At 72.5% G+C, this 55600-nt stretch carries 49 protein-coding genes, 2 tRNA genes and 1 riboswitch (1 of these 52 only partly in view); of the genes, 20 read left to right on the plus strand and 31 right to left on the minus strand.

The window, feature by feature from the left end; all coding sequences use genetic code 11:
- Positions 1-12 precede the first annotated feature (12 nt).
- Entirely contained in the window at positions 13-273 is a 261-nt protein-coding gene (locus tag UWG_RS0117510) for a hypothetical protein (RefSeq protein WP_016908517.1), read from the minus strand.
- 221 nt (positions 274-494) lie between these two features.
- Between UWG_RS0117510 and UWG_RS0117515 the strand changes: the two genes are divergently transcribed.
- Both UWG_RS0117515 and UWG_RS0117520 read left to right on the plus strand, forming a co-directional pair.
- Positions 495-1274, plus strand: a complete 780-nt coding sequence (locus UWG_RS0117515) for an HAD-IIA family hydrolase (RefSeq protein ID WP_016908518.1) — start codon at positions 495-497, stop codon at positions 1272-1274.
- 206 nt (positions 1275-1480) lie between these two features.
- Complete coding sequence (locus UWG_RS0117520; protein WP_016908519.1) at positions 1481-2248, plus strand: class F sortase; 768 nt, start codon at positions 1481-1483, stop codon at positions 2246-2248.
- A 66-nt stretch (positions 2249-2314) separates the two neighbouring features.
- Here the strand turns inward: UWG_RS0117520 and UWG_RS0117525 are convergent, their stop codons facing one another.
- Positions 2315-3088, minus strand: coding sequence for a CbtA family protein (locus UWG_RS0117525; RefSeq protein ID WP_016908520.1), 774 nt, complete (start codon positions 3086-3088; stop codon positions 2315-2317).
- Between the two features lie 14 nt (positions 3089-3102).
- Positions 3103-3318: a CbtB domain-containing protein gene (locus tag UWG_RS0117530; protein ID WP_016908521.1), complete on the minus strand. Its 216-nt coding sequence runs from the start codon at positions 3316-3318 to the stop codon at positions 3103-3105.
- A 32-nt stretch (positions 3319-3350) separates the two neighbouring features.
- A riboswitch (cobalamin riboswitch) is annotated at positions 3351-3466 on the minus strand.
- 289 nt (positions 3467-3755) lie between these two features.
- Between UWG_RS0117530 and UWG_RS0117535 the strand changes: the two genes are divergently transcribed.
- On the plus strand, positions 3756-4802 hold the full coding sequence (locus UWG_RS0117535) for a glycoside hydrolase family 6 protein (protein ID WP_016908522.1): 1047 nt from the start codon (positions 3756-3758) through the stop codon (positions 4800-4802).
- A 1-nt stretch (position 4803) separates the two neighbouring features.
- Here the strand turns inward: UWG_RS0117535 and UWG_RS0117540 are convergent, their stop codons facing one another.
- Positions 4804-5271 carry a GNAT family N-acetyltransferase gene (locus tag UWG_RS0117540; protein ID WP_016908523.1) on the minus strand — a complete coding sequence of 156 codons (468 nt, stop codon included), beginning with the start codon at positions 5269-5271 and terminating at the stop codon, positions 4804-4806.
- 501 nt (positions 5272-5772) lie between these two features.
- Here UWG_RS0117540 and UWG_RS33065 point away from each other — a divergent pair.
- Together UWG_RS33065 and UWG_RS0117550 are read left to right on the plus strand one after the other, a co-directional pair.
- Positions 5773-6042, plus strand: a complete 270-nt coding sequence (locus tag UWG_RS33065; RefSeq protein ID WP_029391534.1) for a hypothetical protein — start codon at positions 5773-5775, stop codon at positions 6040-6042.
- Positions 6039-6347, plus strand: a complete 309-nt coding sequence (locus UWG_RS0117550) for a hypothetical protein (RefSeq protein WP_157838566.1) — start codon at positions 6039-6041, stop codon at positions 6345-6347. Before UWG_RS33065 ends, UWG_RS0117550 begins: the two co-directional genes overlap by 4 nt.
- Positions 6348-6517: 170 nt before the next feature.
- Here the strand turns inward: UWG_RS0117550 and glxA are convergent, their stop codons facing one another.
- From glxA to UWG_RS0117565, 3 genes are all read right to left on the minus strand, one after another.
- A complete protein-coding gene (gene glxA, locus UWG_RS0117555) occupies positions 6518-8512 on the minus strand; it encodes a radical copper oxidase GlxA (RefSeq protein ID WP_016908526.1) in 1995 nt (664 codons plus the stop codon).
- Positions 8509-10485, minus strand: coding sequence for a glycosyltransferase family 2 protein (locus tag UWG_RS0117560; protein WP_016908527.1), 1977 nt, complete (start codon positions 10483-10485; stop codon positions 8509-8511). The genes glxA and UWG_RS0117560 overlap by 4 nt, the downstream gene beginning before the upstream one ends.
- 686 nt (positions 10486-11171) lie before the next feature.
- Entirely contained in the window at positions 11172-11765 is a 594-nt protein-coding gene (locus UWG_RS0117565; protein ID WP_016908528.1) for a lytic polysaccharide monooxygenase auxiliary activity family 9 protein, read from the minus strand.
- 329 nt (positions 11766-12094) lie between these two features.
- On the opposite strand from UWG_RS0117565, the gene UWG_RS0117570 reads away from it, so the two are divergent.
- Both UWG_RS0117570 and UWG_RS0117575 read left to right on the plus strand, forming a co-directional pair.
- Positions 12095-13105: an ABC-2 transporter permease gene (locus tag UWG_RS0117570; RefSeq protein ID WP_016908529.1), complete on the plus strand. Its 1011-nt coding sequence runs from the start codon at positions 12095-12097 to the stop codon at positions 13103-13105.
- 73 nt (positions 13106-13178) lie between these two features.
- Positions 13179-15476 carry a tetratricopeptide repeat protein gene (locus UWG_RS0117575; protein ID WP_029391536.1) on the plus strand — a complete coding sequence of 766 codons (2298 nt, stop codon included), beginning with the start codon at positions 13179-13181 and terminating at the stop codon, positions 15474-15476.
- Here the strand turns inward: UWG_RS0117575 and UWG_RS0117580 are convergent.
- Both UWG_RS0117580 and UWG_RS0117585 read right to left on the minus strand, forming a co-directional pair.
- Positions 15465-17228: a hypothetical protein gene (locus UWG_RS0117580; protein WP_106429977.1), complete on the minus strand. Its 1764-nt coding sequence runs from the start codon at positions 17226-17228 to the stop codon at positions 15465-15467. The genes UWG_RS0117575 and UWG_RS0117580 overlap by 12 nt on opposite strands.
- A gap of 116 nt (positions 17229-17344) precedes the next feature.
- Positions 17345-17418, minus strand: a tRNA-Lys gene (locus UWG_RS0117585).
- A gap of 222 nt (positions 17419-17640) precedes the next feature.
- Between UWG_RS0117585 and UWG_RS0117590 the strand changes: the two genes are divergently transcribed.
- Positions 17641-18936: an ROK family transcriptional regulator gene (locus UWG_RS0117590; RefSeq protein WP_016908531.1), complete on the plus strand. Its 1296-nt coding sequence runs from the start codon at positions 17641-17643 to the stop codon at positions 18934-18936.
- Between the two features lie 10 nt (positions 18937-18946).
- On the opposite strand, the gene UWG_RS0117595 is transcribed toward UWG_RS0117590, so the two are convergent.
- The 5 genes from UWG_RS0117595 to ehuB form a co-directional block, all read right to left on the minus strand.
- Positions 18947-19705 (minus strand): IclR family transcriptional regulator, encoded by a 759-nt coding sequence (locus tag UWG_RS0117595; RefSeq protein WP_016908532.1) that lies wholly within the window; start codon positions 19703-19705, stop codon positions 18947-18949.
- Between the two features lie 290 nt (positions 19706-19995).
- Positions 19996-20811 (minus strand): ectoine/hydroxyectoine ABC transporter ATP-binding protein EhuA, encoded by an 816-nt coding sequence (ehuA, locus tag UWG_RS0117600; protein ID WP_016908533.1) that lies wholly within the window; start codon positions 20809-20811, stop codon positions 19996-19998.
- Positions 20801-21451, minus strand: coding sequence for an ectoine/hydroxyectoine ABC transporter permease subunit EhuD (ehuD, locus tag UWG_RS0117605; RefSeq protein ID WP_016908534.1), 651 nt, complete (start codon positions 21449-21451; stop codon positions 20801-20803). The genes ehuA and ehuD overlap by 11 nt, the downstream gene beginning before the upstream one ends.
- Positions 21451-22182, minus strand: a complete 732-nt coding sequence (gene ehuC, locus UWG_RS0117610) for an ectoine/hydroxyectoine ABC transporter permease subunit EhuC (RefSeq protein WP_016908535.1) — start codon at positions 22180-22182, stop codon at positions 21451-21453. Before ehuC ends, ehuD begins: the two co-directional genes overlap by 1 nt.
- Entirely contained in the window at positions 22179-23042 is an 864-nt protein-coding gene (gene ehuB / locus UWG_RS0117615) for an ectoine/hydroxyectoine ABC transporter substrate-binding protein EhuB (protein ID WP_016908536.1), read from the minus strand. Before ehuB ends, ehuC begins: the two co-directional genes overlap by 4 nt.
- A gap of 234 nt (positions 23043-23276) precedes the next feature.
- Here ehuB and UWG_RS0117620 point away from each other — a divergent pair, with 234 nt between their 5' ends.
- Positions 23277-23798, plus strand: a complete 522-nt coding sequence (locus UWG_RS0117620; RefSeq protein WP_029391538.1) for a DUF3830 family protein — start codon at positions 23277-23279, stop codon at positions 23796-23798.
- Positions 23799-23856: 58 nt separating this feature from the next.
- On the opposite strand, the gene UWG_RS0117625 is transcribed toward UWG_RS0117620, so the two are convergent.
- On the minus strand, positions 23857-25269 hold the full coding sequence (locus UWG_RS0117625) for an amidase (RefSeq protein ID WP_016908538.1): 1413 nt from the start codon (positions 25267-25269) through the stop codon (positions 23857-23859).
- A 121-nt stretch (positions 25270-25390) separates the two neighbouring features.
- Entirely contained in the window at positions 25391-26356 is a 966-nt protein-coding gene (locus tag UWG_RS0117630; RefSeq protein WP_016908539.1) for a D-2-hydroxyacid dehydrogenase, read from the minus strand.
- 260 nt (positions 26357-26616) lie between these two features.
- On the opposite strand from UWG_RS0117630, the gene UWG_RS0117635 reads away from it, so the two are divergent.
- The 3 genes from UWG_RS0117635 (at position 26617) to UWG_RS0117645 (ending at position 29578) form a co-directional block, all read left to right on the plus strand.
- Entirely contained in the window at positions 26617-27537 is a 921-nt protein-coding gene (locus tag UWG_RS0117635) for a maleate cis-trans isomerase family protein (protein WP_016908540.1), read from the plus strand.
- An 83-nt stretch (positions 27538-27620) separates the two neighbouring features.
- Positions 27621-28376, plus strand: a complete 756-nt coding sequence (locus UWG_RS0117640) for a maleate cis-trans isomerase family protein (RefSeq protein ID WP_016908541.1) — start codon at positions 27621-27623, stop codon at positions 28374-28376.
- 92 nt (positions 28377-28468) lie between these two features.
- Entirely contained in the window at positions 28469-29578 is a 1110-nt protein-coding gene (locus UWG_RS0117645) for an LLM class flavin-dependent oxidoreductase (protein WP_016908542.1), read from the plus strand.
- 6 nt (positions 29579-29584) lie between these two features.
- Here UWG_RS0117645 and UWG_RS0117650 read toward each other — a convergent pair whose 3' ends face one another.
- Entirely contained in the window at positions 29585-31318 is a 1734-nt protein-coding gene (locus UWG_RS0117650) for a putative bifunctional diguanylate cyclase/phosphodiesterase (RefSeq protein ID WP_016908543.1), read from the minus strand.
- 463 nt (positions 31319-31781) lie between these two features.
- Here UWG_RS0117650 and UWG_RS0117655 point away from each other — a divergent pair, with 463 nt between their 5' ends.
- Complete coding sequence (locus tag UWG_RS0117655) at positions 31782-33023, plus strand: M6 family metalloprotease domain-containing protein (RefSeq protein ID WP_016908544.1); 1242 nt, start codon at positions 31782-31784, stop codon at positions 33021-33023.
- A 55-nt stretch (positions 33024-33078) separates the two neighbouring features.
- On the opposite strand, the gene UWG_RS0117660 is transcribed toward UWG_RS0117655, so the two are convergent.
- The 6 genes from UWG_RS0117660 to UWG_RS0117685 form a co-directional block, all read right to left on the minus strand.
- Positions 33079-33152, minus strand: a tRNA-Lys gene (locus tag UWG_RS0117660).
- A gap of 95 nt (positions 33153-33247) precedes the next feature.
- Positions 33248-33634 (minus strand): hypothetical protein, encoded by a 387-nt coding sequence (locus tag UWG_RS0117665; protein WP_016908545.1) that lies wholly within the window; start codon positions 33632-33634, stop codon positions 33248-33250.
- A gap of 102 nt (positions 33635-33736) precedes the next feature.
- Entirely contained in the window at positions 33737-35062 is a 1326-nt protein-coding gene (locus UWG_RS0117670; RefSeq protein WP_016908546.1) for an AAA domain-containing protein, read from the minus strand.
- On the minus strand, positions 35059-36585 hold the full coding sequence (locus UWG_RS0117675; RefSeq protein WP_016908547.1) for a hypothetical protein: 1527 nt from the start codon (positions 36583-36585) through the stop codon (positions 35059-35061). Before UWG_RS0117675 ends, UWG_RS0117670 begins: the two co-directional genes overlap by 4 nt.
- Complete coding sequence (locus UWG_RS0117680) at positions 36576-37595, minus strand: hypothetical protein (protein WP_016908548.1); 1020 nt, start codon at positions 37593-37595, stop codon at positions 36576-36578. Before UWG_RS0117680 ends, UWG_RS0117675 begins: the two co-directional genes overlap by 10 nt.
- Positions 37596-37626: 31 nt before the next feature.
- The gene (locus tag UWG_RS0117685; protein ID WP_237720136.1) at positions 37627-38601 is read right to left on the minus strand and encodes a phosphatase PAP2 family protein; all 975 of its coding nucleotides are present in this window, start codon (positions 38599-38601) and stop codon (positions 37627-37629) included.
- Positions 38602-38860: 259 nt separating this feature from the next.
- On the opposite strand from UWG_RS0117685, the gene UWG_RS0117690 reads away from it, so the two are divergent.
- Positions 38861-39454: a histidine phosphatase family protein gene (locus tag UWG_RS0117690; RefSeq protein WP_016908550.1), complete on the plus strand. Its 594-nt coding sequence runs from the start codon at positions 38861-38863 to the stop codon at positions 39452-39454.
- Positions 39455-39508: 54 nt separating this feature from the next.
- Here UWG_RS0117690 and UWG_RS0117695 read toward each other — a convergent pair whose 3' ends face one another.
- On the minus strand, positions 39509-40963 hold the full coding sequence (locus UWG_RS0117695; protein ID WP_033196216.1) for an NsdA family TPR-like regulatory protein: 1455 nt from the start codon (positions 40961-40963) through the stop codon (positions 39509-39511).
- A 168-nt stretch (positions 40964-41131) separates the two neighbouring features.
- Here UWG_RS0117695 and UWG_RS0117700 point away from each other — a divergent pair, with 168 nt between their 5' ends.
- Positions 41132-41572, plus strand: coding sequence for a hypothetical protein (locus tag UWG_RS0117700; RefSeq protein ID WP_016908552.1), 441 nt, complete (start codon positions 41132-41134; stop codon positions 41570-41572).
- A 111-nt stretch (positions 41573-41683) separates the two neighbouring features.
- Complete coding sequence (locus tag UWG_RS0117705; protein WP_016908553.1) at positions 41684-42556, plus strand: spermidine synthase; 873 nt, start codon at positions 41684-41686, stop codon at positions 42554-42556.
- A 240-nt stretch (positions 42557-42796) separates the two neighbouring features.
- On the opposite strand, the gene UWG_RS0117710 is transcribed toward UWG_RS0117705, so the two are convergent.
- Positions 42797-43384 (minus strand): hypothetical protein, encoded by a 588-nt coding sequence (locus tag UWG_RS0117710; protein WP_016908554.1) that lies wholly within the window; start codon positions 43382-43384, stop codon positions 42797-42799.
- A 637-nt stretch (positions 43385-44021) separates the two neighbouring features.
- Here UWG_RS0117710 and UWG_RS0117715 point away from each other — a divergent pair.
- Complete coding sequence (locus UWG_RS0117715; protein WP_016908555.1) at positions 44022-44726, plus strand: response regulator transcription factor; 705 nt, start codon at positions 44022-44024, stop codon at positions 44724-44726.
- Positions 44723-46150, plus strand: coding sequence for a sensor histidine kinase (locus tag UWG_RS30345; protein WP_016908556.1), 1428 nt, complete (start codon positions 44723-44725; stop codon positions 46148-46150). Before UWG_RS0117715 ends, UWG_RS30345 begins: the two co-directional genes overlap by 4 nt.
- Positions 46151-46964: 814 nt before the next feature.
- Here UWG_RS30345 and UWG_RS0117725 read toward each other — a convergent pair.
- From UWG_RS0117725 to UWG_RS0117740, 4 genes are all read right to left on the minus strand, one after another.
- Complete coding sequence (locus UWG_RS0117725; protein WP_016908557.1) at positions 46965-48422, minus strand: glycoside hydrolase family 1 protein; 1458 nt, start codon at positions 48420-48422, stop codon at positions 46965-46967.
- Between the two features lie 157 nt (positions 48423-48579).
- Complete coding sequence (locus tag UWG_RS0117730) at positions 48580-49512, minus strand: carbohydrate ABC transporter permease (protein ID WP_016908558.1); 933 nt, start codon at positions 49510-49512, stop codon at positions 48580-48582.
- Positions 49513-49522: 10 nt separating this feature from the next.
- A complete protein-coding gene (locus UWG_RS0117735; RefSeq protein WP_016908559.1) occupies positions 49523-50542 on the minus strand; it encodes a carbohydrate ABC transporter permease in 1020 nt (339 codons plus the stop codon).
- A complete protein-coding gene (locus UWG_RS0117740) occupies positions 50542-51903 on the minus strand; it encodes an ABC transporter substrate-binding protein (protein WP_016908560.1) in 1362 nt (453 codons plus the stop codon). Before UWG_RS0117740 ends, UWG_RS0117735 begins: the two co-directional genes overlap by 1 nt.
- 266 nt (positions 51904-52169) lie before the next feature.
- Between UWG_RS0117740 and UWG_RS0117745 the strand changes: the two genes are divergently transcribed.
- Together UWG_RS0117745 and UWG_RS33070 are read left to right on the plus strand one after the other, a co-directional pair.
- Positions 52170-53252 carry a LacI family DNA-binding transcriptional regulator gene (locus UWG_RS0117745; RefSeq protein WP_016908561.1) on the plus strand — a complete coding sequence of 361 codons (1083 nt, stop codon included), beginning with the start codon at positions 52170-52172 and terminating at the stop codon, positions 53250-53252.
- Between the two features lie 110 nt (positions 53253-53362).
- On the plus strand, positions 53363-54001 hold the full coding sequence (locus UWG_RS33070) for a M23 family metallopeptidase (RefSeq protein ID WP_050988598.1): 639 nt from the start codon (positions 53363-53365) through the stop codon (positions 53999-54001).
- Positions 54002-54058: 57 nt separating this feature from the next.
- On the opposite strand, the gene UWG_RS0117755 is transcribed toward UWG_RS33070, so the two are convergent.
- Together UWG_RS0117755 and UWG_RS0117760 are read right to left on the minus strand one after the other, a co-directional pair.
- Entirely contained in the window at positions 54059-54523 is a 465-nt protein-coding gene (locus UWG_RS0117755; RefSeq protein ID WP_016908562.1) for a hypothetical protein, read from the minus strand.
- Positions 54524-54616: 93 nt separating this feature from the next.
- Positions 54617-55600, minus strand: partial view of a helix-turn-helix domain-containing protein gene (locus UWG_RS0117760; RefSeq protein WP_016908563.1) — the 3' portion only. 204 nt of this gene lie beyond the right edge of the window; 984 of the gene's 1188 nt are visible here — the last part of the coding sequence; its start codon lies off the right edge, out of view; its stop codon occupies positions 54617-54619.

The following is a 55600-nucleotide window of genomic DNA, read 5'->3' on the forward strand; positions in this document are numbered from 1 at the left end:
GGGACCGCAGGCTCAGCCCCCGACGGCGAGGAAGAGGAACGACCACAGCAGCGCGACGATCCCGGCCGCGAACCCGCTCTTCGCGAGCCACGAGGGCCGGACGTCGTGCGCGAGCGCGCCGAGGACCAGCGCCGACGTCCCGAGGATGATCCCGAAGGCGAAGAAGGCGAGCACGCCGCAGGCGACGCCCGCGACCGCCAGCCCGTCGCCCTCACGGAGAAACCTCTGCGGAGCCTCCGCTTCCGCGCCGGCGGACCCACTCACCTCGCCCATAGCGGGCACCTCCCGAAGAATCGGCCGAGTCGACCTCATGCCCCGTACGTACGCCACGCTAACGGGCGCGGTGCGTGAGAAGGACCGCTTGGCGCATCCTCGCCGCCCGCGAGGTCGGGGCCCCGCAGCGGGAGCCCGCCCGCACCCCTCCGGTTACGCTGAAGCCCCGGGTCCGGGCGGCTCGGGCGCACCTTCGACGTCGACCGGCAGGGAGCCCGCACGTGGCAGAGCGCAAACCCATCGAGTCCTGGCTCACCGACATGGACGGTGTGCTGATGCACGAGGGCATCCCGGTCCCCGGCGCGGACTCCTTCATCAAGCGCCTCAAGGAGTCCGGACGCTCCTTCCTCGTGCTCACCAACAACTCGATACACACCCCGCGCGACCTGACCGCCCGCCTCAGCCGCATCGGGCTCCACGTACCCACCGAGAACATCTGGACCTCGGCGCTCGCCACCGCCCAGTTCCTCGACGACCAGCGCCCCCACGGCACCGCGTACGTCATCGGGGAGGCAGGACTGACGACGGCGCTCCACGACATCGGCTACGTCCTCTCCGACCAGGAGCCCGACTACGTCGTCCTCGGCGAGACGCGCACGTACAGCTTCGAGGCGCTCACCCGCGCGATCCGCCTCATCAACGCCGGCGCCCGCTTCATCGCGACCAACCCCGACGAGACGGGCCCCTCCGCCGAGGGCGCCCTCCCCGCGACCGGCTCGGTCGCGGCGCTGATCACCAAGGCGACGGGCCAGGAGCCGTACTTCGTCGGCAAGCCCAATCCGCTGATGATGCGCGCGGGGCTCAACGCGATCGGCGCGCACTCCGAGACCACGGCGATGATCGGCGACCGGATGGACACCGACGTGCGGGCCGGCATGGAGGCGGGGCTGGAGACGTTCCTCGTCCTCACCGGGCTGACCAAGGCCGACTCCGTCGAGCGGTTCCCCTTCCGCCCGTCCAACGTCGTCGACTCGATCGCGGAGCTCGTCGACCTCGTCTGAGACGGGCGCTCCGTACGGAGTAGCCCGGGATGCGGGCGGGCTGCGGGGCTTGCAGCGTCGGGGGTACCGACTGCTCGGGAGGTTCCGTGTCGCTTGCGTCCGCTGCCCGCTGCCTTGCGCCCCTCGGTGGGTGCGGGGCGATCCCCTACGTGCCGCCCCGCGGTCGCGCCCGTGCGGCGCGGTGCGCGGGAGAGGGGTGAGCCGGCTTGTCCGAGCAACGGACCGCGGGCCGCGGCGGATCGGTGCGCCGGCGGGTGCTCTTCGCCGCCGGGTGGGTTCTCCTGCTCCTCGCCGTCTGGGTGTTCGCGCGCGGCGCCGTCTCGCTCCACGCGGGCGGGCCGCTCGCCGGACTGCCCGGCAGCCTCGCCGAAGCGGGGCGCCTCGCCGGGGGCGGGCCGGAACACCGTGTCCCGAGTGGGACGGCCGAGGGGCGTCCGTACGCCGAGGGGCCGCAGAGCGGTCCTGAGCGTCCGCGGCCGGGGGCGCACGAGCCGCTCGCCGGCGGTGCTGTGCCGCGGACGCTGGTCATCGAGGGCCTGGGCGTGCGCGCCCCCGTGGTGCCCGGTGACGAGGGAGCGCGGCTGGTGCCGAGCGGCCGTCCGGACGCCGTCGGCTGGTACAGCGGCGGGCCCCTGCCGGGTGCCGACGGTACGGCGCTGCTGGTGGGCCGGTCGGACGCCGGTGCCCTCGCCGGGCTGGCGGAAGTCCGGCCGGGGGAGCGGGTCGGCGTGGTGCGTGGCGGGTCCCGCGTCGAATTCACCGTCGCCAAGCGCCAGTCGGTGGAGTGCGGGAGCCTCACCGAGAGCCCGCACCCCTCGCAGCCGGCCGGAGGCCCGCAGGACCCGCTCGGCGGGCCCGCGCCGCACGGCGGGGCGCACCGCGCCGAACTCCGCCTGCTCGCCTGCACGCAGGAGGGCGGGCCGGGCGCCGACGTGATGGTCTCGGCGTACCTGACGGGGGTGCGGAAGAGCTGAGTGCCGGAGTCGATACGCCGCCGTACCGAGGTAGGCCCTCCGGGGTACGGCGGCGTACGCCCGGGGTCAGCCCCTTCCGGACGTCCGTCCGAGGCCGAGCGCGCCGAAGACGCCGCCGAGGCACGCCCACAGCACGGCGTGCCCGGCGAGCGAGAGCACCCGGAAGTCCCAGAGCAGCGTCGGTGCCACCGGGACAGGGTCCGGGTTGGACGGCAGCAGGAAGAGCGCGACGACGGTGAGGACGACCGCGCCGGCGGCCGCCGTGTGCCGGACGGGCGCACCGAACCGCGCGCGCGCCAGGCGCAGTTGCACCTGCCAGGCGAGCACCGTTCCGAGGACGCCGACGGCGAGCGCGGCGACCCACAGCGCCTGCCGCTCGCTCACCGTCCCGCCGTCGCCCACGCCCGGCGGGTTGGCCGGGTACCGCAGCCCCGGCAGCAGCGAGAGCGCGAGGAATCCGGCGCCGGCGAGGAGCAGCGCCCGCCGCCACGGCCCTTCGCCGTCCACCGGCCTCCCGCGGTGGACGGCCGCGTGGACGAGCGCGAAGAAGACGCCGACGGCGAGCCCGACGACGACGGCGGTGACGACGAGCCCGAAGTGCTGCGTACCGCGGGTGAAGAGCTCCTCCTCGGCGGCGTGCACATGCCCGGCCGCCGCCTCCTCGGCAGCCGCCCGCTTCTCCTCGGCGACGATCGCCTTGTCCATCAGCGGCTCGGCGAGCAGCAGCGCGAAGAGCCCCGTGCCGAGCCCCGCGGCGCCGCCCGCCAGGACGCCGCGGCCGAGAACGGGCAGCAGCGGCAGGGGAGTCGGCGCGTCGACCCCGGTGGAGTTGTCGCTCATGGTCCGCCTCCCCGTCAGTGGCACGGGGCGCCGAAGAGGTGGCGGCCGTCGTGGGAGAACTCGTGGAGGTACTCGCCGGTGGCGGAGACGAGGTGGCCGTTGTCGACGAAGACGGCGTAGAGCGCGAGCAGCGCGACGAGCGCGGCGGCGACGGCGATCAGCAGATCCCGGGCGCGTACGGCGGCCGGGCCCGCGTCCGGTGCGGCCGTGCCGGCGGTGTGCGAGGACATCGCAGAACCTCCTCCTGGGGTTACCACGCCCCATCGGTGGAGAAGCGACGGGTCAGTTCCTGACTCCCGCTGCGGTGCAGCGGTCACAGTGGCGGGACCGTCCCGGATTCGCACCGGGTTCCTGCGCACCGTCGCCCCGTATGAACATGTGTGGCTCGGACGGTGGCATCACCGGGTGGGCATGTCAACGGCGCCTCGGTGTGAGCGGTTCCTGGTGCCCTGCTCAGCAGGGGTGCATGGCGGACGCAGCCGACCGTAACGGGATCTCCACAACCTCTCGCTGCCCGCCTCCGGCGCCGTCCCGTGTGACACGATGGCCGGAAGCCACAGGTGCTCAGGGGGGCCGGAGCAGCCGTCGGCGGCGCAACTCGCGCCGGCCGCGGGGCAGTTCCGTCCGGAAGTCGGTCGAGGCGCATTCACCACCCGAGGGGGAGTCGATGTACGGCAGTCACGGCGGCCGCGGACACCGCGGTGCCCGGGCTCGGCTGGTCGCGGGCAGCGCGGTGGCGGGGGCGGCCCTGCTGCTCGCCGGCTGCTCCTCGTCCGGGGACTCGGACGACGACGGCGCCGGGAAGCCGCAGGAGAAGCAGCGGCCGAAGTCGGAGGCTCCCTACTGGGTCAACCCGGAGGGCAAGGCGGCCCGACAGGCCGCCGAGTACCGGGAGGACGACGACGACCGCAACGCGAAGCTCATCGAGCGCATCGCGAGCCAGCCGATGGCCGACTGGGTGCGCCCCGAGGACGCGAAGGCGCAGACCGAGCAGCTCACCAAGGCGGCCGAGAAGGCCGACCGCAGCGCCCTGCTCGTCGTCTACAACATCCCGCACCGCGACTGCGGCCAGTACTCGCAGGGCGGCGCCGGCGACGCCGACGAGTACCGCGAGTTCGTCGACGCCGTCGCCGAGGGGATCGGCGACCGGGAGGCGACCGTCGTCGTCGAGCCGGACGCGCTGCCGCACCTGCTCGCCGAGGGGTGCACACCGGAGGAGTTCCACGACGAGCGGTACGCGCTCCTCAAGGAAGCCGTCACCACGCTGAAGGCGAAGCCGAAGACGAAGGTCTACCTCGACGCCGGCAATCCGCTGTGGGTGCGCGACCCGGGCGGCCTCGTCGAGCCGCTCCAGCGCGCCGGCATCGGGGAGGCCGACGGCTTCGCGCTCAACGTCTCCAACTACCAGACGACGGCGTCCAACAAGGCGTACGGCAAGAAGCTCTCGGCGATGATCGGCAACAAGCCGTTCGTCATCGACACCAGCCGCAACGGCAACGGCCCCGTGAAGGGCGCCGAGGACGAGGAGTCCTGGTGCAACCCGGACGGCAGGGCGCTTGGCGAGGAGCCGACGACGCGCACGGGCGAAGAACTCGTCGACGCCTACCTGTGGATCAAGCGTCCCGGCGAGTCGGACGGGGAGTGCAAGGGCGGGCCCAAGGCCGGCGCCTGGTGGCCGAAGTACGCGCTCGAACTGGCGCGGAACGCCGGGTAGTTCACGGGCGGCGGACGTCGCACCGGTAGAGCTGGCGAGGGCCGCCCTCGGGCCCCGGCGGTGCGGGCTCGGCCGGGGAGAACCCGAGCCGTTCGTAGAAGGCCCGGGCGCCGCTCGCCTCGGCACCGGGATGGGCCGCCCCGAAGGTCACGACCTCGATTCGCCCCGGCGGCCGGACGAAGCGCCGCACGCACTCCGCAAGGAGCGCGCGCCCCACGCCGCGCCTGCGCGCCTGCTCGGTGACGACGAGCCAGTCGAGGTGCGCCGGTCGGCCGGGACCGAAGAGCACCCCGCCGAGGAGCTGTTGCGCCCCCGGCCGGACGAGTGCGGTGCCGCGGACGAGATGCCTGCCCAGCGCCCGCCGGAAGCCGGGCACTTCGACCATGGGACCGAACCACTGCTCGACCTCGGCCGCGAGGCGCAGCAGCCCGTCGGTGTCCTCTTCCGTCGCCGTGCGCACGCCCGCCATCCATGCGATTCTGCCAGCATCCCGTGCTCGCAACCCGGCGCCTCGCGCCCGCAACAGGGCGCGCTTCCGGTGGAGTTGTGAGACGGCACGGCTTACGGGGTGCGCCGGCGGTAAGTTGGGATTGCGGATGTATACGGGGTGCTGGGCGGGTTCGGGGGTGCGGCTGAGTGGGACTCGGTGGTCTGTCGGGAGCAGGTGCGAGGTGAAGCAAATTTCGGGTACTCGCTCGTAGGAGTGCAGGTCGGGAAGTGTGGTCCCCGCGCGTGCGGGGGTGGTCCGCCAGTCACGGTGCCGATGCCTGCGTCGGTCGAGTGGTCCCCGCGCGTGCGGGGGTGGTCCGGCCGACCTCACGGTGGAGACGACCGAGCAGGAGTGGTCCCCGCGCGTGCGGGGGTGGTCCGGACTCGCTCAAGGCCGTCGGTGCCCTGATCCTGTGACCCCCGCGCATGCGGGGTGGTCCAGTACCGTGTAGGTCAAGACCATGTGCACCTCGGAGGGGACATGAGCGCTCAGCCCGAACATTCCGTAGATCCGCGGGTTCGCCCCATCCCCCGCACCATCGATTCCGTTGCCGATGCGTTGAGCGGCGCCAAGCGGATGGCGTTCTACGCCGAGGTCGGCCGTGCTCAAGAGGGCCCCGAGCTGAACGAGACGCTGCACAAGTGGTGGATCGAGGCCCTGTGCGACGCGGTGCCGGGGCGCGGGCGCCGGCTCGCCAACGCGGACGCCGGCCGCGGTCTACGGCCGCTCCCGGACATGGTCGGCGAGTGAGCGAGCCCCGCCGTGGCTGGACGGTGTACTGCGTCGAGGACGCAGCGAACACGCTGGAGGCCATGCGGCTGAGCGGCAAGGTCGAACTGCACGACCGGGTCGTGCAGTTCCTTCAGGCACTCGCCGTCGAGGCCGGCGCCGCCGTCGACGCGGAGAAGGAACTGCCCGGTCTCCCCATGGGCGACGAGCGCTACAACGTCGACATGCCGGGGGTGCCGGTGCTCATCAGCTACAGCCGCTATCCCGGGCTCCGCGAGTTCCGCGTGACGGATGTGATCTGGCTTGACATCGGCGATGATCAGTGACCCGGCCCGCCGCTGAACGAAGGACGTGCGGGAGCCGGGCGCGGGGGCATGCGCATGGAAGGCTCTTTCCCTAGTTCGACGGAACTCGCACCCGTCGACCGGCCCCAGCAACTATGGCCCCCCGCAGGCGGGGGGCCACTCCACTGCAAGCCCCCCGCCGCAAGCCCGCCCTACGGGTCCTGCTGCGTCGTCGTCACCGTGCCGGCCTGCGCGTCGACGTTCACCTTGACCCAGCGTGCCTTCGACGGGATGCCGTCGCCGTCGACCGCGTACACCATCCACCAGCCCGGGGTGACCAGCGACGGGTCGTCGGGGATGCGGGTCGAGAGCTTGCCGTCGGCGCCCTTGGTCAACTTCAGTGCCACCGAGGACTGTTCGGTGTTGGTGACGTGGGTGAACGAGCCGGGCCGCACGAGGCGGAGCTTCTCGATGCGCTCGGCGTCGTCGCTGCGGAAGGAGAGCGGGTCGCCGATGTCGACCGTCTTGCGGGGGGCGCCGAGGTCCGCGAGGTGCGGCTGGTCCTTGCCCTCCTTGTTGAGGTACGGCGGGGTGTAGATCTCGATCCGCTGGTCGAACTCGCCCGGCTTGGTGTTCGCCTTGTCGGAGAAGAGGGAGTCGGAGCCGAACGTCATCACCCGGCCGTCGGGGAGGAGCAGCCCGCCCGAGTGGTAGTTGCGGCCGACGAGCGGCTCCGCCGCCTCGTCGTAGGCGTTCTTCGCGGGGTCGTAGAGCGCCGCCTTGAGGACGTTGGAGTCGCTCTTGCCGCGGTACTGCTTGGAGCCGTTGGTGGTGAGCACGGTGTCGTCGGGCAGGACCACGCTCGACGGGTAGCGGACGGCGTCGTAGAGGTCGGGCCCGTCGGTGAACCGCGGTTGGTCCTCCTTGAGGTCGACGATCCGCGTCTTGTTGGTGGACTTCGGGGACTCGCCGACGCCGCCCCCGCCCTGCACCATGAACTTCCGCGACTGGGTCGGCGGCAGCGGCACGGACATCGAGGTCTCCAGCACGTCCGGGTCGCTCATGCCGGGGATCTTCTGGAAGCGGTTGGTCTCCAGGTTCCACAGCCCGGGGACGCGGCCGCGGTTGGCCGGGCCGTAGCCGGCGTTGGTGCCGGAGAAGAAGACCTTGTTCTCGCCGACGAGGTGGAGCCCCGGGTAGGTGGGGAAGAAGCGCTTCCGCGGAAGGAAGGACCACTTCTTCGTGTCGGGGTCGTAGATCTCGTTCTTGCCCGGCACGACCTGGCCGATGTCGTCGAGTCCGGAGACGGAGAGGACCTTGCCGTCCTGGAGGGTGAGCTGCGTCGGGTACCAGCGTGCCTCGTGCATCGGGTCGACCTTGATGTAGCGCTCGGCCACGGGGTCGAACTCGTAGGCGTCGCGGATGCCTTGGAAGTCCTTCTTGTCGAAGGAAAGCTTCTGCGCGATGCCGTAGATGTCCTGCTTCTCCTGGCCGCGGAGGCCGCCGACGCGGTACTGGTCCTGGGCGCCGGTCTGGTACTTGCGGCCCTTCTTGACGGCCTCGACGTAGACGCGTGAGAGGTTCGACGTCACCTTCGCCTCACCGGTGGCGGGGTCGACCTTCTTCTTCGCCCGGGGCACCACGATCGGGTCCTTGGAGACGAAGGTCATGCCGTTCTTCCGGCCGGTGAACTCGGTGCCTGCGGGGAGGGTCTTCGCCTTGTCCGGGTTCTCGTTGTAGACGATCATGAGGCCGCCCGCGCGCTGCACGTCGCCCTCGAGCGTCTCGTACCGCTGGGTGCCGCCCGCGACGAGGAGCTTGCCGTCGGGGAGCTGGTTGTGGCCGGAGCAGAAGAGGTCGTTGGGCGTCGGTATGTTCTTGAAGCTGTTCTTGACCGGGTCCCAGAGGACCGAACGGAAGCTCTTCGCGGCGAAGTTCTTCGCGTCGTTGCCCGAGCCGGCGACGAGGAGGACCTTGCCCGTGTTGAGCAGCGCGGCGTGGATCGTGTTGATCCGGAACTTCTCCGGTATGTCGACGATCTCCCAATGGCCCTTCTCGGCCTTGTACTCGGGCTGGTTGATCTTGTAGTCGTGGTATTTCTCCGACGCGACGCTGTACAGCGCGGGCCCGTTGAATCCCACGATCGCGAGTACCACCACCGTGCCGATCGTGAGGCGACGGGTACGGCGGCTTACGCGGAACTTCATTTGTTGCGTCCCCCAAGGGCGATCTGCATGGTGTCGTCAGGCGAGCCCGCCGGCCCCGGCGCGCCCTGGGGCGAGGGGCCCCGGCCGCCGGCGTCCACGCCGGCAGGGGGCGCCGCCGGCGGCCCCTGCCGGTGCTTCCTCGCGTTCTTCCGCTTCTTCTTCTCGGCGCGGACCGTGACCCGCCAGCCGATGATCGGCGCTGCCGTGATGAGCAGGGCGAGCGCGGCCCAGGTCAGCATCGCGGGGTGGTCGTGGCCGAGGAAGAAGGACCCGGCGAAGGAACCACCGAAGATCACGATGAAGAAGAGGTGGACCCGGAAGGTGCCGAAGAGCGTGTCGGGGCTCGCCGAATTCCCCTTCGGCGTGACGACGAACTTGCTCTTCCTCCGCAGCACGGTGTCGAAGAGCGAGCGCGCGTAGATCGGCGCGGAGAGCGCGGACATCAGCATGCCGGCGAGGCCGCCCGAGCCCTCCGGTTCGTGCGGGGAGACGTTGTGCCGGCGGTTCCAGATGTAGAGACCTATCTGGAGCGCGGAGGCGTTGCCGTAGAGGGCCATCCAGATCGTCGGGTCGATCTGCACGCCGGAGGCGCCGACGCCGAGGAAGAGCGCACAACTCAGCGCAGCGAGAATCCAGTTCATCGCCGAGATCGGGTAGAAGATCATCAACATCGTGTAGTTGAAGAGCTTCCCGATCGGCAGGGTGAACAGGCCGCGCCAGTACTGCTTGAGGATCGTCTCGTAGGTGCCGCGGGACCAGCGGAGCTGCTGCGTGAAGAAGTCGGTCCAGGCGTTCGGGCCCTCGCCGACGGCGAGCACGTCGGGTGTGTAGACCGAGCGCCACTTCCGACCCGTCTCCGGGTTCCGGTGGCGGTGCATCTCGAAGCCGGTGGCCATGTCCTCCGTGATGGAGTCGTAGAGCCCGCCGATCGCCTTGACCGCCTTGACGCGCACGGCGTTGCTGGTGCCGACGAACATCGGCGACTCGTAGCGGTTCCCGGCCCGCTGGATGAGGGCGTGGAAGAGGAACTGCTGGGACTCGGCCGCCTTGGTGATGAAGTTGTCGTAGTTGCCGTAGACCTGCGGGCCGATGACGAAGCCCACGTCCGGGTCGCGGAAGTAACCGAGCATCCGCTCCAGGTAGTTGGGGAGCGGGACGTGGTCGGTGTCGACTCCGGCGAAGAAGTCGTAGTCGTCGCCGTGCGCGTCGAGCCAGGCGTTGTAGTTGCCGTGCTTGGTCTTGGCGCGGAAGGCGCCCTTCGGCTGGTTCCACTTCTCGACGCCCTTGCGGGAGAAGTGGTGCACGCCGAGGCGGCGGCAGACCTCCTTGACCTGCGGGTCGTCGCCCTCGTCGAGGAGCCAGACGTGCATCGTTCCGCGGTGGCGGATGCGGACGGCGGCTTCCAGCGTCTTCGTCACCATCTCGATCGGCTCCTTGCCGGGCACGAACGAGGTGAGGAAGGCGACGCGGGTGCCGGACTCGGGCACCACGGGTATCGGGTCGCGCGCGACCAGGGTGGCGTGCGCGTTGGAGACGACGTTCATCGTGCGGAAGAGCTCGATCAGGCCGATGGCGACGAGCATCACGATGTCGAGCTTGAGCACCAGGTCCGAGACGGCGCCGTCGTCCCGCTTCGTCCAGTGCTCGGGCTGCATGAGCCAGACGAGCAGCCCCGCGGAGAGCAGCGGGGCGAGGCAGAGGAGGAAGCCGGCGCGGAACCTGTGCGGCTCGTCGGCAAGCAGACTGCGGTAGGCGACGCGGTACGGGCGCCCGGGCGGCGGCTGGTTGAGCGGGCCTGCGAGGCGGCTGTAGTGCTCGTAGTCGTAGCGGGGCAGCGCCCTGCGCGTCCAACGCCCGGTCCTGCCGCTGCCGTTGCGGGCGCGGCCCGGCCGCGGTATGCGCAACTGGGTGGTCCGCGTCGCGTCCTGACCGGTGTGCGCCCCTGTGTCGTCCGGCGGCGTCGACGGCGTCATGCGTCCATCCCCCCGCACGCAGCTGGCTGCGTGTACTCGTGCTTGCTCGGGTCCTGGCCCCCCTGGCCCGAGCGCGGCGTACTTCGACCGCCGAGTGCCAGGACTCCGTACGGCCTCGTGCGGTTCCAAGGTCGATCCAACGATTCCGTTTCCGCCGGTGGCCGGACGCGCCTTCTGCGGTGCTGTGTTGTACGCGTTGACGCGGTCTCTCGCGCGGTGTTTGTCCGGTGTTCGTCCGGTGTTCGTGCGGTTTCAGCAGTCTCGTTGACTCGACGTTAGGTTCCCGGACTCCCCACATGATCGCAAGGGCGAAACAAGCTGTTCACACCGGAACGGAAGGGATTGCCGAGTTCGGTGTGACCAACACGTCATCCCCTTGCGACCTGCGCTGTTCCTGCACGGTGCGGCCCCGGCGAGCGGGCCCCGGCGGGGATGCTCCGTGCGCCCGACGCCGGGCGGCGCGGGGTGCGTTCACACTTTCCGGGGGACTGGAATCGTACGGAGGTGAGCCGCCGCGCACGGGTGTACGGCGGCGCTCTCACGGTTCCGGTTCCGCCGGCGACGCGCACCGGCGACCGAGGGGCGTGCGCACGAGAGGGCCGGGCCGCCCGGTTGCGGCCCGGCCCTCTCGCATGGGGGCTGGACGTGCGGCGTTCACCGGCGGACGGGCCCGCCGCGGGGGTGCGTCAGAACTCGACGTCGGCGCAGGAGTAGAAGGCGTTGGCCGTGTCGTCGATGTTCCAGACGCCGAGTATCAGGTGCTTGCCCGACTTGCCCTCGGGAAGCTGGCCGTCGGCCGTCCACTCGGCCGGGGGCTGCTCGCCGTTCATCGGCACCGTGAGGAAGGGCTCGGACTCCAGGTCGGCGCGGGTCAGCGGCTTGCTCGCGTCCCAGCCGTCCTTGGTGATGTAGTACCGGAAGTCGGTGGTGGAGTGCATCGCCGTCAGGTTCCACTTGAAGGTGAAGTCGCCGCCGGCGTCGAGCTTCGTGGTCGGCCAGTCGCCGCCGCGCGGGTCGTCGAGCTGGGCGAAGCCCTCGTTTCCGCCCGAGCAGATGCTGCCGTCCTCAGGGCCCGCCTCGGGGAAGCCCTTGGGGCCCTCGACGCTCTGCGGCTCGTGCTCGATGGAGCCGCAGTCGCTCACCGTGCCCTCGGCGCAGTACGCCTGACGGCTCATGGGGTCCTGGCTGTAGCCGTGCCCCTGCGCGGAGCCGCCGGTGAACAGGATGGCGGCGCCGCCGAGTCCGAGGCCGACGGCGGCTGCTGCGATCTTCTTGCGCATGTTCGCTCCTTTTGTGCTGTGGGGGGCGTGAGGAGTGTGGGGGCCTCACGGGAGACGACGCGGTCTAGACCAACCTGCAAACTACTGGGCTGTTCCTCGGCATGTCCAGACCAATGCAAGAGGAATCCGGGGTTCCTTGAGGGTGCCGTTCGACCCTGCCGCACCGCCGCGACGGTCGTGGCGCACCCGGAACGGCCGGGTGGATGCGGTAGGCATGACGACGGACAAACCGTGCGCACCCGCACGCACCCGTCGAAACCCGCACGCCAACTCCCGCCCCGCCTCCGCGTCCCGGCGCCTTCCGCGCGGAGCCCTCGCAAGGACCGCCCATGCGCACCTCCCGCTTCGCCGACCTCCGCGACGCCATCACCCCCAGAGCCTTCTGGCTCACCGTCGCCGTCCTCTTCATCCAACTCGGCTTCCTCCTCTCCTACGTCGGCGCCTTCCACCACCCCGAGCCGCAGCGCGTCCCGCTCGCCGTCGCCGCACCCGAGCAGGTGGCCCGCCAACTCGACGGGCTGCCCGGGCGCCCCGTCGAGACCAGCCGCGTCGACGACGCGCAAGCGGCACGCGACCGCGTCCTGCACCGTGACGCCGAGGCCGGCTACGTGGTCGACCCGGACGGCGACCGCGACACGCTCCTCCTCGCCTCCGCCGCCGGGCAGTCGGTCACCGGCGCCGTACGCGAACTGGCCCAGGAGTACGCGCACTCGGAGGGACGCAGGCTGCACACCGAGGACATCGCCCCGGCGAGCAGCGGGGACCACGGCAGCCTCACCGCCTTCTACCTCGTCGTCGGCTGGCTCGTCGGCGGCTACCTCGCCGCCTCGATGCTCGGCATCACCGTCGGCGCACGCCCCGCCGACCGGCGCAGGGCGACGCTGCGCATCGCGGCCATGGCGCTGTACGCGGGGCTCTCCGGGATCGGCAGCGCGCTCGTCGTCGGGCCCGTACTCGACGCGCTGCCCGGGCACTTCTGGCCGATCGTCGGCATCGGCGCGCTCACCGTCTTCCTGACAGGCGCCGTCACCATCGCGCTCCAGGTGCTCTTCGGCGTCGTGGGGATCGGGGTCGCGATCGTCCTCTTCGTCGTGCTCGGCAACCCCAGCGCGGGGGGCGCGTACCAGCGGAACATGATCCCGCCGTTCTGGCGCGCCATCGGCGACTGGCTCCCCGCGGGCGCCGGCACCAACGCCGTGCGCAACGCCGTCTATTTCTCGGGCAACGCCCTCGCCTTCCCGCTCACCGTCCTCGCCGTGTGGGCGGCGGTCGGTGTCCTGCTGACCGTGGTGTGCGCCCGGCGCGGCAGGGACGGCGACCTGCTGCGTCTGCCGATGTGAGAGCCCCAAGCGCCTGCCGCGGCACGTGCGTTGGCACTACCCTGGACGCTCGCGACGATCACCGGGGGGCGCGGTGGAACTGTTCATCGGAGGGCTCGGACTCGTCGGCGGCGCGGTCCTCCAGTCCGTCACCGACCAGTCGGTGGCGGAGCTGAAAGACCTCCTCCGCCGGGCACGCCGGCGCGGCAACGCGCCCGACGACCGCGACGGACTGCGGCCCGACGACGCGGACGGCCTCCGGCGGGCGCTCCAGGAGGTCGCCTCCACCGTCGACGACCGCCCCGTCCAGCTCCTCCTCCGCAGCTTCCTCCGCGACCACGGCGCACTCCCGCCCGAACGCCTCGCGGCCCCGCACCCCTTCCTCGACCAGGACGAACTCCGCCACCGCGCCCGCGAGTTCGTCGCCTCGGCACTCGCGGCCCAGCCCGACGCCGCACTCACCGTGCTGCTCCACGGCCCGCCCGGCAGCGGCACCACGAGCTGCGCACGGCAGCTCGCCACGGAGCTCGCCGGGTACTTCCCCGGCAGCCACCACGCCGTCGACCTGGGCGGCGGCGACCCGTCCGGCGCCCAGACGGGCGGCAGCGCCCTCACCGAACTCCTCCTCGACGCCGGCCTCCCCGAGGAGTCCCTGCCGCGCACCGCGGCGGCCAAGCGCCGGCGCCTGCGCCGGCTCCTGGCGGGCACCCGCCCGCTGCTCCTCCTCGACAACGCGCACAGCGCGGCCCAGCTCGGCGCCGTGAAAACCGAGATCCCCGGCTCCCTCACCCTCGTCACAGCCGCCTCCGTGCCCCTCGGCCTCGCGGGGGAAGCCGGCGCCGTCCTCCCGGTGGAACCGCTCCCCGAGGAGGACTCCTGGGAGCTGCTGCGGCAGCTCGGCGCCGAACCCGACAGGGACGACCGGGAGTTGCGCGCCGTCGTCCGCGCCGGCCACCCGGGGAACCTCAGCGAGGTCGCCGCCGTCCGCCGAAGGGTCGGCGGCCGCATGCTGCCCGGTGCGCCGCGGGAAGGCTTCCCGCGGATGCCCGCGGCAGGGGCGGGCACGGCGCCACCGGCGGGAGAGCCGATGCCCGAAGACGGCGACGAAGCGGCGAGCCGAGCCACCCTCCGCATCCTCGACGGCGGCTACCGCACGCTCACCCCGCTCGCCCAGCGGCTTCACGCCCGGCTCGGCCGCCTCCCGCACGCGGGCCCCGGATGCGGCGTCACGGCGGCCCCCGTCGCGCGGCTCCTCGACGTGGACGAGGCCGAAGCAGCCGATGCCTGCGCCGAGTTGACCTCGGTCGGCCTCCTCAGCACGCCGGGCAACGGCCGGTACCGCCAACCCGCCGCGGCACGCCGCCACGCACGCGGACTCCCGGCGGAAGTCCCGGGCGTCGCCGTGCTGCGGCTCCTGGAGCACTACCGCGAGGTCGCCGTCGACGCCGATCGCCGTGTGATGCGGGGCCGTTGGGTGCTCGGCCCGTTCTACACGGGGCGGCGCGCGCAGGCACAGGTGTACGGCACCGACGGGGAAGCGCTCGACACGCTCCGCACCGAGCGCTCCGCGCTCGTCGAGTCCGTGGTGCTCGCGGCCGACTCCGGGTTCGCCGAGCTCGCGGCCGAGCTCTGCGAGGCGATGTGGGGGCTCCATCTGCGTCTCGGGTTCCACGAGGACTGCCTGCGCACCCACGGCGCCGCGCTCGCCGCCGCCGTCGACGGCGCCCGCGGGCCTCGCCTCGCCGACCCGCGGCTCGTCGCCCGTCTCCATGTCCAACGCGGCTTCTCCTACCGCGCGTTGGGCGAGCCCGGCCGCGCGGCGGACGACTTCGCGCGGGCGAAGGAGCTGGAGCCCGACGACCACGCGCGGGGACGCGCCACCGCCGTCGAGTCGCTCGGCTACCTCCGGCTCGACGAGGAAGAGTACACCGCGGCCCGCGCGTGCTTCAGCGAGGCCGCCGCGTACGCGACCGACCCGCGCGCCCGTGCGCTGCTGCTCCACAACGACGCGCGGGCGCTCACCGGACTGGGCCGCGCGCGGGAGGCGCTCCCCGTACTCGACGCCGCCCTCCTCGCGTTGCGCGACCTCCCCGGCCTCGCACCGCCGGGCGACCTCTACAACCGCGCGAAGGTCCTCGTCACCGTCGCCCGTACGCATGCCGCCGCCGGTCGACCGGACGCGGGCGTCGAGGCGTTGCGCGAGGCGCTCGACCTCTTCGACGACAAGAGAGCACTGCCCCAGGAGGCAGAGGCCGCCGAACTCCTCGCCGACCGCGTCCCCGACGCGTCGGAGCGCCGCAGCCTCCGCCGGCGCGCGCTACGCCTCCGCAAGGCGCTCGGCGACCTCGAAGCGGCGGACCGGCTCCGCGGTCTGCTGGAATCAGAGGTCTGACGGCGCCGACGCCGAGCAGTCGACTTCGTGGCGTTCGCGCCCCGTCTCCACGGTGAGGCGGCGCCGCTCCGCGGGGCGGCCCTCGGCGAGCCAGGCGAAAAGCGCGGAGGCGTAGAGCGCGGGGTCGGCCAAGTCGGTGTGGCCGTCGGGGAGCCGGCGGGCCGCGAGTGTGCGGTGGGTGCCGTCGCGGGTGCGGACCGTGCAGCGGTCGGGGCCCGTGACACGGCACCACAGGGACGCGTGCGGGTGGCGTTCGGCCGCCTCGCGCAGCCACGTGTCCGCGGGGCCGTACCGTACGTCGTCCGCGTCCGCGCGGAGGACGACGATGTCGGCGAGGGCGAGCCTGCCGAGGTCGGCCGTCTCCTCGTCGACGACGGTGTGCGTGCGCCACCCGGCGTCCCGGTCGGCGTGGTCGGAGGTCCTGCGCACCACCTCGACGCGGGGTGCGTCGCCGGCGTCCGCGACCCGGGTGCGCACGCGGAGCGGTGCCGTGCGGTGCGCGGGTTCGTACGCCGGCGCGGGCAAGGGGTCGAGGAGCGCGGGGCTCTCCGGCTCGTCGAGCCCGAGGAGCCGGTACGCGCACCGGCGCAGCAGCTCCGCCGAGCGCCCCGGCACCGAGCTCACGCTCTCCGCCGGCCGCCGCGGCGCACACGGCACTCGGAGCGCTTCTTCGAACTGCGGTGACAGGGGGCGCGTCGGATCGACGCGCGGCGCCTCGCGTACGAAAGCGGCGACGGGCGAGTCGGGCGCGAGCCCTTCGGTCGGCCATGCGCCGAGGAGGACGGGGACGCCGAGGGCCGCCGCGTAGTACGAGACGCTGCCGTGGTCACCGAGGACGAGATCGGCCGCGACGAGCGCCTGCCGCCACTGGTCGAGCGGCGGCACGAGGACGGCCCCGGCCCGCCGCGCCGCGTCGAACCACGCCGTCACCTGGCCGGGGCCGTGGCCGTGCCAGATGTTGGGGTGCAGGACGACCGCGAGCCGGTACTCGTCGCAGGGGAGCTCCTCGACGAGCCGGCGGAGCAGTTCCGGCAGGACGTCGGCGCCCGCGTCGCCGAGGAGGGACTCCGGGTTCCAGGTCGAGTTGAGGACCACGAGCCGTTGGCCCGGGGTGAGTCCGAAAGCGCGGCGGTGCACGTCCCGGTGCGCGGCCGAGGCGAGGAGCCGGTCGTAGCAGGGGTCCCCGGCGAGGACGGCGGTCGGTGCGGCCTGCGGGCAGGACTCGGTGAGCCTGGCGAGCTGCTCGGGGTGGGAGAGGACGGTGGCCGCGGCGAGGGGGCTGCCCTCGTGGAGGAGCCACTCGGGAGAGAGGCCGAAGACGGGCGCGGGTGCGGGCTCGCGGTGTCCGGTGTCCGGTGCAGCCAGCCTCTTATTGTATCCGACCCCGTGCGACAGCACCATCAACTTCCCCTGGAACGCCTCCAGTTGCCCCCCGTAGCTCGCGCTCACCGCGAGGTCGACCGGTGTCCGCACGGCCTGCTCCCACGGCAGGACGGGCAGCCCGAGGTCGGCGAGGAGCTCGGGGACCCCGTGCTGGACGGGGGAGGAGCCGGTGCAGGTGGCGAGCAGTTGGAGGCGCAGGTCGTCGCGGAAGAGCGGGAGGAGGTCGAGGAGCCGGGTGGCGGAGGTCACGTTGTGGACGACGAGGAGCACCCGGCGCAGCCGCCGGCGCGAGGCGAACCGCTCGGCGTCGGCCCCCACCGGTACGCGTATCCACTCCGTGCCGCCGTGTCCGTACCCCACCGCAGTCATCCGTGCACTCTAGGGGGTGTCGTCACGTCCCCGCCTGCTGTGCGACGACGCGGATTCGACGACACCCCCGGGCCAACGACGAAGGCCCCCGCAGTGCGCGGAGGCCTTCGAAGAGGTGCGCCGCCAGGGACTCGAACCCCGGACCCACTGATTAAGAGTCAGTTGCTCTAACCAACTGAGCTAGCGGCGCGCTGTCCGCCGTTTCGGCCGACGCAGGAAATACTACCCCCTCCCGCGGGGTGCTCGTGACCGTCCGCCCCGACGCCGAGCGTGACGGCATCCGCACGCATCGGGTACCCGGCGGAGTGCGTCACTTCCCGTCTCACCTCTTAATTCAGGACGAGAGCCAATACGAGAGGAAAGGGTGCCCCGCCGGCCTCCCCGAGGATAGGTTCGGGGAGGGAGGAGCCACATGGCAGAGCACGGCAGGCGTACGGTGCGGGACCTGCGCCGCGGGAACCGCACGGCGGTCCTGCGGCAGTTGTACTTCGAGGGCCCGCTGAGCCGCCAGGCACTCGGTCCCGCGACGGGGCTCAGCTCGGGCTCGATCAGCAACGTCGTCGCCGAACTCACGGGCGAGGGGCTGCTGGAGGAAGCGGGCGTGATCGAGTCCGAAGGGGGGAGGCCGCGCACCCTGCTGCGCGTGGCGGCGGGCAGCGCCTGCCTCATCGGCGTCGACATCGGCGAGACCCGTGTCCGCGTCGAGCTCTTCGACCTCGCGCTCAACGAACTCGCCCGCGCCGAACTCCCGTTGGCCGGCCAGGGGCACGACGCCGGACTCGTCGCCGGCCACGTCGGCGAGTGCGTCGCCGGCGTCCTGCGGAGCAGCGGCGCGGACCCCGCGGCGCTCCTCGGCGTCGGCGTCGGCGTCCCCGGCATCGTCGAGCGGGACGCGGAGCGGGGCGCCGTGGTGCACGGCCAGACGGTCGGTTGGGACGCGGTGCCGTTGGAGGAACGTCTCCGCGCCGCCGTCGAACTCCCCGCGGAGGTCCCGTACTTCGTGGGGAACGGCGCCAAGGCGCTGGGTCAGGCGGAGATGTGGTTCGGAGGCGGCCGCGGTGCCCAGGACGCCGTGGTGGTACTCCTCGGCTCGGGCGTCGGCGCCTGCGTCGTCACGGGCGGCGCGGACCGGGGCGGCGCCGACGAGTGGGGGCACCTGACGGTCAACCTCCGGGGCCGGCGCTGCCGTTGCGGCGCGCGCGGGTGCCTGGAGGCGTACACCGGGTCCGCCGGTCTGCTGGAGCGCTGGCGGGAGGCGGGGGGCGCGCCGCCGGCCGACGACGAGGAGGCCGGGCTCCGCGCCCTGCTCTCCGCCGCGTACCCCGGCGACGGGCGGCCGGCCGACGCGTCGGCCGTCGCCGTCCTCGACGAGACGGCCGAGTACCTCGGCGCCGGCATCTCGGGCCTCGTCAACCTCTTCGGTCCGGAGCGGGTGCTGATCGGCGGCTGGGCCGGGCTGCGGATCGGCCCGCACCTCCTGCACGCCGTCCGCCGCCACGCCGCCGCGCACTCCCTGCGCTACCCGGGCGAGCGCGTCGCGATAGAGCTGGGGCGCCTCGGTGCCGACGCCGTCACCGTCGGGGCCGCCACGCTGCCGCTCGCCGCCTTCTTCGCGGAGGGCGGGCGCAGGGACCCTCGCCCCGCGCCGGACGAGCGGCCCGAACCGGCGGGCTGGCGTGCGGTGCTGGAGGAGCGCGGGGCGCGGTGAGCGACTCCGCCTAGAGCGACAGCGAGAGCATGACGGGCGCGGCCCTGCGGCTCAGCGCCTCGGCCGCGCGGCGGAGCCGGTGCGCCTGGTCGACGGGGAGCGAGAGGGCGAGGCAGCTCACCGAGGAGCCGGCGGTGATCGGTACCGCCGCGCAGACGGTGCCGACGGCGTACTCCTGGAGGTCGAGCGTGGGGACGGTGGGCGGCTGGCGGTCGAGGGTGCTCAGGAGGAGCCGCTCGTCCGTGATGGTGCGGGAGGTGAGGCGGGCCGCCTTGTGCCGTGCGAGGTGGTCCTTGCGGCCGTCGTGGTCGAGTTGGCTGAGGAGGCACTTGCCTATCGCCGTGGCGTGGACGGCCGAGCGGAAGTCGACCCACTGGTTGACCGCGGGTGCCGCGGGGCTGTCGGCGAACTGCGTCGTCTCCAGCTCGCCGTCCTTGTAGCGGCTGAAGTAGACCGCGGCGCCGACGGCGTCCCTGAGGTCGGTGAGGGTGTCCTGGAGGCGCTCCTGAAGGACGCGCCTGTGGTCTCCGCCGACGCCGAGCATGAGCAGGGACTCGCCGACGGTGTAGACGGCGTCCTCGTGCATCTCGACGTACCCCTCGCCGCGCAGCATCCGCAGCAGCGGCTGGAGTTGGGCCGCCTCGATGCCCGCTTCCTGGGAGAGGAGCTCTTCGCCGACTCCGTCGCGGTGCCGGGCGACTGTCTCCAGCACCCGCAGCGCGTACTGGACCGAACGGATCGGCTGTGCTGGCTCCGGCGTCGGCGCCACGGTGCCCCCTGGAGTGGTGACGGTTCGCGTCGCGACCGCTGCGTGTGGTCACGTCAGTACGTAACACGATAGCGGGCAGCGCGCCGGCGAAAGGGCGATGATCCCGCGATCGGCATATGCCGCAAGCCGATCCCTACCCCGCTGGTGTCGCACGAACCCCGCGCATCCGTCCGGTTGTTCGGGACGGCTCGCGGAGGTGCGCGGGACGCGGGCCCGGGGCCGTACCTCTCTTGTACGCGCCCCGGGCCTCGGCGCCTCCGCCGCGCAACACGGCGCCCCCGCGCGGGTGTTCAGAGCACGGCGCTGAGGAACTCGCGGGTGCGGTCGTGCTCGGGCTCGCTGAAGATCTTCTCCGGTGCGCCCGACTCGATGACCCTGCCCTCGTCGAACATGAGGACGTCGTCCGAGATGTCCCGGGCGAAGCCCATCTCGTGGGTGACGCAGAGCATCGTGATGTCGGTGGTGTGCGCGATGTCCCTGAGGACGTCGAGGACGCCCGCGACGAGTTCCGGGTCGAGCGCCGAGGTGACCTCGTCGAGGAGGAGCACCTGCGGGCGCATCGCCAGCGCGCGGGCGATCGCCACGCGCTGCTGCTGGCCGCCGGAGAGCTGGCTCGGGTGCTTGTCCATCTGGTCGGTGAGCCCGACGAGTTCGAGCAGCTCCCGTGCGCGCTCCTCTGCCTCGTCCTTGCCCATGCCGAGGACGTGGACGGGCGCCTCGGTGATGTTCCGGAGCACCTTCATGTTGGGGAAGAGGTTGAACTGCTGGAAGACCATGCCGATGCTTTTCCGCACCTCGCGGACGTGCCGCTCGCCCGCCGGGACGAGCCTGCCGCCCTTCTCCTCGTGCGTGAGGTAGTCCCCGGCGACCTTGATCGTGCCCTCGTCCGGCTTCACCAGTGTCATCAGCAGCCGCAGGATCGTCGTCTTGCCGGAGCCCGACGGGCCGATCAGCGTGACGTGCTTGCCCGAGGCGACGTCGAAGCAGAGGTTGTCGAGGACGACGTTGTCGCCGAAGCGCTTGGTGACCTTGTCGAAGCGGATCAACTCGCTGCCGTCGACGGCGGGGTTGGCGTGGTCGTTGGGTGTGGTGTTCTCAGCGGACAAGGCGACGCTCCAGGGCTCGCATCAGCAGGGATGCCGGGTAGGCGATGAGGATGAAGGCGATGCCGACGACGGTGATCGGCTCGGTCGGCTGGAAGGTGACAGCGCTGAACTGGCGGGCTTGTCCGAGCAGTTCGAGGGCGCCGATGGTGGCGATCATCGGCGAGTCCTTCAGCATCGCGATCACGTAGTTGCCGAGCGCGGGCACGACGCGGCGGATCGCCTGCGGCAGGACCACCGCGGTCCAGGTGCGCCCACGCGGCATGTTCAGCGCGGTGCACGCCTCCCACTGGCCGACGGGAACGCCGTCGATGCCGGCGCGGTAGACCTCGGCCGTGTACGTCGAGTAGTGCAGACCGAGGCCGACGATGCCGGTCGTCAGGGCCGAGAACGTGATGTTCCACTCCGGCAGCACGAAGTAGAGGAAGAAGAGCTGCACCAGGAGAGGGGTGTTCCGGACGAACTCGGTGATCACGGTCACCGGCCAGCGCACCGCCTTGAGCGCCGAACGCTGGGCGATCGCCCAGACGAGGCCGAGCGCGAAGGCGATCAGCGAGCCCAGGACGAGGGCCTGGAGCGTGACGAGGACGCCGTCCCAGAACCGCGGCATGAAGTCGGCGACCGCCGACCAGTCCCACTGCATCACTTACCTCCGATGCTGGCCGCAGCACTCGTCGCCGACCTGCGGCCCTTGCCGAAGAGGCCGGAACGCTCCGGCGCCTGGCCGAGGTTGGCCTTCGCCTGGCGCTCCAGGGCGCGCATACCGCGGGTCAGGACGAAGGCGATGACGAAGTACATCACCAGGATGATCGTGTAGACGGGCGCGCTGTCGCCGAGTGCGTTGCGCACGAGCGAGGCGCCGAAGGCGATGTCGCCGACGCCGAGGACGGAGACGAGGGCCGTCCCCTTGAGGAGCTCGATGAGGAGGTTGTTGGCAGGCGGGATCATCCCGGGCCACGCCTGCGGCAGCACGATCTTCCGCAACCGCTGCCACGGCGTGAGGTTGAGCGCGATCCCGGCCTCCCGCTGCGCCGGCGGCACGGAGGCGAGAGCACCGCGGACGATCTCTGAGCCGTAGGCGCCATAGGTGAGGCCGAGCGAGAGGACGGCCGCCCACATGGGTACGAGCTGCCACCCGAAAGCGACCGGCAGCACGAAGAACACCCAGAACATCAGTACCAGGGCCGAAGTGCCCCTGAATATCTCCATGTAGAGACCGGAGAGGAAGCGCACGATCCAGAGTCTGTTGGTACGCGCAACGCCCACGACGAACGCGACGAACGCCCCGAGCGCGGCGCCGAGAACCGTGAGCTGGACGGTCACCCAGACACCCTGGAAGAGCAGCCCCCACAATCCCGTTGTGAGGTCCGTCATTGACAACGCTCCTTCGCCGTAATGTCCGTCATCTCTTCCTCGAGGAAGCCGAACGGCTTCATCACGCGGAGGAGCTCACCGCTCTTCTTCATCTTGACAAGCTCGTCGTTGAAGGCGTCGCGCAGATTCCGCTCGGCCGGACGGAAGGCGAAGCCTCCGGTGCCGAGGTCGGGCTTCCCGTCCAGCTTGGGAACGAACTGCTTGGTGTACTCGGCTTTCCGGGTCTTCGTCTGGTGCACGACGTTCCGGACGGTGACCGCCGTGCCCGCGAAGACATCGGCCCTTCCCTGCTCGACCGCGAGGAGCCCGGCGAGCTGGTCGGGGAGGAGCAGCATCTCCGACTCCTTGATGCCGGCCTCCTTCGCGTAGTCGATCTCGGCGTATCCCGTGCCGGTCGCGAACTTGACGCCCGCCTTCTTGATGTCCTCGTAGTTGTGCAGGTTCTTCGGGTTCCCCTTGCGGACGATGAGCGCGTCCGGCATCTGGTACTCGGGGTCGGCGAAGAGGACCTGCCGGCAGCGCACGGGCGTGAGGTACATGCCGGCTGCGATCACGTCGAACTGCTGCGAATTGAGCCCCGGAACCAGCGAGTTGAACTCCGTCGGCATCGGCTGCACGTTGGCCACGCCCAGCCGCTCGAAGATGATGCGCGCAATGGCGGGGGAGCTTCCCGTCAGTTCACCGTTCTTGTCGATGTAGCTGTACGGCTGTTCGCCCGCGATTCCGAGCTTGACGGTCCCCTGGGCCTTGAGGCGCTCAAGAAGGTCTCCGCCCTTTTTGCTGTCGGCGTTGGAGACGCGGCTGCAACCGGTCGTCGCAGCGAGCGTGCCGGCCGCGCCGATCGCCGCGGCACCGGCCATCAGCGAGCGGCGGCTGAAACCTCTCCCGATACTTCCCTTGTCGTTCCCTTGTGGTGGAGCCATGGCCGCGCGGCTACCCATGTTCGATGGACCTATGCGGATTGTTTCCGGCCGCTGGTACGCGTGTTGAGGGCTTGACGATTGCGGCAGTATGGACGCGGAACCAAACAACCCGGCCAAACCGGCGAAGCACGTCATAGCGGCCGAGAGGCCCGAGAAGTACGCGGAGGCACCATGGCCGAACGCTTCATCGAAGTCTCACTCGACAAGCGCGGAGTGAGCTGCACGGCAAAGCTACTCGACGACCGGGCCCCTCTCACTTGTGCAGCGGTCTGGAACGCACTCCCGCTCGGCGGAGACGTCTACCACGCAAAGTACGCACGGAACGAGATTTATGCGCTGGTTCCGCCCTTTGCCCCCGAGGAGCCGCCGCTGGAGAACCCCACCGTCACTCCCATCCCGGGAGACCTGTGCTATTTCACCTTCTCCCAGACGGAGTTGAGCACCTCTTCCTACGGTTACGAGGCAGCGGCCGAGCAGCAGGGCTCCGAGGCCGCGCACGCCACCAGGTCGACCGTGATCGACCTCGCCCTCTTCTACGAGCGCAATAACCTCCTCATCAACGGCGACGCCGGATGGGTCCCCGGCATCGTCTGGGGCTCGATCGTCGACGGACTCGACCGCATGGCGGAGGCGTGCCAGGACCTGTGGCGCGCGGGAGCCCTCGGCGAGACGCTCAACTTCCGCCGGGCGTAGGCACGTCGCCGGCCGAGGGGCGTGCCCCTCGGTCGGGGCGTCCTTTCCGTCCGACCGCTCAGAGCCGCGGCGCGGGGACGCGGGAGGCGAGCCCCGCCTCGTAGAGCGCGTGCGCCGCGCGGAGGACGAGCGCGTCCTGGTGGCGCGCCCCGACGAGCTGCACGCCGACGGGCATCCCGCCGTCGCCGACGCCGCACGGCACCGAAGCGGCGGGCTGCTGCGTCATGTTGAACGGATAGGTGAAGGGCGTCCACCCCGTCCACCGGTCGTGGGGCGAGCCCGCCGGAACCTCGACGCCGAGCTCGAAGGCGGTGATCGGCAGCGTCGGCGTCACCAGCAGGTCGTACCGCTGGTGGAAGAGGCCCATCCGCGTGCCGAGCGCCATCCGCTCGTCGACGGCCGCGAGGTAGTCGAGGGCGCCGGCGCGCGCCCCCTCGTCACGCACCTCGCGCAGGCCGGGGTCGAGGAGGTCGAGCTGCTCGGGCGTGAACGGTTGTGTGACGCGAGCCGTCCCGCTGAACCACAGCGTGTGGAAGGACTCCACCGGGTCGGCGAAGTCGGGGCCCTCCTCGAAGACTTCGGCGCCCAGCTTCGCGAGGAGCGCGACGGCCCCGCGCACCGCCTCCCCGACGGCGGGGTCGACCGCGACCCGTCCGCCGAGGTCCGGTGCGTAGGCGATCCGCAACCCCCGTACGCCGTCGGCTCCTTCGGCGAGCGCCGAGCGGAACCCTCCCTCTACGGGACCGAGTTGGGACCAGTCACGCGGGTCCGGCGCGGTGACGGCGTCCATCAGCGCCGCGGCGTCCGCGGCGTCGCGGGTGATCGGGCCGACGTGCGCGAGCGTCCCGAAGGGGCTCGCCGGGTGGATCGGCACGCGCCCGTACGTGGGCTTCATCGCGAAGACGCCGCAGAAGGCCGCCGGAATCCGCACGGACCCCCCGCCGTCGGTGCCGAGCGAGAGCGGCCCCGCGCCGAGCGCCACCGCCGCCGCGCTCCCCCCGCTCGAACCGCCCGCCGTGCGCTGCGCGTCGTACGGGTTGCCCGTCGCGCCGTGGCGGGGGCTGTCGGTGGTGCCCTTCCAGCCGAACTCCGGGGTGGTGGTCTTGCCGACGAAGACCGCCCCCTGCTCGCGCAGGCGCGCGACGGAGGGCGCGTCCTCCACCCAGGCGCCCTCCTCGGAGAGCGCCAACGAGCCCTTCAGCGTGGGCGCCCCACGCGTCAGCAGCATGTCCTTGACGGTGACGGGGACCCCGTCGAGCGGCCCGGCCGGCGTACCGCGCCGCCACCGCTCGGTCGACTCGGCGGCCTCGTCGAGCGCGCCGTCGCCGTCGATGCGGACGAACGCGTTGACCCGCGCCTGCGCCTCGACCGCCCGCTCCAGTACGGCGTGCACGACGTCGGTGGGGCTGAACTCGCCGGTCTGGTACCCGGCGGTCAACTGCGCTGCCGTACGGCTGGTGAGATCCGACATGGACGAAGCCTCCCGGTGGAAGTGCCGATCCGCCGCGGCGGGCGCGGTTCGCACCGGTGGTGCACGCTCGCGCGCGGTGTTGAATGGGGTCGTGCGCGCGCCCCCGGCGGGCGCGGGCGGCTCAGTCCGAGCGCACGTAGCCGAGGGTCTTGTCGACGACGTTGAGGAGCGGATGTCCCGCCTCCCAGCGGTCGAAGTTGTCGAGGAACTGCTCGGCGAGGTCCTGGCGCCAGCCGGCGGTGTCCCCGCTCATGTGCGGCGAGACCAGCAGCCCCGGCACGTCCCACAGCCCGCTCTCGGCCGCGAGCGGCTCCTCGGCGAAGACGTCGAGCGCGGCGCCCGCGAGATGGTGGCTGAGCAGCGCGGCGGCGAGGTCGTCCGTCACGACGTGCTGCCCGCGGCCCACGTTGATGAAGCGTGCCCCCGGGCGCATGCGCGCGAACCGGTCGGCGTCGAAGAGCCCTCGCGACTCCTCGGTGAGCGGCGCGACGCAGACGACCCAGTGCGCCTCGGGCAGCAGGCCGTCGAGGGCGCCGACCCCGTGCACCTCACCGAATTCCGCGTCGCCGTTCCGCGGCGTGCGCCCGACGAGGTCCACGCTGACACCGAGTGCCGTAAGTGTGCGCCCAATTGCCCGGCCGATCGGACCGCTTCCCACGACGACGGCGTGCGTTCCGGCGACGCGCATTGTCTCCCGGTGCCGCCACTTCCTCTGCCTCTGCAATTCCCGTGTGCCGTGAAAATCCTTGGCCATCGCCAGAACCAGCCCCGCCACATATTCGGCGATCGGCTGGTCGAAGACTCCGCGCGCATTGGTGAGCACCGTACTCGCCGGTTCGGAAAGTTCCGGAAGCAAACGGTCGACGCCGGCGCTCGGGGTGTGCACCCAGCCGGGACGCGGGCCCGTGCCCGGCCACGCCCTGCGGACCGCGTCGGAGAGAAAGTCCCAGACCAGCAGCACGTCGGCGGAGGGCAGGAGTTGGGGGAGCGTCGCGGCGTCCGCGTACGAGACGGCGGCCCTGCCCTTGAGGCGATCGAGCGAAGGAAGAGGTTCCGCTTCGAGGACCAGGACGTGCGTTTCAGACATCGGCAGGAAACCATTTCGAAACGAAGGGACGGTGGACCGGAACCGTGCGCGAGATCCCGCCGTTGATGCGAGGATTGACCACGGTAGGGAGCGGAAACTACCTTCGTCAACAAAGACATCTGTCCCGGCGTCCCGGCTTCTGACCGGCATTCTCCATTCCTTCTTCACCGGTTCTGACCGGCGTCTGCCGAGGCACCTGCCCCGGTCGGGCTCTGGTCATCTGGTCACGAGTCATCCCTCCGTCTCTTGGGGCTCGAAAAATGGACGTCTCCTTCCTCGGCGGACCGCAACCGCAGCGCGGTGTCGGCATCGTCGCTCCGTTCGACTTCGCTCTCGACCGAGAGCTCTGGCGCTGGGTGCCGGACGACGTGTCCCTGCACCTGACGCGAACACCCTTCGTGCCCGTCGAGGTCAGCCTCGACCTGGCCCGCCTGGTCAGCGAGCACGAGACCCTGCGCGAGGGGGTCCGTGCGCTGACCGCCGTGGCGCCCGAAGTCGTCGCCTACGCCTGCACGTCGGGCAGTTTCGTGGGCGGCACGGCGGGCGAGCGCGCGATGACCGCGGCGATGGCGCAGTCCGGCGAAGTGCCGTCGCTGACCACCTCGGGCGCCCTGCTCGCCGCGCTCGAAGAGATCGGCGCCCACCGCATCGCCGTCGTCACGCCCTACACCAAATCCGTCACCGACTCGCTGGAGGAGTACCTCGCCGAAGGCGGCATGTCCGTCACCGGACGCAGCTACCTCGGGCTCACCTGCCACATCTGGAAGGTGTCCTACCGGGAGGTCGTCGACATGGCCAGGCAGGCCGCCGCCGACGCCCCCGACGCGCTCTTCATCAGCTGCACCAACCTGCCCACCTACGACGTCATCCCGCAGCTCGAAGCGGAGTTGCGGATGCCGGTCCTCTCCGCGAACCAGGTCACCATCTGGGCAGCGCTCAAGAGCATCGGCAAGGAAGCGGTCGGCCCGTACCAGGCGCTCCTCGACCCGGTGGCGCGCAGCGGCCCCGCAGCCATGGCCCCCGCGCCGCCGCCCGAGCCCCGCGCCGCCGAACCGCCGCACCCGGAGCCGGAGGCGGCGCTGACCGGAGCCGGCACCGAACCGGGCGACCCGATCGACGCCGTCCACGATCCGGCGCACCCGGCGCAGAGCGAGGAATGGGGCCCACAACCCCCAGCCTGACGCGCACCACAGGCGCGGGCGCCGCCCATGGCGCCCGCGCACCGCCGCATCCCGCACACCCGCAACCGCGCCAGGAGGCGTACGTGGCAGAACCAGCGCACCCGCGCACCACCCCGGCCGTCGGCTTCCTCTACCCGGGCCACTCGGCAGAGGACGACTACCCCAGGCTGCAACGGCTCCTCGACGAGTCCGGCACCGAGGTGCGGCTCCCGCTCGTCCACACCGACATCGGCACGGACGCGCACCGCGTCGAGGCACTGCTGGAGATGGGTTCGGCGCACCGCCTCGCCGACAAGGTCGACGAGGTGAAGGCGGCCGGCATCGGCGCCGTCGTATGGGCCTGCACCTCCGCGAGCTTCGTCTTCGGCTGGGACGGCGCCCGCGAGCAGGTCCGCGAGCTCTCGACGACCGCGGGGCTCCCCGCCTCCAGCACCTCGTTCGCCTTCGCCCATGCCGTGCAGGCGCTCGGCGCCGAGCGCGTCGCCGTCGCCGCGACCTATCCGGACGACGTCGCCGAACTCTTCGCCGGCTTCCTGAAGTCGGCCGGCGCCGAGGTCGTGGCGCGGCAGGGGAGCGGCATCATCACGGCGGCCGAGGTCGGCACCTGGGGCCGCGCCGAGGTCCTCGCCCTGGCACGCGAGGGCGACCACCCCGAGGCGCAGGCCGTACTCCTCCCCGACACGGCCCTCCACACCGCGGCGTGGATTCCGCAGCTCGAGGCCGAGCTGGGCAAGCCGGTGCTCACGGCGAACCAGGTGACCGCCTGGGAGGGCCTTCGCCTCCTGGGAGTCGGCGCGCGCTGCCCGCAGTTGGGGACGCTCTTCTCGCCCGCCGACTGAGCCGCGCCCACCGCGTCCACCGCCCCGGGAAGAGAACGTGGGCCCGGCGTGTTGCCCCTCGGGAACGTACGTACCGAGGAAGGCGGGCCACAGTGGGCGACGCTGGCAGCACAGAGCAGAACCGGAGCACGACCGACGGGGTACGGGGCGAAGCCCTCGGCACCGCACCCGTACCCCTGTCCGTGCTCGACCTGGTCAACGTGGGGGAGGGGTGCACCGCGCGCGAGGCGCTGCTCTCCTCCGTGGAGACGGCGCAGCTCGCCGAGGCGCGCGGGTTCACGCGCTACTGGGTCGCCGAGCACCACTCGATGCCCGGCGTCGCCAGCTCCTCGCCCGCGGTGATCCTCTCCCATCTCGCCGCGCACACGGACCGCATCCGCCTCGGCTCGGGCGGCGTGATGCTGCCCAACCACGCGCCGCTCGTCATCGCCGAGCAGTTCGGCACCCTCGAGGCGCTCGCCCCCGGACGCGTCGACCTCGGCCTCGGCCGCGCGCCCGGCACCGACGGTGCCACGGCCGCCGCGCTGCGCCGCACCGACCGGCTCCGCGAGGGCGCGGAGGACTTCCCGCAGCAGCTCGCCGAGTTGGTCCGCTTCCTCGGGGACGACTTCCCCGCCGGCCACCCCTACGCGCGCATCCACGCCGTACCGGGCCCGGTGCAGGCGGCCGACGGGGCGGAGACGTCGCGCCCGCAGGTCTGGCTGCTCGGCTCCTCCGGCTTCAGCGCCCAACTCGCGGGCCAGCTCGGCCTTCCGTTCGCGTTCGCGCACCACTTCTCGGCCGCGAACACCCTTCCGGCGCTTGAGCTGTACCACGAGAGCTTCCAGCCCTCCGAGGTGCTGGAGAAGCCGTACACGCTCATCGGCGCCTCGGCCTTCGCGGCCGACACCGAGCGGGAGGCGCACCGGCAAATCCTCACCGGCGCCCTGTCGATGCTGCGCCTGCGCACCGGACGTCCGGGACTCGTCCCGACCCCGGAGGAGGCCGAGGCGTACTCCTTCAGCCCCGTGGAGAAGGACTTCGTCGACAGCTGGCTCGGCAACGTCGTCTACGGCACCGCCGACGCCGTGCGCAGCGGCCTCGACGCCCTCGTCGAGCGCACCGGCGCCGACGAGTTGATGCTCACGGCCAACGCGCACACCCCGTCCGCGCGCGTCCGCTCCTACGAGCTCGTCGCGGACGCCTACGGGCTCCCCGCCTGAGCCCCCTCAGGCGAGCAGACGGGAGATCCGCTCCGCCGCCATCGGCTTGGCGTAGTGCCACCCCTGGCCCGCGTCGCAGCCGATCCGGCGGAGCCGCTCGGCCTGCGCCGGCCCCTCGACGCACTCCGCGGTCACCGACAGGCCCAGTTTGTGGGCGAGTTGGACGAGCGCGGTGACGATGGTCTCGTCCGCCGGGTTGGAGTGGCGGGCGGTGCGGAAGCCCTGCACGAAGGAGCCGTCGAGCTTCAGGGTGCGCACGGGGAGGCGGCTGAGGTAGGCGAGGTTGGAGTATCCGGTGCCGAAGTCGTCGATGGCGATCCGCACGCCCATCTCGGAGAGCGCCTGGAGCGCCTGGAGCGGCCGCCCCGCCGAGCCCATCACGGCGGACTCGGTGAGCTCCAACTGGAGCAGCCCGGAGGGGAGCCCCGTCTCCTCCAGCACCTCGGCGACGTCGGTCACGATGTCCGAGTCCCACACCTGCCGCACCGCGACGTTGACGCTCACGTAGACGCCGCCCTCCGGCCGCCGCCCCAGCCACTCCTTCGCCCGACGGCAGGACTCGGCGAGCACCCACCGCCCCAGCGGCACGATCGCGCCGTTCTCCTCGGCGAGGCCGATGAACCGGTCGGGCCCGAGCCGCCCGAACTGCGGGTGCTGCCACCGGACGAGGGCCTCGACGCCGCGGAGCACGTCGTCGTCGAAGTCCACGATGGGCTGGTACTCGACGACGAACTCCCCGCGGTCGACGGCCCGCCGCAGCGTGGAGGAGAGCGCCTGCCGGGTCATCAGGTGGGCGCTGCGCTCGGGGTCGAAGAGCGTCCACCGCGCCTTTCCGTCGGCCTTTGCCCAGTACAGGGTGGTGTCGGCGGCCTGCATCAGCTCCGTCGGCGTCGTCCCCGCCGTCTCGCGTTCGACGACGCCGACGCTCGCGGAGACGGTGAGCCGGTGGCCGCAGAGGTCGAACGGCTGCTGGAGCGCGGAGAGCAGCGCCTGCGCGAGCGCCGTCAGTTGCTGCGTGCCCGTCGAGCCCTCGACGAGGAGGGCGAACTCGTCGCCGCCCAACCGCGCGACGAGGTGGCCGCCTCCCTCGGCGAGTACGCCGCCCGCGTCCGTCCGCTCGCGCGCGGCGGCGCCCTCGGCGCAGTGCGTGAGCCGCCGCGCGACGGCGTCGAGGAGGGCGTCGCCCACGCGGTGCCCGAGGGTGTCGTTGACGGCCTTGAACCCGTCGAGGTCGAGGTAGCAGATGCCGGTGCGCCCGGTGGCCGAGTCCTCCAGGGCGCTGCTCAAGCGCTCGAAGAACAGGGAGCGGTTGGGGAGCTTGGTGACGGCGTCGTGCATCCGCAGGTGCCGTAGCCGCTCGCGGAGTTCGTGCTGCTCGCCGACGTCGGTGACGGAGAGGAGGGCCTGGCGGCCGGGTGCGGTCGAGGTGACGGCGATCTCCGCGTGGAGCGCGTGGCCGTCGGCGTGCTTGAGCCTGCGGGTGCAGCGCATGCGGTCGGTGCGGCCGTGGAGGACCTCGCGGTACGCGGCGGTCGTGCGGCCGTCGAGGCCGAGGCCGCCGAGCTCGGCGACGGGGGCGCCGACGAGCGTCGCGGGCGGGGTGCCGAGGAAGGAGCCGAGCGCGCGGTTGGCGGTGAGGACGCGGCCCTCGTGGTCGATGACGGCCATCGGGAGCGGAGCCGTGTGGAACGCGGCGGCGTAGGTGCTCTCCGGTGCTGCGGCATGCGTCTGCCGCAGCACCGGCTGACTACTTTGCGTGCATGCCTGCGGGGGGTTTCCCGGGGCGTCTCCGGAGCCTTTGTCCGGTCCTTCGAGGGGTCCGTTCACCGATCGCTCCGCGGTGGTTCGATTCGTGCGGACCGTTCGGGAGCCGTGGCCTTGCCGCCGCTCGGGCGCAGATCCGCGCTGGAAATGTGCCGATCATAGAGGCCGCCGGACGAGCGGAGCCAGTGTTTGGGCGGTCGGCATCGGTCAACTGCGCACGCGGACCGGGCCCCTGGGTACGACCCTGACCGAATCTGTCCGAGCGGCGGCGACACCCTGATCGCTAACGACAGAGGGCTACGAAGGGTAGTCATATCTCTGTGACTCGTCCGGCCTACCGGAACGGTACAGAACCGGGCATATGGGACAAGGTGGTGGGAGTTCAGCACTCCCTGATCCGGTGAGGTCCCACGTGGCCCAGTCGCATATACCCCCCGAGGTGGCCGCCGTCGCCCGGCGCCGACGGGCGTACCGCGCGGCGGCGGTGCTCACCTCACTCGTCGCCTTCATGGGCATGGCTCTGCTCGCAGGCCCGGTCACCGCCGCCGGCGGCGCCATGCCCTGCGCACTCCCTCGCACCGATGCGCACCACTCCCTGGGCACCGACACCTGGGACGACGCGTACAAGCGCCCGCGCGGCACCTTCGACGCCGCGCTCGTTTTCCTCTCGTTCCCCGACGCGAAGCCGAAGACCACGCCCGCCGAACTCACGGCCGACCACTTCCCCGACACCTCCCGCTTCTTCGAGGAGACCTCCTACGGAGCCTTCCACCTGCGCCCCCACTCCGCGCGCCGGTGGATCACGATGCCGAGGCCGTCCACCGCCTACGGGATACAGCGCGACTGGGACCCCGAGCGGCGCACCGACTACCTGCGGGACGCCATCGACGTCGCGGACCCGCGCCTCGACTTCGCCAAGTACGACGTCGTGTACCTCATCGCCGACCCGGACGCGCCCGGCGTCGACTCCGACGCCACGAAGGTCGTCAACTTCGACGAGCCCGTCGAGGTCGACGGCGGCGACCTGCGCCGCCTCGTCACGGTCTTCGAGCAGAGCCCGCCCGACCGGCACGTCCTGGCGCACGAGACGGCACACGTCTTCGACCTGCCCGACCTCTACCAGCAACCCGAGGACGGCAAGGCGGACTGGGACACCAGAGTGGGCGACTGGGACCTCATGGGCAGCCAGTTCGGCCTCGCGCCCGAACCCTTCGCCTGGCACCGGTGGAAGATCGGGTGGCTCGGGCCCCGCAACATCGACTGCGCACCGGCGAGGCACGGCGTCACCCGGCACTCCCTCCGAGCCGTCTCGGCTCCCTCGGGCGGCGCGGACGGAGCCGGCGTCGAAGGCCCCGACGGGACGCGGCTCGCCGTGGTGCGCACCGGTACGAGTTCGGCGATCGCTGTCGAGGCGCGGACGCGGCGGGGCGGGGACGCCTCCGTCTGCCGCGAGGGCGTGCTGATGTACCGCGTGCACAGCGACACCGCCTCGACCCAGGGTCCCGTCGAGGTGATCGACGGGCACCCGGGGACCAGCGCCTGCCTGCGCACCTCCGTCCACCCGGCGCTCGCCGACGCACCGCTGGGCGTGGGGGAGGGGCAGGTCACCGAGGAGGGGGTGCGCGTCGAGGTGACCGGGCGGGGCGCGGACGGGGAGTGGGAAGTGAAGATCACCAAGTAGTGGGCGCGCACGAGGAAGGCCCCCTCGCCGGAGCGAGGGGGCCTTCCGCTGTCTGTGCGCCGCCAGGGACTCGAACCCCGGACCCACTGATTAAGAGTCAGTTGCTCTAACCAACTGAGCTAGCGGCGCCGGTTGACGTCGTAGACCTTAGCACCACCGGAGGGCGAAGACGAAATCGAGCGTCCGCGCGACCCACGGCCCCACCTGCGGCGCAGTGCGGTGCGTCACTCGGTGCGGCGGTCCCTGAGGAGCTCCCGGCCGAACTCGACCATTCTGCGGGCGTACTCCTCCGTCCAGTCGGCGCGCTCCGCGATGGCCGCGTCGGTCAGCCTGTCGAAACGGCGCGGATCGGCGAGGTGCGCCGCGGCCGTCGCCTGGAACTCGACGGCGCGGTCGGCGGCGGCGCGGAAGGCCAGCGCCAGCTCCGTGGCGCGCTCCAGCGTCTCGCGAGGGTCGGTGAGCGACTCCAGGCCGAAGAAGTGCTCCTTGTCGGCCGTGGCTTCGGACGGCTCGAAGAGCAGCGGGGCCGGCCGCTTGAACCGCGGCCCGCCGCCTCCGGCCGAGGAGGAGCCGGAGGCGGACGGCTCCGGTGCCGAGGGCGGCTCGGACATGTGCGTACCTCCATCGTCTGTCGGGCGCCGTCCATTGTGCGCCCCCTTCGGGCTGCGGTGCACAGGCGCCGGGACCTGGCCGGGTGCCGGCGGCGTGCGCGGTCAGTCGGTACGGACGGTGTGCTCGGCGAGCTCGGCGAGGACCGCGTGGTTCGCCTCCCAGCCGTCGGGGAACGCGACTTCGGCGCCGAGTTCGACGGGCTCGGCCGAGGGATGCTCGTCGAGCAGGCGGGCGACGCCCGCGCGGCACACCACGACGCAGGCGTGCCGGTGCCGCGAGGCGAGGACGCAGAGCCGGCCGCTCTCCAGGTGGAAGGAGGTGGCGTCGGGGCGGCCGGAGAGCGGGTGGAGGACGACGGTGACGTCGAACTCCCTGCCCTGGAGGCGGTTGGCGGTGTCCACCGTCACCTCGGGGAAGCCGGCCGCCGCGAGGGCGGCGCGGACCGCGGCCGCCTGGTCGCGGTGCGCGGTGCCGACGGCGACCCGGGCCTGGGTGAGCGCGGACGGCTCGGGGGAGCGCTCGCCGTACGCGAGACCGCCGCGGGTGAGCAGGCTGCGGACGACGGAGGCGACGGCGGCCACCGCCTCCGGATCGGTCCTCGGGGTGTGCCGTTCGGGGAGTTCGAGGAGGCCCCAGCCGGACGCCGCCGCCTCGTCGACGACGCGGTCGGCGGCCGAGCCGCTCGACGCCGCCTCGAACGCAAGGCGCCGGTCGCCCGGGGAGGTGCCGCTGGTGAACGGCGTGTACGGGTAGAAGGCGGAGGAGACCAGCCCCGCGGCCGACGCCGGCAGGCGCCAGGAGACCGGCAGCCGGTGGCGGGGCAGCTCGGAGTTGTGCGCGAGCAGGGTGCCGACGGCGCTCACCGAGGGGTCGTGCGCGAGGCCGGCCCACTGGCCCGCTCCGACCTGGCTGAACGGGTCCAACTGGCCCGGGTCGCCCACGAAGAGCGCCCGTGCGAAGAGTCCGGCGACGGCGAGGAGCGCGTCGGAGCGCATCTGGTACGCCTCGTCGACGATCGCCTGCGGCCACGGGGACTCCGTCTTCACCCAGGCCCACTTCGCCGCCGTCGAGACGACGACGCCCAGCTCGGCGAGGTCGGCCGGCTTGGCGGAGGTGCGAACCGACTCGTGGGCGTCGAGGAGGGGGTCGTACGGGTCCGGCTCGTTGCTGTGGAGGCGGCCGACGGGGAGGTTCGGGTCCGCGGTGGCGATGCGGTCGACGAGGTCGTCCACCTGGGCGTTGGTCTGCGCCACCACCATCAGGCGCCGGCCGGCTGCGGCGAGTTCGCGGGCCGCGCGGACGACGAGGGTGGACTTGCCCGCGCCCGGCGGGGAGTCCACGACGACGCCGCGCTCGGGGGAGTGGAGGGTGTCGCGGAGCACCGCGTCGACGACGGATGCGTGGCGCGTGCCGGCTTGCTCGGTCACAGGCGGTCCTCGGGGGTGAACGCGTCGGGAGGCTCGGGGAGCTGCGCGGGCGGGCCGCCGTGCGTCCACGGGGTCGCCTCCGGCTCCGGGAGGCCGGGGCCGCCGCGCGGTGCGTGCTCGAAGAGCGTCCAGCAGAGGCGCTCGCCCGGCTCCGGCACGCTCCCTTCCGCCGGCTCCTTGCTCCGTCCCATGCCGTTCGTGAGCCGCACCGTGAAGACCTCGCCGTGCTCGGTGACCTCGGCGCGCTGTTCGCCGCCCGAGGGCAGCGCGCGGTGGAGCCGTGCCGTCCCCCCGGGGAGCGGGCCGTCCTCGGAGCGGCAGGTGACAAGGGGGCGGGGCATCGGGCGCTTGCCTTCGCTGTACGCCATCGTGACGTCGAGCACCTCGCATGCGAACGCCTCGCCCGCGAGGCGGCGTTCGGCCATCGTGAGGGGGTCGTCCAGCGCCTCCTGCGCGTCGAGTTCGGCCTGCGACTGCTCCCGCGAGACGAGCTTGCGGGCCGCCGTGACCGCGTCGTCCCGCCGGGGCTGGGGCGGTTCTCCGGCGCGGACGCGGTCCCTGTGATGGGTGTAGGAATGGCGGTCGCGTTTCCAACGGGCGGGCAGGTGCGCGGCGGGCGGGAGGGCGCGCAGGAGGTCGACGGCCTGCCAGACCGCGTCCCAAGTGGGGCGGAGCTGTGCCTCCACGAGGCGCGCCAGGTCGGCGGCGGCGTCCGCGACTCCCGCGTCGAAGCGGTCGATCGCGGGGCCGAGGAGCGTGTTGTCGAACGCGGGATCGGTGCTGGGGCCCGCCGGGGGGACGAGGAGTTGGCCGCGTTCGTCGCGGGCGAGTTCCGCGTGGAAGGCGGCGGCCTCGCCCGTCGTGCCGGTGGGAGGGGCGATCCAGGCGAGGAGGGCGGTGAGGTGTTGGTCCTCGAGGGTGCTCTGCCCCGTCGCCCAGTGGCGGATGAGGAGCTCGGTGACGGGAAGCAGGAGCGAGGAGCCGGGGACGCGGGCGCGCTCGGCGTAGTGGCTGAGCCAGCGGCCGAGGAGCGGCACCCGGGGCGGGGACGGGTGCGCGGCCTGCGCGTCCTCCTCGGCGGTGCGGCGGAAGCGGGTGGCGCGGCCGAGGAGCCGGAGGAACTCGGCGCCGGCCGGGTTGGGCACGAGCAACTGGGGGGCGTCGAGGCAGAGTTCGGCCTGGACGGTGACCTTCTTCCCCGTCTCGGGCTCCGTCTCCTTGCGCTCGACGTACTCCACCTCGTCGGCGGCGGACTCGATGTGCGGGAGTACCTCCTCGGCGAGCGCGGCGAGGAAGGTGCTGCGCAGCTCGCGGTTGCGCGGCTGCGGGACGGTGAGGAGCCGCGGCGCGCCGCGGTCGGTGCCGACGAGGGCGCCGAGCGGTGCGGCGTCCTCCCCGGCGGTGGTGAGCGGCACGAGCACCAGGGGGTGTTCGGCGAGGTGGCGGTGGCGGACGGTGGCGAGCGGTGCGGCCCGGCCGCTCTCGGCGGCCTCGGCCCGGGCGAGCACGGAGATCAGCGACATGCCGCCTCCGCGAGCGCCGCGTCCCGCAGACGGGCGGCGCGGCGCAGTGCCGCGGCCGCCGGGTCGTCGGCCGGCTCTTGTTCGGACCGTGCGGCCTTCAGGACCTCCTCGACGGTGCGCAGGCCGCCCAACTCGCCCCGCACCGAGCGGCCCAGGGCCTCCACGGCGCCCGCCGCGCGGGCCTTGGAGCGGCAGTGGAAGGCGAGCTCGCAGGTGGAGAGGCACTCGGGTGCGTACGCGGCGGGGACGGAGGCGACGGCTTCGGCGAGTTCGCCCTCGGAGCGGGAGGGGGCGAAGCCGGCGCCGGCCGGGACGAGTTCCGCGATCTCCTCGATACGGGTGAGCCGGGCGAGTTGGCGGCGGGTCGCGGCGCACTGCTTGCGGAGGTCGAGGGGGGCCGCGGTGGGGGAGTTGGAGAAGTCCTCGGGGCAGACGAGCAGGGCGCCCTCCCGGACCTCGGCGAGGTCCTCCAGCGCGAGAGCGTAGACCGCGGCCTGCCTTGCGGCGGCCCCGACCTTCGCGGCGTCGGCCGAACCGTCCAGGATCGGGAAGGACTTGATCTCCACGACGGTGACCGAGCCGTCGGGGTGGACGGCGAGCGCGTCGGGCTCCAGGTGGACAGCGGCGCCTGCCACGGGCAGGGAGAGCATCGGGTGGTCGAGCAGGGACCAGCCGCCCGCCGCGGCGGCTGCCCGGAGTTCGAGTGCGGTGCGGCCCGCGCGGGCAGCGGGGCCCGCCGCGGTGAGCTCGGGCACCCGGACCGACCCGGGCTCGGGCTGTTCCTCGCCCGTCTGCCGGCAGAGGAGCCGGATCAGCGCGGCGCCGCCCTCGGCGGTCACGCCCGACTCGAAGGAGTGGCCGCGCGCGAAGGCGAACTGCGATCTGCCGAACGGGGCGGGTGCGCCCAGGCGTTCGGCGACGGCGCGCTTGTCGACGCCCGCGGCGTCGAGGAGGGCGCGCCGGTGGCAGCCCGGGTTGGCGGCGAGGGCGGCGAGGGCGCGTGCGTCCATCGGACGCGGCTGCACCTCCGCGCCGCGCAGCTCAGCGAGCCGCCGCGGCAGTGTCCTCCCCGCCGCCTGCGGGGGGACGTCCGCGACGGCCGGCTGCTGGTGCGCCCGGTGGGGCGTGGGCCGAGACGGCTGGGGTGTGGTCATCTGCGTGTGCCTTGCGGGAGGTTGCGGTACTCGCGGCAGTCTTGCACCCGCCACTGACAGCGCGGGTCGCGGCGGCCCGCGGCACGGGGTCGGCGAGCGGGAGACGCGGCGCCGGCTCGGGCGGCAGTCCCCGCATGCGCCGCGCGAGGCGGAGCAGCGACGGGGTGAGCAGATACCCGGCGCCCATGACGGCGGCGCCCGCGACGGCGTCGAGGAAGTAGTGGTTGGCCGTCCCCATCACGATGACGGTGATGCCGAGCGGGTACGCGACGGCGAGCCCGCGCACCCAGGGAACGCGCGGCCCGAGCCGCCAGAGCACCACCCCGCACCACAGCGCCCACCCGACGTGGAGGCTCGGCATCGCGGCGTACTGGTTGGTGAGTCCGCCGAGTCCGCGTGGTGCGCTCGCCTCGTCGCCCCACCAGCCGTAGGCGCTGTACTCGGCCATCGTGTCGACGAAGCCGTGTCCCGGGTGGAGCAGCCTCGGCGGCGACGTCGGGAGGAGCGTGAAGCCGGCGAGGGCGATCACCGTGGACGAGAGCAGCCAGGTGCGCAGCTCGCGGAAGGTGTCGAGGTGCCGGCGGAAGACCCAGACGAGGACGGCGGGCGTCGCGACGTAGTGGAGCGCTGCGTACGCGAAGTCAGCGGGTATGCCTATCCAGGCGTTGTGGGTGAAGACGCCGTTGAGCCAGGTCTCGAAGTCGAGGCCGAGGAGGCGCTCGATGCGCAGGATGGCGAGGCCGTGGTCGACGGCGGCGGCGACGTCTCCGCGGGCGAGGAGTCTGCAGAGCGAGTAGAGGGTGTACACGACGGCGATCAACGGCAGTTCCGTCCACCACCTGGGGCGGCGGTCAATGGCCATCTGCTCGCACTCCCGGGGCTGCTCGTTCGGACTGCCGGACGGGGGCGCGCCCCGCGGTGCACGGCGCGGTGTCTGCGAGGCAACCGTACGGCGTACTCTCCGTGGCCGTACGGTGAGGCCCCCAACCCACCGGTGGATCTTGCATCCTGCCTGTTCGGAGCGGTGCGTGGAACGCATGTGACGAATGGGGTGCGAGGGGCAACGAGACCGGCTGAGCGAGAATGGTCCCGAGCCACCCGAACCACACCGAGAGGCACCCATGGCACCGCGTATCCTCCTCGTCCGGCACGGGCAGACCGAGTGGTCGATCTCCGGGCAGCACACGGGCCGCACCGACATCCCGCTCCTCGACACCGGCCGTGCCATGGCCAAGCTCCTGCGCGACCGCCTCCAACGCGCTCCCTGGAACGGGCTCCCGGGCGCCGAGGTCTGCACCAGTCCGCTCTCCCGGGCGAGGGAGACCTGCGAACTCGCCGGGTTCCCGGACGCCGAGGAGTGGGACGCGCTGCGGGAGTGGGACTACGGCGAGTACGAGGGGCTCACCCCCGCGCAGATCAAGGAGCGGGCCGGCGACGACTGGTTCATCTGGCGCGACGGAGTGCCGGGAGGCGAGGCGCTCTCCGAGGTCGCGGCACGCGCCGACCGGGTCGTCACGTGGGCGCGCTCGGCCGACCGCGACGTCCTCGTCTTCGGACACGGCCACATACTGCGCGTCCTCGGCGCCCGCTGGCTCGGCCTCGACCCGGCCTTCGCCGCCCGGCTCCGCCTCGACCCGGCCTCGCTCTCGGTACTCGGGTGGGCGTACGGCGACCCGGCGGTCGAGCGGTGGAACGACGCCGGGCACCTGGAGTGACGCTGCCAGGGCCGGGAGAAGTGCCGGACGCCGCCGGGGAGTTCGCCGTCGTCCCTATGCGCGGTGGAAGTGCCGGGTGAGGAAGGCGTCGACGCCGGGCTGGGTTGCGTAGCCGCGCAGGCGTTCCGCCGTGCCGTCGAGTATGGCGCTGATCCGGGAGGACTGGACGGGCCCGAGGAAGTCGAGGGCGCGCGCGCCCGAGGCCGCCGCCTCCTCGGGGCGGCCCTGCGCCGCGAGGTCTCGTGCGAGTTCGGCCGTGAACAGGGCCTGGTTGCGGGTGAAGTGCGGGTCCTGGAGGGCGACGGCGCGCTCCGCGTGTTCGGCGGCGCGGCTGTAGTCGCCCAGGGCCGACCAGCACTGGGCCTCCAGGCCCTCCAGTTCGGCCTCGCCGAAGAAGGTCATCCACTCCGGATCGAGGTCGCTCGGTCCCTGTTCGTGGAGCGCGTGCGCCCGGGCGAGGGCGCTCCGGCAGCCGGAGCGGTCGCCGAGGCCCGCCCAGCCGCCGGCCTCTCGGAGGCAGAGCAGCGAGAGGAGTTGCGCCGAGCCGAGCCCCTTCGCCGCCTGCTGTCCGGCCTCGGCCGCGCGTACGGCCTCGCGGTGGCGGCCGGCGTCCCTGGCGAGGAAGGCGGTGTTGCAGAACGCGTGCGCTTCCAGGGCCGGGTCGCCCGCTACCCGGGCGGTGGCGAGGGCCTCGGCGTAGTGCGAGCGGGCGTCGGGATAGCGCCCCGAGTCGTGTGCGAGCCAGCCGACCGAGATCGCCAACTCGCCCGCGCCCGAGTGGAGTCGGTCGGCGACGGACTGGCGCTGGGTGCCCGAGTCGAGCAGGTCGTAGGCGAGGCGCAGGGAATCGCCAGCGCGCTGGTAGAGCGCGGTGCCGCCGTGGCGGTCGTCGAGCAGCCTGATGTGGCGGACGGCTTTCTCCACGGTGCGGGCTTCCGAGGCGCCGATCCGGGCGTGGGTCGGACGCGGGCTCGCCGACGCGGCCGGGGCGGCGCCGACGAGCGAGGCGGCCGCGAGGGCGGCGGGTCCGCCGGTCATGAACGCGCGGCGTAGCACGTCGCTCTCCTCGTTGTTCTCGGGGCGGTTGGGACTTGTGAGGTGGATATGACGGTCCGGGACGAGGCCGGGTTCCGCTCGGCCAGGGGGTGTCCGCGGGGGCGGTTCCTCCGTCACGCACGCCCGGCGGGCGTGCGCCGAGCGTCCTCGCACGGACTCCCTCGGCTCGAACCCCATGTCGGCGAGCGAGCAGCCCGGGAACATGTGCAGGAACACGCGCTCGTAGGCGTAGTTGGGGCAGCGGATCTCGCCTGCCTCGACACGGCCCACGTAGCGTGCGTCGCAGGAGACCCGTTCACCGATCTCGCGCGCCGCGCGGCGCACCGCGGCGGCGAACTCGCCCGGCGACAACTGACCCCGCAGCCGCCGGAAGGCCGTGTTCGGGCTGGTGCGGCTGCGGGGACCGTCCGGGACCCGGGACGAACCTGCTGACGTGGAAGGTGACGACGCCATGCCGGGACGGTACCGGTTGTGACGGAGCCGCCACCGTGAGTTTGTTTACAAACCGGATATCTCACCCAGCTTCTGCCATGTTCTGCCATCCTTTGCGGTGCTCCGCCTCCGTAGCCGTTGACGGAGCGGGGCCGTTGGACCGTGCACAGTGAGCGTCTAGGAGGCTCCATGCGGCACACCGACGCGGGCGACGTGACGGCGTACGGACCGAACCATCCGGCGGTGCGCGAGGGCGCGGGCCGTGCCGGGCGCGGAGAGGCGCCGAGCGACCTGGTGTCGGTGGCGGCGAGGCTCGGCCTGGAGGCCGTCGACATCCTGCGGCTCCGCGGAAGCGCGGGGCCCGTGCTCCACGACCGCGGCTGCGACACCCTCGGTTTCCTTGTGCCCGCGGGGACTTCGGCCGCCTGGGAGCAGGTCGGGAGCGTGTGCACGCCGACATGGCCGCGCCGGCGGGGGGCCTCCTGCGTCGGCGAGGAGCCGCCCGTGGTGGGGACGTCGTGGTTGGTGCCACCGGAGAGTACGCCGTTGCGGGTCACCGAACCCAGGGAGCTGCGGGCCGCGTTGAGGGAGGCGCTGCGGACGCTGGAGGCGGCCGCGCGGCAGGTGTAGGGGAGCTTTCCGGCGCTTGCGCCGGGCGGCCGCGCCGGTTTTGACAGGTGCCCGTCCAGGGTTGTCCACAGGCTGGAGGCGGCCGGTGGCCTCTCCGGGATACTTGTCGGCATGGCGAAGAAAGCGAAGGGGCAGGGGCGTGCGCGGCAGCAGCGCGCCGTTGTCACTGCCCGGGTCGAAGCAGGCGAGGCCCGCCTCGAACCCGAGCGCGAGCACCCCCGTGCGTGGAGCCTCCTCCTGGACGGCGCCCCGCAGTCCCACGTCGATCTCGACGAGCCGACCCGGCTGGTCTTCGCCTACCAGCGCACCTTCGGAGACGTCCTCGATCTGGCGGCGCCCGAGCGCGCCCCGCTCCGCGTGCTCCACCTCGGAGGCGGCGCGCTCACCCTCGCCAGATACGTGGCCGCGACGCGTCCGCGCTCCACCCAGCAGGTCGCCGAGGCGGACGGCGCCCTCGTGCGCTTCGTCCGCGAAGAGCTGCCGATACCTCCCGAGTGGCGGATACGCGTCCGCCACGGCGATGCGCGCGAGGTGCTCGGCAAGGTCCCCGACTCCTGGGCGGACGTGGTCCTCTCCGACGTCTTCCGGGGCGCACGGACACCGGCCCACCTCACCACGGTCGAGTACCTCGCAGAAGTGCGCCGGGTCCTGCGCGAGGACGGCGTCTTCGCCGCCAACCTCACCGACGGCCCGCCCGGCGCGTACCTGCGCGCCCAAGTGGCGACGGCGGCCGCCGTCTTCGGCGAACGCTGCCTCGTCGCACCGCCCGCGGTGCTGGGCGGGCGCCGCTTCGGGAACGGCGTGCTCGTCGCCTCGGCGCGCAGGCTGCCGGTGGAGGAACTGGGGCGTCGTGCAGCTCGCGGGGAGCAGCCGGCGCGTCTCCAACACGGGGCTGACCTCGCCGAGTTCGCGGGAAGAGCGGCACCGGTGACGGATGCGCGGGCGACACCGTCGCCTGCGCCGCCCGAGGGGGTGTTCGCGTAGGGAAGGCCGTCCGACGGGGGCGGGGTTCGTGCGGCGCAACGGGTGCAGGGGGAGTGCGGGATGGGGCGGAAGCGGTGCGGTGGGGGCGTGGATCGTGGCCGGCCGGACAGGAGTTGGGACGCGGTGCCGGTGCGTCCCGGGGCCGGGGTGCGCCGGGGCCGGGCGGTCGGCGAGGGGGCGCACGGGGTGGGCGGCCATCGTCGGGCGGGCTGGGGCTCGGCGTCCGGCCTGGGCGGCGCCTCAGCTGTCGAACGCCTCGATGCGGGGTCGGGAGTGGTCCCAGCGGCAGATGATCGAGGAGGCCGCCTCGCCGTTCCGGAAGGTGACGCGTATCCACTGCGGCGACTCCCACACCTGCATGTCCCAACCGGCCTCCGGAGTGGCGGAGACGAGCGAGGCCGTGTCCTTCCTGACGTCGAAGACGGCCCTGCCGCCGCGGACGGTGGCGCCCTGGATCTCGCTCGTGCGTTCCGCGCCGCCCCGCGGCGGGGTGCGTTCGCTCGGCGGAGTGGAGGGAGCGCTGGGGCTGCCCGCCTCGTCGTTCTTCTCGTCGCGGCTGTCGTCCTCGTCCTTCTCCTTGTCGGGGGAGGAGGGAGGGCTGGTGCCGGGGGCGGGCGGCAGCGTCGTCGGGCTGGGCTTGGGGCGGTGGGTGGAGGACGATTCGGGTTCCGTCTCGGACGCGTCGCCTTCGCCCGAGACCGGCAGTGTGCGCGGCGGATCGTAGACGGTGCCGGCGAGTACCGTGTGCACGCCGAACCAGGAGAGCGTGACGGCCGCGGTGGTCGCCGCGAGCCACGCTCCTGTGTGTACGAGTCCTCTGCGCCGCATCGATGCGCCTCGGGTTCCTTGTCGTCCGTTCTGCTGGGGCGGTCTGCAGGGAGGGGCCGCGCGGGGCGAGTGCCCCGCACCGCCGGGCTGTTGCCCGCCCGGTGTCGTCGCCCCGACGGTACGCGCCGGCAGTTGCGCGACTCCGGCCCCTACCCCGGCGGGGATGCGTTCGGCCGCTCCCGCGAGGCCGGGCGGGCGCCCGGCGGTGGGGTGCCGCGGTGCCAATGGCCGCCGTGCGCCACTCCGTCAACTGCTGCGGTGCGGACGGTTGTCGGGCTTCGGGCGGCCGGGGGCGCCGGGCGGATCGGCTCGGGTGGCGGCGCCGTCCGGTCGGAGTCCGGCGGTCGTTGCGCGGGGGCGCTCCTCGGTCGGGGTCGGCTGTTCACCTCCCTCGGTGTGCTTCGGCGGCTCCGCGCCGTCGGCGGGGGTTTCCCAACCGCACGGCGGATGTGCCGCGTTGGTCCGCGGTGCGGAGAGTCGTCCGGTTCCTCCGCGGTGTCGGGGGACGCCTGCGGCGTCCGCGTACCCTACGTGCTCGGTCGCATGCCGTCCCCGGGTCTTCGGGAAGTGCGGGGTCCGAATCCCGGCGCCGCCGTCAACTGCCGTACCGGTGTGGGCGTGGCGTACGGTTCCGCTCATGGCACGTGTGCTCGTCGTGGAGGACGACCAGTTCGTCCGCTCGGCCCTCATCAGGCATCTCACGGAGGCGTCCCACACGGTAAGAAGTGTCGGAACGGCGCTGGAGGCGCTCCGCGAGGTCGCCCAGGTCGGGTTCGATCTCGTCGTCCTCGACCTCGGTCTCCCCGACCTCGACGGGACCGAGGCGCTGAAGATGCTGCGCGGGCTCACGGACGTCCCCGTGATCATCGCCACGGCGAGGGACGAGGAGGCCGAGATCGTGCGGCTGCTCAACGCGGGCGCCGACGACTACCTCGTCAAGCCGTTCTCGGTGGAGCACCTCTCGGCGCGGATGACGGCCGTCCTGCGCCGGGTCCGCTCGACCGCGCAGGACGACACGGGCGACGAAGGCGCGCTCCGCGTCGGCGGGCTCGCGATCGACACGTTGCGGCGCCAGGCGGTGCTCGACGGCACCGAGTTGGACCTCACACGCCGTGAGTTCGACCTGCTGGCGTTCCTCGCCCGCCGCAGCGGGGTCGTCGTCTCCCGAAAGGAGCTGCTCGCCGAGGTGTGGCAGCAGTCCTACGGGGACGATCAGACGATCGACGTCCATCTCTCCTGGCTGCGCCGCAAGTTGGGCGAGACCGCAGCCCGTCCGCGGTACCTGCACACCCTTCGGGGGGTCGGGGTGAAGCTGGAGCCGCCGGGGGAACCGCCGTTGTGAGATGGGCTCTGGTCAAGGTGTGCCTCGCCGTCACGGTGATGGTGGTCGTCGCCTTCGCGATCCCGCTCGCGCTCGTCGTCAAGGAGACGGCGAGGGACCGCGCGTTCTCGCACGCGGAACGTCAGGCGTCCACGCTGGGGCCGGCGTTGGCGATCACCACCGACCGGCAGGAGTTGAAGCGGGCCGTCGCGAGCACCCAGTCGGGGGCCGACGGGCGCATCGCCGTCCACGTCCCCGCGCCCGCCCAGCAGGACGACGTCGCACGCTCCACCGACACCGCGTCGACCGGCTCGGGACCCGAGGGCGAGGTACAGGTCGGGCACCCGCGCGCCGCCGACGCGGAGGTGCGGGCGGCCCAGCGGCTCGGGCGGGCCGACAACGTCAAGGTGTCCGGCGGCTACGTACTCCTCCAGCCGACCGCGGTGACCGGGGGGAAGGTGGCGGTCGTCGAGGTGTTCGTGCCGGACGAGGACGTCAACAGCGGGGTGGCCGCCTCCTGGGCCGTCCTCGCCGGGGTGGGCGTGGCGCTCGTCCTCGGCTCCGTCGCCGTGGCGGACCGGCTCGGCACCAGGATGGTGCGTCCTGCCGAACGGCTGGCACAGGCGGCGCACGGGCTCGGCGAGGGGAAGCTCGGCGTCCGGGTTCCCGTGGAGGGGCCGCGCGAACTGCGGTCGGCGGCCGCGGCGTTCAACTCGATGGCCGACCAGGTGGTCCAGCTCCTGGAGAGCGAACGCGAACTCGCCGCCGACCTCTCGCACCGCCTCCGCACCCCGCTCACCGTGCTCCGGCTCAACGCGGCGTCGCTCGGCGAGAGCGACACGGCGGAGCAGACCCGCGAGGCCGTCGCGACGCTGGAGAACGAGGTCGACCGCATCATCCGCACGGCCCGTGAGCAGCGCGCCCAGTCGCCGGGGACGGGCCCGCAGGGCGGAGCCGACCTCGCCGAAGTGGTGCGCGAGCGCATGGGGTTTTGGTCCGCGCTCGCGGAGGACGAGGGACGCGAGGTCCGTGTCGCGGGTGCGGAGGGGCCTGTCCCCGTGCCCGTCCCGCGCGGCGAACTCAGCGCCGCACTCGACGCGATGCTCGGCAACGTCTTCCGCCACACGCCGGAGGGCTCGGCGTTCGCCGTGGACGTCCACCAGGCCCAGCCGGCGAGCGACGCGGTGATCCTCCTCGTCTCCGACGCGGGGCCCGGGATACCCGACCCGGACGACGCCCTGCGCCGCGGCGTCGGCGACGGCAGCCCCGGTTCCACGGGGCTCGGGCTCGACATCGTCAGGCGGGTCGCCGAGTCGACGGGCGGCGACGTACGGGTCGGAGAGTCGGTGCTCGGCGGTGCCGAGATCAGCGTCCGGTTCCGCCTCCACGGCAGCGAGGAGACGGTGGAGCCGGGCCGCGGACGGCGGGTGCGGCACAGGCGTTGACGTGCTCCCCGGCGCGGAGGCCGGGAGCCTGGGGCTTGCTCCGTGGGTGGGGGCTCCCTGAGCGGGCCCTGGCGGCGCCGTCGGGCGCGGTGGGCTCGGCCGTTCAACTGGCGGGGTTTCGCGGCCAGTTGCGGGAGCGGGGCAGGGGCGCGGGGCTGCCGGCGTGCTTCGTCGGGGTCTTGTGCGCGGCCGGTTGTCGGCGTAGGGGCGGTATCACAGCGGCGCTTCCCCGCGGAGCCCCATGGAGCACCACGCCTCGCCCACGCACCCCAACCCCCTGGCCTTTCCCCGGGTTACCCCACCCGGGAACCACGCCCAGTCAACCCGGCGTCCCCACACAGAACACCGCCCCGGCCGACTCGCAGCGAGGCCCCGAATCGGGAGCCGGCGGCGGCACCCCGGGTCATCCGCGCGGCACGGGAGGCCCCGCTCCCTCTCTGACCGGGCCGGGAACAGGCGGGCGATCTCTAAGGGCGCCCTTTCCCGACCTTAAGCGAACCATAAGACCCCCGCCGCGCACCCGAATTGCCCGGTATCGCCGAACCGCTGGCAGTAACGTGCTCAGCGTTCCCGCATCCACGCGGATTGTTCCGGGGTCCGCGCGGATGCGAGGAGCGGCGACCATCGCCCGCCGGGGGTGACCCCCGGACCCCCGGCCAGGCGGGGCGCAGCGGCTTCCTTCCCCCCACCCGCTGCGTCCCGCCTCATCCCCGGCCGCGCCCCCACCGGCGTCGTCCCCCAGCGGCGTCGAACAGCCGGAGAGCCCCCACCGGCGCCGTCCCCCAGCGGCGCCGCTCCCGGTCCCTCCGCCTCGCTAGTCGAGGGCGGGGGCGGTGGGCTCGGGGAGCCGGCCGGTGCGCGCCACCTCCGCGTACCACCGGGCGCTCGCCTTCGGGGTGCGCTGCTGGGTCTCGAAGTCGACGTGGACGATGCCGAACCGGCGGCTGTACCCGTACCCCCACTCGAAGTTGTCCAGCAGCGACCAGAGGAAGTATCCCCGCACGTCGATGCCTTGGCTCCGGGCGCGGGCCACGGCGTCGAGGTGGGAGTGGAGGTACGCGATCCGCTCGGGGTCGTGGAACCGGCCCTCGGCGTCCGGCTTGTCGTCGTAGGCCGCGCCGTTCTCGGTGATGTAGAGCGGCAGTCCGGGCGCCTCTTCGCTGTAGCGGTGGAGGAGGTCGCCGAGCCCCGTGGGGTCGACGGACCAGCCCATCGCGGTGTGCTCGCCCGGCGGTTGGTGGAAGGCGACGCGCTCGGCGCCGACCCAGGGGGAGGCGGTGCCGTTGCCGTGCCCGTCGGCCCGGTCGACTTCGGTGGCGCCCTCGGGGGCGGCCGAGACGACGGAGGGTGTGTAGTAGTTGATGCCGAGTCCGTCGAGCGGCTGGTGTGCGGTTTCGACGTCTCCGTCCTTGATGAAGGACCAGTCGGTGAGGTGCCGGACGTCGGCGAGGAGGTCCTCGTCGTAGCGGCCGTGGAGCATGGGTCCCGCGAAGACGCGGTTGGCGAGCGCGTCGATGCGCCGGGCCGCGTCGACGTCCTCGGCCGACTGCGAACGGGGGCGCACCACCGCGGGGTTGAGGCTGACGAGCACCTCCGCGCGCTTGGGGAGCACGCTGCGGAGCGCCTGGACGCCGAGGCCGTGCGCCAGATTGAGGTGGTGCGCCGCCCGGAGCGCAGCGACGGGCTCGGTGCGCCCGGGCGCGTGCACCCCGGAGCCGTAGCCGAGGAAGGCGCTGCACCAGGGCTCGTTGAGGGTCGTCCAGTGGTGCACCCTGTCCCCGAGCGCCTCGCCCACCGCCTGCGCGTACTCGGCGAACCGGTACGCCGTCTCGCGCTCGGGCCATCCGCCGCCGGCGGCCGTGCCCCCGTGGAAGGGGGACTCCAACTCCTGCGGGAGGTCCCAGTGGTAGAGGGTGAGGTAGGGCGTGATGCCGTGGGCGAGGAGCTCGTCGACGAGGGCGCGGTAGAAGTCGAGCCCCCGCTGGACGGCCGGGCCGCGTCCGGTCGGCTGCACGCGGGACCAGGAGACGCTGAACCGGTAGGCGTCGACGCCGAGTTCGGCCATGAGCGCGACGTCCTCGCGGAACCGGTGGTAGTGGTCGCAGGCGGTGTCGCCGGTGTCGCCGCCGAGTACGCGGCCGGGGGTGTGGGAGAAGGTGTCCCAGATCGAAGGCGTCCTGCCGTCCTCGGCGGCTGCGCCCTCCACCTGGTAGGCGGCGGTCGCCGTGCCCCAGAGGAAGTCGTCGGGGAAGGCCGGGGTTTCGGAGGTCATGGAAGCGCTCCCAATTCTGTGCGTGGTGGGGTGCGTAGAGCGTGTTGCGGTGGTGCGCCCGGCGGCCGCGGCGCCCCGCGCCGGCCGTCGTGCGCGCCGCTGGGTGCGGCGTCACGGGCGGCCGGGAGGGCGTCCGGAGGCAGCCGGCAGGTGGTGGCTATCCCTTGATCGCCCCCTGCATGATCCCGCCCACGATCTGCTTGCCGAAGATCGCGAAGGCGATCAGCAGCGGCAGCGTCCCCAGCAGGGCTCCGGCCATGATCACCGACTGGTCGGGGATGTAGCCGCGCCCCAGTCCGGTGAGGGCCACCTGCACCGTGGGGTTGTCCTGGGTGAGGGCGATGATCGGCCAGAAGAACTCGTTCCAGGCCATGACGAAGGTGAGCATCCCGAGCACCGCCATCGCCGGCCGCGCCACGGGGAAGACGACGTGCCACACGACCCGCAGGCTGTGCGCACCGTCGACCCTCGCGGCCTCGATCAGCTCCATGGGCAGCGCCCCGGCGAGGTACTGCCGCATGAAGAAGACGCCGAAGGCGCTGACGAGCATCGGCAGGATCACCGCCTGGAGCTGGTTGGTCCACTCCAGTTCGGCGACGGCCATGAAGAGCGGCACGACGCTGAGCTGCGGCGGCACCATCATCGTCCCGATGACGACGAGCAGCAGCAGGTTCTTCGCCCGGAACCTCAGCTTGGCGAACGCGTACCCGGCGAGGGTGGCGAAGAGCACGGTCGTCACCGCGATGGTGCCCGCGACCACGACCGTGTTGAGCAGCGCCTTGCCCATGTTGGCGTCGTTCCAGGCGGTCATGAGGTTGGAGCCGAGATTGGACCCGAACCAGAGCGGGGGCGGCGTCTCCGCGAGCCGCTGGTTGTCCCTGGAGGCGGCGATCGCCGTCCACACCAGCGGCAGCAGCGAGCCCAGCGAGAAGAGGACGAGGACCGCGTACGTGACCTTCCCGCCGTGGAGTTGGCGTCCGGCTCCGCGTTTACGACCCGTGCGGGGACGCGGGGCGCCCGTCCCGCCCGGGGCCGCTTCGGCGCGTTCGGCTTTCGACTTCGCCCGTGCGGGCGTTGATTGGAGAACCACGGTCGCCCCCTCAGTGGCTCTTCTGCAGCCGTCGGCCGATCAGCCAGTTGATCAGGCCGATCAGGATCAGGATGAGGAACATCGCCCAGGCGATCGCCGACGCCCGGCCGAGATGGAAGTTGAACCAGCCCTGCTCGTACAGGTACAGCCCGAGCGTCTGGAACTGGTGCGAGCCGCCGCCGGTCTGCGAGCCGCCGAAGAGCAGTGGCTCACCGAAGAGTTGGGTCGCGCCGATCGTCGAGACGATGATCGTGAAGAGGATCGTCGGCTTCAGCGCCGGTATCGTCACGTGCCGGAACTGCTGCCAGCGGGAGGCCCCGTCGAGCGCCGCCGACTCGTAGAGGTCGCCGGGGATCGCCTGCATTGCGGCGAGGTAGATCAGCGTGTTGTAGCCGGTCCACCGCCAGATGACGATGGAGGAGACGGCGATCTGCGACGTCCAGGTGCCGTTCTCCCAGTCCACGTGGTCGATTCCGACCAGCTCCAGGACCCAGTTGATCATCCCGTAGTCGCGCCCGAAGAGCATGGCGAACACAAGGGTTGCCGCCGCGACCGAGGTCGCATACGGAGTGAGCATCGCGACCCGGAAGAACGTGCTGCCGCGCAGCCGGTAGTTGAGCAGGTGCGCGAGCCCGAGGGCCATCAGCAGTTGGGGGACAGTGGAGAGCACCCCGATGGTGAAGGTGTTCCGCAGCGCGTTCCAGAAGAACTCGTCCTCCAGCAGCCTGCTGTAGTTGTGCCAGCCGGCCCACTCCATCTGCGTCGGGTTGTGGAGCGAGACGGAGTGGAGCGACGCCCACCCCGTGTAGAGGAGCGGGAAGAGGCCGAAGACGGCGAAGAAGAGGAAGAACGGTGCGATGAAGGCGTACGGGCTCCACTTGGCGTCCCAGCGGTGGAGTCGGCTGACGCGCCCTGGGCTTCCGCCGCGTCGCCCCGCGCCCGCATTCCCTCCGTCCGTGGGGCCGTTGCCCCGCGGTCCTTCGGGCGAAGCCCGGTCCCGGTCCCGTACGCGGGTGTCCGGCGGAGCCATCAGTCCTCGACCACGTCGTCGATCTTCTTGGTCGCTGCCGACCATCCCTGCTCGGGCGTCTTCCCCTGCTGTTCGACCTGGAGGATGCCGACCTCGGAGATGTTCTGCTTGATGACTGCGTCCTTGGGGCCGAGGACGGTGGTCGGGATGCCCTTCGCCGCCTTCGCGAAGATCTCACCGATCGGTGCGTTGTCGAAGTACTCGTGCTTGGCGTTCTTCACTTCGGGCATGTCGAGCGCCTTCGCCGCACTCGGGAAGCTCGCCTGCTTCTTGAAGAGTTTGGCCTGCTGCTCGGGAGCGGTCAGCCAGGTTGCGAGCTTGATCGCCTCGTCCTTGTTCTTGGCCTGCTCCGGGACGCCGAGGAAGGAGCCGCCCCAGTTCGCCGGCTTCGGCGCGGGCGCGACGTCCCACTTGTCGGCGCCGCGGCTCCCCGACTTCTCCTTGATGTAGCCGAGCATCCACGGCGGGCAGACCACGCTGGCGAAGGTGCCGTTGGCGTACGCCTGGTCCCAGGCGGTGTCGTACTGCTTGAGCTTGCCCGTCATCTTCCCGTCGATCGCACGCATCGCGAGGTCCCAGGAGTCCTGCACCGCGCGGCTCTTCTTGTAGACGAGCTCACCGCTGCGGCTGTAGTTCTTGATCCGGTAGCCGGAGACCGCACCGTTGTAGAGCCCGGCGGCGCTGTCCATGAAGTGCGTGTCCTCGGGCGCCTTCGCCATGAACTTCTCGCCGACGTCGAGGTACTTGTCCCAGTCGCCGGCCCACAGCTTGCCGACCTCGTCCCGCTCGGTCGGCAGGCCCGCCTTCTCGAACAGGTCCTTGCGGTAGCAGACGCCCATCGGACCGATGTCGGTACCGAGTCCGATCACCTTGCCGTCCTCGGTCTTCGCCTGGTCCCACTTCCACTTCAGGAAGTCGTCCTTGCTGACGCCGTTCGCCTTGCCGAGGTCGGTGAACTTGTCGGCCTGCTCGGTGGCGAGTTCGTTGACGTTGTCGACCTCGATCGCCTGGATGTCGCTGAGTCCGCTGCCGGCGGTGAGGTGGTTGAGGAGCGCGGGGTAGTAGTCCTCGCTTCGCTCGGTCGAGTTCTCCTTGATGCGGATCCCGGGGTTGAGCTTCTCGTACTCGTCGTAGAGGCCGGCCTGCTTGTAGCCGAAGACGCCGAAGACGCCGACGGAGACGGTGGTCTTGTCTCCGCCCGAGCCGTCCCCGCTCGACGCCGAGTCGGACGAGCCGTCGTCGGCGCAGGCGCCGAGCAGGCCGGCGCCGAGGACGGCGGCGAGGCCGGCCGCGGCGAGACGCGTGGTGCGCGTGCGCGTGCCGAGGCGCTGCGCGGAGGTGGTGGTGCGGTCGGTTCTCATCGTGCTGCGTCCTCCCGAACATACGGTTTCTGAATGCGACATGTACCTTGGGAGCGCTCCCAGTTGTGATGACTTGAAGGTTACGGAGCCGGGGCGGAGTGTCAAGGCATGCGGCAGCAACTCGTAAAGAACGGGGTGTAGTTGAATGATCGGAACCGACCGCCGGGCGGTGCACGCCCCCGGACGTGAGACGGCGTCCCCAGCGCGGACGAGCCCCCCGGCCGGCGGCCGGCAGTGACCACGAGAGCGCGAGCGGAGAGGCAGCAATGACAGCGGTGCGCAACGGACTCGCGGGCGGAAGGCGCCCGACGCTGGAGCAGGTCGCCCGCCTCGCGGGCGTCGGCCGCGGCACCGTCTCGCGGGTGGTCAACGGTTCGCCGCGGGTGAGCGAGCGCACTCGCGAACTCGTCGAGGACGCGATAGCGGAGCTCGGCTACATCCCCAACCGCGCGGCCCGCGCGCTCGCCGCCGGCACCACCGACGCGGTGGCGCTCGTCGTCCCCGAGCAGGAGACGCGCTTCTTCGCCGAGCCGTACTTCTCCGGCATCCTCCGCGGCGCCAGCGCCGAACTCGCCGAGCACGACATGCAGTTGTTCCTCACGCTGATCAGGAACGAGCGGGAGCGCGACCGCTTCACGCAGTACGCGGCCTCGCACCGGGTCGACGGCGCCCTCCTCGTCTCCCTCCACGCCGACGACCCGCTCCCCGACCTCCTCGCGGAGCACGGCCTCCCCGCCGTCCTCAACGGCCGCCGCTCGTCCGCCGAGTCGATGCCGTACGTCGACACCGACAACGCCGCGGGCGCCCGCGCCGCCGTCGGCCACCTCCTCGACGGCGGACGCAGCACGGTCGCGACGATCACGGGCCCCCCTGACATGTACGTCGCCCGCTGCCGCGCGGACGGCTACCGCGAGGCGCTCCGCGCCGCCGGTCGGGAGGTCGACGAATCGCTGCTCGTCCAGGGGGACTTCACCGAGGAAGGCGGCCACCGCGCGATGCGCCGCCTGCTCGCCGCCGAACCCTCCCTCGACGCCGTCTTCTGCGCCTCCGACGTGATGGCGGCCGGCGCCCGCCTCGCGCTGCGCGAGGCCGGCCGCTCGGTACCGGGGGACATCGCCCTCGTCGGCTTCGACGACTCCGCCATCGCGCGGCACATGGACCCGCCGCTCACCTCCGTCCGCCAGCCGATCGACGAGATGGGCCGCGAGATGGTCCGCGTCCTGCTCTCCCTGAGGGAGCGTGAGCCGACGGAGACGCGGCCCGCGCGCGCCGCCGTGCAGCCGGAACCCGGCGAACCGCAGCCGGCGCGACTGCTGCCGACCGAACTCGTGGTGCGCAGCTCCTCCTGAGCGGCCGACGCGACGCGGCACCCAGGGGTTGAGGCTGACTCCCCGTCACGTCACTCTCGCGGTGCCGTCCGGCGTGCGTGCCCGCCACCGACCGCGTTTGCTTCACAGGTATGACGCACACAGCTACGGCGCAGAAGCAGCGCCCGGCACGCACCCGGATCAGGTGGGCACTCTGCGGTGCCCTCGCCTCGGCGGTCGTCGCGACCGGCGGAACCGCGGCCGCAGCGGACGGACCAGGCCGCGGCGGAGGCGACCAGGCCGCGGCGGTCTCGGCCGCACGGGACCTGGTCCGCGGTGTCGCGGAGGACGCCTGGGGCGACCGGCGGCGGACCCCCACCAGCGGATGGACGTCACCGCTCGCAGGTTCGGCGAGGATCTCCCAGACGTACGGGGTCAAGGGCAACTGGGCGGCCGGCCACCACACGGGCGTCGACTTCGCCGTCCCCGTCGGCACCCCCGTCCGCTCCGTCGGTTCGGGCACGGTCGTGGAGGCGGGCGAAGCGGGCGACTACGGCAACGCCGTCACCATCCGTATGACGGACGGCAAGTACACGCTCTTCGCGCACCTCTCCGCCATCACCGTCTCCCCCGGCGAGAGCGTGCAGGCCGGCAAGGTGATCGGACGCTCGGGCAACACCGGCAACAGCACCGGCCCGCACCTCCACTTCGAGGTGCGCGAGGGGCGCGCCTACGGCACCGACACCGACCCGCTCCGGTACCTCGCCTCGCACGGCGTCAGCCTCCCCTGAGCCGAGCCGGACGAACCGGGCACGCGGGGCCCGGACCGCCGGGCCCCGCACCGCACTTCACACGACGGGCGGCTCGCCGGTACGCGGGCCGAGCACCTCGGCGAGCGCGCCGACGACCGCGGCGTGGAGGCGCCCGGGCTCCGTGAGGCAGCGCTCGGCGGCGTCCGGGGGGACGAGCCAGTACGGGCCGCGAGCCCGGATGCGGTCGCGGGGAGGGACTGCCACCCACGTCGCCGTGGAGAGCAGCTGGACCTCCGCCGCGTAGGAGGTGAAGGCCCAATCGGCCGTGGCACCCGGGTCGGTGAGCAGGTAGAGCCGGTGGTCGCTGGGGTCCTTGAGTACGGCGCCCGCCGCGGGGCCGAGTCGCGCGAGCAGCCGTTCGCCGATGCCGAGCCGGACCCGCACCGCGTCCCACCACACCCCGGCCGGCACGAGCTCGGTGCCGGCGCCGGCGGGCGGGAGCCAAGGGCTGTCGTGGCCGGGAGCGTTGACCCGGCGGGGAAACGGCTGGTCGATCGGCATGCGGCCAGCCTGCCCGGCCGAGGTGCCACTAAGTGTCACTCGTTGGTGACGCTCGGTCGCACGCCCCCGGATGCGCCCCGCGCGTATGCCGGTTCACATCCCGATCCAGGCTGCCATGTGACCGAGTGTCCCCGGGGTGCGGCGCCGCTGCTGGAGCAGGCCCTTGAGCGTTTCGCGCGCGCCGGGATGGTAGCGCGTCTGCTGCGGGGCCATGCGTCGCGCCGTCATCAGCGAATCCAGGGCGGCCTCCGTGCGGCCCGTCTCCATCTCGCAGCGCGCCCGGTCGATGTGGACGTGCGCACGCCTCGACATCGCCCAACCGTGCGGGAGTTGCAGCCGGGAGGCCGCCTGGAGCGCCTTCCCGTACCTGTTCATCTCGACGTGCGCGGAGAGCTCGTGCGCGGCGACGTTCGCGGGGCCGAAGGAGAGCCAGTGCACCCACCCGGCCTCGCCCGTGTGCTGCGCGCACGCGCGGGCCTCGGCGAGGCGGGCGCGTACGGTGTCCGCGTCCCGGGCGCGGGCTGCGATGATCGCGGCGCCGAGGTGCAACTGGCCGCGCACGGCGAGGAGTTCGCCCGCCTCGTGCTCGGCGCCCTCCAGCAGGAGGTGGCCCTTGCCGATGAGCCGGAGGCCGACCTCGTGCTCGCCCTCCCTGAAGTAGGCGAGCGCGCGCATGTACTGGCGCACGGCGGCGAGCAGCGGGTCGCCCGCACGCTCGGCCGCCCAGGCCATGCGGTCGAGGGCGATCGTGGAGAGGTCGTGGAAGCCGAGCTTCGTGGCGAGGTCGTACGCCGTGCGGTAGCACGAGCCGAGGGTCTGCCAGACGTGCGTCCCCGGTGTGCGGTGCGCGGCGGCCGTCACCTCGGTGACGAGCGGCGGGAGCGCCCGCGCCGCCGTGTTGAGCTGGGTGGCGCGGACCAGGCGGCACAAGTCGTCCGCGTCGTGGGCGAGTTCGGCGACGGGGCGGATCTCGTACGCGGCGGGCGGCTCGAGGTCGTAGAGGTCGAGGCACTCGCGGATCGGGCGGATCAGCTCCGCGAGGCGGTCCTGGCGCAGCTCCGCGAGGTACGGCTGCCC

The sequence above is a fragment of the Streptomyces xiaopingdaonensis genome (genome assembly GCF_000262345.1).
GTDB lineage: Bacteria > Actinomycetota > Actinomycetes > Streptomycetales > Streptomycetaceae > Streptomyces > Streptomyces xiaopingdaonensis.

What these genes read in the sequence shown, in the direction of transcription:
- UWG_RS0117510 (WP_016908517.1), bottom strand. Translation starts at nt 273, where the DNA reads ATGGGCGAGGTGAGTGGGTCCGCCGGCGCGGAAGCGGAGGCTCCGCAG.
- UWG_RS0117525 (WP_016908520.1), bottom strand. Translation starts at nt 3,088, where the DNA reads ATGAGCGACAACTCCACCGGGGTCGACGCGCCGACTCCCCTGCCGCTG.
- UWG_RS0117530 (WP_016908521.1), bottom strand. Translation starts at nt 3,318, where the DNA reads ATGTCCTCGCACACCGCCGGCACGGCCGCACCGGACGCGGGCCCGGCC.
- UWG_RS0117535 (WP_016908522.1), top strand. Translation starts at nt 3,756, where the DNA reads ATGTACGGCAGTCACGGCGGCCGCGGACACCGCGGTGCCCGGGCTCGG.
- UWG_RS0117540 (WP_016908523.1), bottom strand. Translation starts at nt 5,271, where the DNA reads ATGGCGGGCGTGCGCACGGCGACGGAAGAGGACACCGACGGGCTGCTG.
- UWG_RS33065 (WP_029391534.1), top strand. Translation starts at nt 5,773, where the DNA reads ATGAGCGCTCAGCCCGAACATTCCGTAGATCCGCGGGTTCGCCCCATC.
- glxA (WP_016908526.1), bottom strand. Translation starts at nt 8,512, where the DNA reads ATGAAGTTCCGCGTAAGCCGCCGTACCCGTCGCCTCACGATCGGCACG.
- UWG_RS0117560 (WP_016908527.1), bottom strand. Translation starts at nt 10,485, where the DNA reads ATGACGCCGTCGACGCCGCCGGACGACACAGGGGCGCACACCGGTCAG.
- UWG_RS0117565 (WP_016908528.1), bottom strand. Translation starts at nt 11,765, where the DNA reads ATGCGCAAGAAGATCGCAGCAGCCGCCGTCGGCCTCGGACTCGGCGGC.
- UWG_RS0117570 (WP_016908529.1), top strand. Translation starts at nt 12,095, where the DNA reads ATGCGCACCTCCCGCTTCGCCGACCTCCGCGACGCCATCACCCCCAGA.
- UWG_RS0117580 (WP_106429977.1), bottom strand. Translation starts at nt 17,228, where the DNA reads ATGACTGCGGTGGGGTACGGACACGGCGGCACGGAGTGGATACGCGTA.
- UWG_RS0117590 (WP_016908531.1), top strand. Translation starts at nt 17,641, where the DNA reads ATGGCAGAGCACGGCAGGCGTACGGTGCGGGACCTGCGCCGCGGGAAC.
- ehuD (WP_016908534.1), bottom strand. Translation starts at nt 21,451, where the DNA reads ATGCAGTGGGACTGGTCGGCGGTCGCCGACTTCATGCCGCGGTTCTGG.
- ehuC (WP_016908535.1), bottom strand. Translation starts at nt 22,182, where the DNA reads ATGACGGACCTCACAACGGGATTGTGGGGGCTGCTCTTCCAGGGTGTC.
- ehuB (WP_016908536.1), bottom strand. Translation starts at nt 23,042, where the DNA reads ATGGCCGGTGCCGCGGCGATCGGCGCGGCCGGCACGCTCGCTGCGACG.
- UWG_RS0117620 (WP_029391538.1), top strand. Translation starts at nt 23,277, where the DNA reads ATGGCCGAACGCTTCATCGAAGTCTCACTCGACAAGCGCGGAGTGAGC.
- UWG_RS0117625 (WP_016908538.1), bottom strand. Translation starts at nt 25,269, where the DNA reads ATGTCGGATCTCACCAGCCGTACGGCAGCGCAGTTGACCGCCGGGTAC.
- UWG_RS0117630 (WP_016908539.1), bottom strand. Translation starts at nt 26,356, where the DNA reads ATGTCTGAAACGCACGTCCTGGTCCTCGAAGCGGAACCTCTTCCTTCG.
- UWG_RS0117635 (WP_016908540.1), top strand. Translation starts at nt 26,617, where the DNA reads ATGGACGTCTCCTTCCTCGGCGGACCGCAACCGCAGCGCGGTGTCGGC.
- UWG_RS0117665 (WP_016908545.1), bottom strand. Translation starts at nt 33,634, where the DNA reads ATGTCCGAGCCGCCCTCGGCACCGGAGCCGTCCGCCTCCGGCTCCTCC.
- UWG_RS0117675 (WP_016908547.1), bottom strand. Translation starts at nt 36,585, where the DNA reads ATGTCGCTGATCTCCGTGCTCGCCCGGGCCGAGGCCGCCGAGAGCGGC.
- UWG_RS0117680 (WP_016908548.1), bottom strand. Translation starts at nt 37,595, where the DNA reads ATGGACGCACGCGCCCTCGCCGCCCTCGCCGCCAACCCGGGCTGCCAC.
- UWG_RS0117685 (WP_237720136.1), bottom strand. Translation starts at nt 38,601, where the DNA reads ATGGCCATTGACCGCCGCCCCAGGTGGTGGACGGAACTGCCGTTGATC.
- UWG_RS0117690 (WP_016908550.1), top strand. Translation starts at nt 38,861, where the DNA reads ATGGCACCGCGTATCCTCCTCGTCCGGCACGGGCAGACCGAGTGGTCG.
- UWG_RS0117695 (WP_033196216.1), bottom strand. Translation starts at nt 40,963, where the DNA reads ATGGCGTCGTCACCTTCCACGTCAGCAGGTTCGTCCCGGGTCCCGGAC.
- UWG_RS0117700 (WP_016908552.1), top strand. Translation starts at nt 41,132, where the DNA reads ATGCGGCACACCGACGCGGGCGACGTGACGGCGTACGGACCGAACCAT.
- UWG_RS0117705 (WP_016908553.1), top strand. Translation starts at nt 41,684, where the DNA reads ATGGCGAAGAAAGCGAAGGGGCAGGGGCGTGCGCGGCAGCAGCGCGCC.
- UWG_RS0117710 (WP_016908554.1), bottom strand. Translation starts at nt 43,384, where the DNA reads ATGCGGCGCAGAGGACTCGTACACACAGGAGCGTGGCTCGCGGCGACC.
- UWG_RS0117715 (WP_016908555.1), top strand. Translation starts at nt 44,022, where the DNA reads ATGGCACGTGTGCTCGTCGTGGAGGACGACCAGTTCGTCCGCTCGGCC.
- UWG_RS0117725 (WP_016908557.1), bottom strand. Translation starts at nt 48,422, where the DNA reads ATGACCTCCGAAACCCCGGCCTTCCCCGACGACTTCCTCTGGGGCACG.
- UWG_RS0117735 (WP_016908559.1), bottom strand. Translation starts at nt 50,542, where the DNA reads ATGGCTCCGCCGGACACCCGCGTACGGGACCGGGACCGGGCTTCGCCC.
- UWG_RS0117740 (WP_016908560.1), bottom strand. Translation starts at nt 51,903, where the DNA reads ATGAGAACCGACCGCACCACCACCTCCGCGCAGCGCCTCGGCACGCGC.
- UWG_RS0117745 (WP_016908561.1), top strand. Translation starts at nt 52,170, where the DNA reads ATGACAGCGGTGCGCAACGGACTCGCGGGCGGAAGGCGCCCGACGCTG.
- UWG_RS33070 (WP_050988598.1), top strand. Translation starts at nt 53,363, where the DNA reads ATGACGCACACAGCTACGGCGCAGAAGCAGCGCCCGGCACGCACCCGG.
- UWG_RS0117755 (WP_016908562.1), bottom strand. Translation starts at nt 54,523, where the DNA reads ATGCCGATCGACCAGCCGTTTCCCCGCCGGGTCAACGCTCCCGGCCAC.